This window comes from Amycolatopsis sp. lyj-23 (genome assembly GCF_046549135.1).
Taxonomy (GTDB): Bacteria; Actinomycetota; Actinomycetes; order Mycobacteriales; family Pseudonocardiaceae; genus Amycolatopsis.
This window is the reverse complement of record NZ_JAJPWN010000035.1, coordinates 1-45,084: the sequence shown is the minus strand read 5'-3', so window position 1 is coordinate 45,084 and position 45,084 is coordinate 1. Positions and strand designations below refer to the sequence as shown.

Here is a 45,084-nt window from a genome sequence, read left to right as displayed (position 1 = left end):
CGTGCGGTGCGTCCCCGCTCCGCCGGCAACGCCCTACACAGCGATGGTCCGCAGTGCCTGATCAGCGGTCGGAACAAGGGTGCGGGACGGGCGGCCAAGCCTCCGGAGCCATCACCGGCAGCAAGCAGGAAAGCCATACCCGCCCCGCCTGCACACCCCGATCATCCCGGACGACCAGGGGTACATCTGAAAGGTAGGGCGGCATGAAGACGGCGAACTGGCCGCGGACCGCGGTGGGCGTGCTGATCGTCGCGGTGCTGCTGTTCCCGCTGTACTGGATGGTCAACGCCTCCCTGCAGCCCAGCGGCGCGCTGCTGCGCCCGGACCCGGCGTTCTTCCCGGTCGACGGCACGCTGGACGGCTACCGCAAAGCGGTCTCGACGCAGGGGCCGAACCTGCTCTCCAGCGTCGTCGTGGCGCTCGGCACGGTGCTCGTTTCGCTGCTGGTGGCGGCACCCGCGTCGTACGCGCTGGCCCAGCTGAAGGTGCGCGGCGGACCGGCGCTGGTGTTCGTGCTGCTGATCGTGCAGATGATCCCGGGCATCGTGATGGCCAACGCGCTCTACACCGTGTTCAGCAACCTCGGCCTGATCGATGACTACCTCGGGCTGGTGCTCGCCGACTCGACCGCGACCATCCCGTTCGCCATCCTCCTGCTGCGGGCGTTCATGGTCTCCGTGCCCAAGGAGCTCACCGAAGCGTCGCGAGTGGACGGTGCCGGGTACTGGCGCACGTTCCGCTCGATCATCCTGCCGGTCAGCCGCAACGCACTGGTCACCGCCGGGCTGTTCTCCTTCCTGTTCGCCTGGGCGGACTTCCTGTTCGCCGTCACCCTGACCACCGGGCAGTCGTTCGAGCCCATCACCGTGGGCATCTACCGGTTCGTCGGCAACCAGTCCGCCGACTGGAACGGGATCATGGCCACCGCCGTCCTCGCCGCGGTCCCCGCGGCCGTCCTGCTGGTCGTCGCCCAGCGCTACGTCGTCGCCGGGCTGACCAGCGGCGCCGTCAAAGACTGATTTCTTCCAAGGAGACCCGCGTGATTGCCACGACCGAAGACGGCCGCTCGCTCGAAGTCCGCGTGCGGCACGAGGTGCTGCGCATCGAGCCGTGGGGCGACGGCAGCCTGCGCGTGCGCGCCGGACGGCACCGCATCCTCGACGACGTCCCGGGGGCGCTGCTGCCGGCGAAGCCGTCCGCCGCCACCGCGTCCGCCGACGAGCGGACCGGCCGCGTGGTCAACGGCCTGCTCACCGCGATCGTCGAGATCGCCGACACCGACACGGGCATCGACGCGCAGCTGCGGTTCGTCCGGACCGGCACCGGCGAAGAGCTGCTTTCCGAGCAGCGCGCGCACTTCTGGTGGCCCGGCGCGCGGCTGTTCATGCCCTCGCGCAACGGCTACGGCCGGCTCGAACAGCGCTTCAGCGCCTACGACGGCGAGCGGCTCTACGGGCTCGGGCAGCACACGCACGGCAGGCTGGACCAGAAGGGTCTCGTGCTCGATCTGGTGCAGCGCAACGCCGAGGTGTCGGTGCCGTTCCTGCTTTCCAGCCGCGGCTACGGGTTCCTGTGGAACAGCCCCGCCGTCGGCCGGGTCGAGCTGGCGGAGAACGGCACCCGCTGGGTCGCCGACGACGCGCGTCAGCTCGACTACTGGATCACCACCGGCGACGGCCCGCGGCAGATCCTCGGCCACTACGCCGACGCGACCGGGCACGCGCCGATGCTGCCGGAGTGGGCGGCCGGGTTCTGGCAGTCGAAACTGCGTTACCGCACGCAGGAAGAGCTGCTGGCGGTGGCGCGGGAGTACCACGCGCGGGGACTGCCGCTGTCGGTGATCGTGGCCGACTTCTTCCACTGGACGCACCTCGGCGACTGGCGGTTCGACCCGGCCGAGTGGCCGGACCCGGCCGGGCTGGTGCGCGAGCTCGCGGAGCTCGGCGTCAAGCTGATGGTTTCGGTGTGGCCGTCGGTCAGCCCGCTGTCGTCCAACTACCGGGAGCTGCACGAGCAGGGCCTGCTGGTGGCGGCCGAGAGCGGTGTCCCGGCGCACGCGCCGTGGAAGGACAAGGGCTTCGGCGTCGAGATGCCGGTGGCGTTCTACGACGCGACCAACCCGCAGGCGCGGCGGTTCGTCTGGAGCAAGGTCAAGGAGAACTACTACGACCTGGGCGTGCGCGCGTGGTGGCTGGACGGCGACGAGCCGGAGATCCAGCCCGGCCACCCGCACAACCTCGGCTTCCACGCCGGCCCGGGCGCGGAGGTGTTCAACCTCTACCCGCAGGCGAACGCGCAGACGTTCCACGACGGTATCCGCGCCGAAGGCGACGACGAAGTGGTGCTGCTGAGCCGCTCGGCGTGGGCGGGCAGCCAGCGCTTCGGGGCGGCGCTCTGGTCGGGTGACGTCGGGGCGACCTGGGCGTCGCTGCGGGCGCAGGTCCGCGCCGGGCTCAACGTGGCACTGGCCGGGATCCCCTGGTGGACCACGGACATCGGCGGCTTCCACGGCGGCGACCCTTCGTCGCCGGAGTACCGCGAGCTGATGGTCCGCTGGTTCTCCTACGGCGTGTTCTGCCCCCTGTTCCGCCTGCACGGCTTCCGCGACCCGCGCCCGGCGTTCGGCCCGGAGATGACCGGCGGCCCGAACGAGGTCTGGTCGTTCGGGGCGGAGGCGTACGAGGCGATCACGGCGTCCCTGCGGCTGCGGGAGCGGCTGCGGCCGTACCTGATGGAGCAGATGCGGGTGGCGCACGAGCAGGGCATCCCGCCGATGCGCCCGCTGTTCGTCGACTTCCCGGCGGACCCGGCGGCCTGGGAGGTGGACGACCAGTTCCTCCTCGGCCCGGACGTGCTGGTGGCCCCGGTCCTCGAACCGGGCGTCACGACCCGGACGGTGTACCTCCCGGCGGGGGCGTCCTGGACGGACGCGGTGACCGGCGAGCGGCACGAAGGCGGCGAGCGGGTCGAGGCGCCGGCCCCGGCCGAGCGGATCCCGGTGTTCCTGCGCGACGGCGTGGAGCTGCCGATCCGCGAGGATTAAAGTGGACCTGTGAGTCCAAAGCTGACCCCGAAGGGCGCCGCAACGCGGCAACGGATCGTCGAAGGCGCCGCGGCCGAGATCCGCGAGCGCGGCGTCGCCGCCACGACCCTCGACGACGTCCGGGCGCGGACCGGGACCAGCAAGAGCCAGCTGTTCCACTACTTCCCGGACGGCAAGGACGAACTCCTGCTGGCGGTGGCCCGGTTCGAGGCGGACCAGGTCCTCGAGGTCCAGCAGCCGCAGCTGGGCCGGCTGACCTCGTGGGCCGCCTGGCAGCGGTGGCGTGACACGGTGGTCTCGCACTACGACAGCCGTGGTCAGCACTGCCCGCTCAACGTGCTGATCTCGCAGCTCGGCCGGGCGACGCCGGGCGCGCAGGCCGTGGTGAGCGAGATGCTGCGGCGCTGGCAGGACGAGATCGCCGCCGGGATCCGCCACCTCAAGGACGCCGGCGAAGCCGGCGCGGAGCTGGACGCGGACCGCACGGCGGCCGCCCTGCTGGCCGGCATCCAGGGCGGTGTGGTCGTGATGCTGTCGACGGGCCGCCTCGATCACCTCGAAGCGGCCCTCGACGTCGGGATCGGGAACCTGCGGGCGAGCGGGAACCGGTGAACCCCGGTTCCCGCTCCCGGGATCAGGCGGACTTGATCGCGGAGATCTCGAACTCCAGCGTGACCTTGTCGCTCACCAGCACGCCGCCGGTCTCGAGCGCGGCGTTCCAGGTGATGCCGTAGTCCTTGCGGCTGATCGTGGTGGAGCCCTCGAAGCCGATCCGGTCGTTGCCGAACGGGTCCTTCGCGGAGCCCTCGAACTCGAACGGAATCGTCACCGAACGGGTGACGTCCTTGATCGTCAGGTCACCGGTGACCTCGAAGCTGGTCTCGCCGGCCTGCTTGATCTCGGTCGAGGTGAAGGTGATCTGCGGGTATTCGTCCATCGACAGGAAGTCGTTGCTCTTCAGGTGCCCGTCGCGGTCGGCGTTGCGGGTGTCGATGCTGTGGGCCTGGATCGTCACCTGGGCGGACGACTTCTCCGGCGCGTCGCCGTCGATCGTGGCGGAGCCGGTGAACTCGTTGAAGCTGCCGCGCACCTTGGTCACCATGGCGTGCCGGGCGACGAACCCGATCCGCGAGTGCGTGGGGTCGATGGTGTATTCGCCGGTCAGCTGGGGGTAGGTGGTCGCGCTGGTCATCGCTGTTCTTCTCTCCTCGTGGTGGCGCCCCCCGATGATTGAGGGTTCAACGACACTGTACTCACTTTGGCTGGTTGCGCAAGCAAGCTTTAGGTAGAGTCGCCGACATGGGTGATCTGTCCGCTCTCGACGCCGACGAAACCGCCTTCTGGCGGCCGCTGATGCGCATCATGACGGCGCTGCCGCGCGCGCTCGAAGACCACTTCCTGCCCGAGACCGGCCTGGCGATCACCGACTACGGCGTGCTGGTGGCGCTGTCCGAGGCGCCCGACCGCTTGCTCCGCCTCTCGGCGCTGGCCGCGACGACCGGGCTGTCGCTGAGCCGGATCAGCCGGGTCGTCGACGACCTCACCCGCCGCGGCCTGGTCGAGAAGCGCCGGTGCGCCGAGGACGGGCGCGCGGCCAACGCCGTGCTGACTCCGGCCGGATTGGCCAGACTGGAGGCGGCCTACCCGAGCCACCTCGCCCGCGTGCGGGCTTCGGTGTTCGACCACCTGAGCGCCGAGGACATCCGCACGGCCGGCCCGGTGCTGGCCCGGCTGGCCGCGGCGCTGGACGCCGCTCCCCCGACCGACGACTGCTGAGGACGCCGATGAGCGACAAGGGCGAGTACAAGCGGGACCAGAACTACCTCCCGGACCGCATCACCGCCGACGGCCGCGACGGCTGGCCGGTCGAGCCGGGCCGCTACCGGCTGGTGGTGGCCCGGGCCTGCCCGTGGGCGAACCGCGCGGTGATCGTGCGGCGGCTGCTGGGGCTCGAGCCGGTCCTGTCGATGGGGATCGCCGGACCGGTGCACGACGAGCGCAGCTGGAGCTTCGACCTCGACCCCGGCGGCAAGGACCCGGTCCTGGGCATCGAGCGCCTGCAGGAGGCGTTCTTCAAGCGCGACCCGGACTACCCGCGCGGCATCACGGTGCCGGCCTTCGTCGACATCCCGAGCGGCCAGGTCGTCACGAACGACTTCGCGCAGATGACGCTGGACATGTCGACGGAGTGGACGGCGTTCCACCGCGACGGCGCGCCCGAGCTGTACCCGGAGAAGCTGCGCGACGAGATCGACGACGTGGCGCAGAAGGTGTTCACCGACGTCAACAACGCGGTGTACCAGTGCGGGTTCGCCCGCTCCCAGGAGGCGTACGAGCACTCCTACCGGAAGCTGTTCGCCCGGCTCGACTGGCTGTCGGAGCGCCTGGCGAACCAGCGCTACCTGGTGGGCGACACGATCACCGAGGCCGACGTCCGGCTGTTCACCACGCTCGTCCGGTTCGACGCGGTGTACCACGGCCACTTCAAGTGCAACCGCCAGAAGCTGACCGAGCTGCCGGTGCTGTGGGCGTACACGCGCGACCTGTTCCAGACGTCCGGCTTCGGCGACACGATCGACTTCGCCCAGATCAAGGAGCACTACTACGTGGTGCACAAGAACGTGAACCCGACGGGGATCGTCCCGCTCGGGCCGGACACGGCGGGATGGCGCACCCCGCACGGCCGCGAGGAGCTGGGCGGGCGCCCGTTCGGCGACGGGACGCCCCCGGGCCCGCCGCCCGAGTCCGAGAGGGTGCCCGAGCTGTAGCTCCTTGGCTACGGTGAGGGCCATGGAACGCCTGCGCGATCGCCGGGTCCTGGTCACCGGCGCCGGTTCCGGCATCGGCCGGGCCACCACGCTCCGCCTGATGGCGGAAGGCGCCCGGGTCATCGGGACCGACGTCTCCGAAGCGGGCCTCATCGGCACCCAGCAGGCCGCGCCCCGCGGCGGCTTGACGACGTACGTCATGGACGTCGCCGACGAAGAGTCGGTGGCGTTCGGGGTGCGATCGGCGCTCGACGCGCTGGGCGGGCTCGACGTGCTGGTCAACGCGGCCGGGATCCTGCTGGCGTCGCACACGCACGAGACGTCGCTGGAGCTGTGGAACCGGGTGCTGACGGTGAACCTGACGGGCACGTTCCTGGTGACGCGCGCGGCGCTCCCGGCCCTGCTGGAGCCGCCGGCGGGCGTGGTGGTCAACTTCAGCTCGACGTCGGCGTCGTTCGCCCACCCCTACATGGCGGCCTACAGCGCGAGCAAGGGCGGCATCCAGGCGTTCACGCACTCGCTGGCGTTGGAGTACGGCAGGCAGGGCCTGCGCGCGGTGAGCATCGCCCCGGGCAGCGTGAAGAGCGGAATAACGGACTCGGCGGCGAGCTGGCTGCCGTCCGGCGTCGACTTTTCGCTGTTCGGGCGGCTGCTGCCGATCCTGCCGACGGACCACACGACGGAGGTGGGCAACCCGGTGGCGGGCCCGGAGACGGTGGCGGGCGTGGTGGCGATGGTGGCGTCGGAGGACGGCAAGTTCATCACGGGCACGGAAATCCGCATCGACGGCGGCACGCACACCTGAACGGTACCGAAGAGGACGGGATCTGTCCTAAATCGACGGCATCGTCGAAGCCATGGATCCCTTCCACATCGAAATCCCCCAAGCCGACCTAGACGACCTGCGCCGACGCCTCGCCGACACCCGCTGGCCCGGCGAGCTCCCCCACGTCGGCTGGGACTACGGCGTCAGCCAGACCTACCTCGCCGACCTCGTCGGCTACTGGCTCGACGGCTTCGACTGGCGCGCCCAGGAAGCCCGGCTCAACTCCCACCCGCAGTTCACCACCACCATCGACGGGCAGTGCATCCACTTCCTGCACGTCCGTTCCCCCGAGCCCGACGCGACCCCGCTGATCATGACCCACGGCTGGCCCAGCACGGTCGCCGACTTCCTCGACGTCCTCGGGCCCCTCACCGATCCGCGTGCCCACGGTGGGGATCCCGGCGACGCCTTCCACGTCGTCGCGCCGTCCGTGCCCGGGTTCGGCTTCTCCGGGCCCACCCGGCAGCCCGGCTGGAACACCCGGCGCGTCGCGAAAGCCTGGGCGGAGCTCATGAAGCAGCTCGGCTACGACCGCTACGGCGCCCAGGGCGGCGACTTCGGCAGCATCGTCTCGCCCGAACTCGGCCGGACGGCTCCGGAGTCCGTCCTCGGCGTGCACGTCAACGCCGTCGCCAACGCCGGTGTTCCCACCGCGCCCGGCGACGAAACCAGGCTGTCCGAAGCGGACTTGAAGCAGGCGAAGGAAAACCAGACCTGGTGGTACGCCCACTCCGGCTACGCCACCCAGATGGCCACCCGCCCGCAGACCCTCGCCTACGCCCTCAACGACTCGCCTGCCGGGCAGCTCGCCTGGAACCTCGAGTGGTTCGTCGACTGGGACCCGACGGCCACGCAGCAGACGCCGGTCAGCCGCGACGCCATTCTGACGAACGTGACGATCTTCTGGCTCACCGGCACCGCCGGCTCGGCCGCGCGCCTCTACCGCGAAGCGGCTCAGGACGGCTGGGGTGAACGGCCGGCGCCCTCCGGGGTGCCGACCGCCGTCGCGAACTTCCGCGGTGACCACGCGATCCGCGGCCTCGCCGCGCTGTCGAACACCGTGACGCGCTGGTCGGAGTACGACACCGGCGGGCACTTCGCGTCCCTGCAGGCGCCGGACGTGCTCGTCGACGACATCCGGGCGTTCTTCCGCGACCTCTAGGCCCGGCGGCGGCGCTTGTCCACCGCGCCGTCGAGCAGCGGCCGCAGCTCGGCGACCACCGTTTCGAGCGGGGCGGTGTCCCGGTGGGCCCGGGCCAGGACGATCGCGCCCTCCAGGGCGCTGAGCATCAGCACCGCCAAGGGCGCCGTGCGGGCCGGGGGGACGCCCAGCTGTTCCAGGGTCGCGGCGAGCGGGGCCTGCCAGCCGTCGAACGCCTTGGCGACCGCTTCACGGAGGCTGTCGCTGGTCGCGGCCGTGTCGGCGACCGTTGCGACCAGCGGGCAGCCCGCGTCGAAGCCGTCGCGGGTGAACTCGTCCGTCCACTGGGCCGCCATGGCCGCCAGCAGGTTTCCCGGTGTCGGGTCCTCGAGCTTGGCCGCGAAGCGCGCCACGCGCCGGGCCGCGTAGTCACCCGCCCAGGCGACCGCTTCGGCGATCAGCTGGTCCTTACCGCCCGGGAAGTAGTGCTGCAGGGACCCCCGCGGCGCCTCGGCGTGGGCGACCACGTCCCGCATGCCGGTCGCCCCGACACCGTGGATCCGCACCAGCTGCGCGGCGCTGAGCACCATCCGCTCGCGCGGTGTCCTCGTCATCGGCTGCCTCCTTCATGACGTCCGTCATGGTAGCCCAGTCCGGGACGACCAGCGCGAAGTCGCGTTCGCCGCGCTCGTAGGACGGCACCGGCCGGAAACCCTGGCCCCTCAGCAGGGCTTCGGCACCGGTGTTCCCGGACTGCACGGTGGCGCGCACCGTCCAGCCCGGCCAGCGCCCGGACGCCCACAGCCACCGGCTCAGCGCGCTGCCGATGCCCCGCCGCTGCCACGCGTCGGCGACGAGGACGCCGATCTCGGCCTCCCCCGGCGCCACCACGGCGAAGTTGAGCAGACCCACCGGAACGCCGTCACGGTAGCCGAGCAACGCGACGCCGTCCGGTGGTCCGGCGAGCAGGAACCGCTGGTAACGCTGGAAAACGTCGGCCGGCCGGGCCGGGCCGCCCATCAGGAACCGGCGCCGGAGGCTGTCCGGCGAGCAGGCCTCGACGAGGGCCGCGACGCACGCGCGGTCCGCCGCGCGGACCTCCATGACAGTGGTCATAACCCCATCAGAGCACAGCGGCCGGGAAAACGCCATGACAAGTGTCATAGCCGTGCGGGGACCGCGCGATTCGCCCGGAAGGGGCGCGGGTACGTTGCCGGGGCCGCGCTCCCCCACCGCGAAAGGCGTTCCCGATGCAGCTCTACGCCGAACGGCCGATGCGCCGTACCGCCCAGCTCGTCAGCGATCTCCTGGCCGTGTTGCTCGTCGTCTTCGCGGTGTGGCTGGGCACGTCGGTGTACGACCAGGTGCTGAAGCTGCGCGCGCCGGGTGCCGGGCTCGTCGACGCCGGCACCGGCCTGCGGGGCACCTTCGATTCGGCGGCGGACACCGCCGATCGCATCCCGCTCGTCGGGGGCGCGCTCGCGAAGGCGCTGCACGGCGGTTCGAACGTCGGCACCCAGCTCACCGACGCCGGGCGGTGGCAGATCGAATCGGTCGAAAACCTGGCCTGGTGGCTGGCCGCGGTCATCATCGTCCTGCCCGTGCTGGCGCTGGTGGTGACGTGGCTGCCGCTGCGCTGGCACTTCACTCGCCGCGCCACGGCGGCCGCGCGGCTGCGGGCCCTCGGCGACGACGGGCTGGACCTGCTCGCGCTGCGGGCGCTGGCGACGCAGCCGCTGCACCGGCTGGCGTCCGTCGGCGAGGTCGCCAACGGCTGGCGGGAGCGCGACCGCGACGTCATCGAGAAGCTGGCCGGGCACGAGCTGGCCCGGCACGGCCTCGCTCCCTGACCGGGAGAGGTCTCCCCGCCGGGGCTCAGGACGCCGGCGAGGAGACCTCCGCACTCCGCGGCTGGGGGGGGGCTCAGCCGACGGAGGGGCCCATCCCGAGCGACTGCGGCGTGCTGGCGTCGGGCGAGGGCTGGTGCAGGCCTTCGTCCAGCGGGCCGAACTCGGTCATCAGCGCGGGGCTGCCGCCCCACGGCGTCTGTTCCTCGGCGATCAGGGAGTTCGTCGTCAGCAGCAGGCCCGCCACCGAGGCGCCGTTCTGCACGGCCGAACGGCACACCCGCAGCGGGTCGACGACGCCGAGGTCGATCAGGTCGCCGAAGCGGTCGTGCAGGGCGTCGAAGCCCTCGTCGGCACCGAGTTCCCGGGTTCGCGCGACGATCTCGTGGGCCGGGTGACCCGCGTTGTGCGCGATGAGGAACGCCGGTTCGGCCAGGGCCCGCCGGACGATCTCGACGCCGATCGCCTGGTCGCCGTCGAGCCCGAGACCCTCCAGGGCCTTCTCGGCGTGCAGGAGCGCCGCTCCCCCGCCGGCCACGATCCCCTCGGCCATCGCCGCCCGGGTCGCCGACAACGCGTCTTCGACCCGGTGCTGCAGCTCCTTCAGCTCGGCCGGGGTGGCCGCGCCGACGCGGACCACCGCGACCTTGCCGGTCAGGGCGCCGATCCGCTCGGTCAGGACGTCTTCGTCGACACCGAACTGCGCGCGCTCCAGCTCCGCCCGCAGCTGCCCGACCCGGAATTCGACGGCCTCGGACGAACCCGCGCCGCCGACGATCGTCGTGCGGTTCTCGGTCACCCGGACCTGTTTGGCCCGGCCGAGGTGCTCCAGCGTCATCGTCTCCATGGTGAACCCGGACTGCCGCGAAAGCACCGCGCCGCCGACGATCGCGGCGAGGTCCTCCAGCTTGTGCAGCCGTCGGTCGCCGAAGCCGGGCGCGCGGACGGCGACCGACTGGAAGGTGCCGTTCACGTGGTTGTGCACCAGCATGGACAGCGCCGTGCCCTCGACCGTCTCGCCGATCACGACCAATGGCCGCGGGGCCCGCATCACCTTGTCGAGCAGCGGCATCAGCTGCTGCACCTTGGTGATCTTCTCCGCACACATCAGGATGTAGGGGTCGTCGAGCACCGCTTCCAGCCGGCCCGGGTCGGTGACCAGGTACGGCGAGAGGTAGCCGTTGTCGAACTCGAAGCCTTCGACGAACTCGACGCTCATCCCGATCGACGGCGACTCCTCGACCGTCACGACCCCGCCGTCGCCGACGGTGTGCAGCGCCTTGGCGATCACCGCGCCGACGGCGTCGTCGTCGTTGGCCGAGATCGCCGCCACCCGCGCGTAGTCCTGTTCGGACACCACCGGGTGCGCCTGCTTCTCCAGGTGGGCCACCAGAAGGCCGACCGCGTGGTCGATGCCGCGTTTGACGAGCACCGGGTTGCCGCCGGCCGAGATCGCCCGCATGCCTTCGCGGACGATCGCCTGGGCGAGCACGGTGGCCGTGGTGGTGCCGTCGCCGACGACGTCGTTGGTCTTGATCGCGGCTTCCTTGACCAGCTGCGCGCCCATGTTCTCGAACTGGTTCTTCAGGTGGATCTCGCGCGCGATGGTGACGCCGTCGTTGGTGACCACCGGCGAGCCGGTGATCTTCTCGATGATCACGTTGCGGCCCTTGGGCCCCAGCGTGGACTTGACCGCTTCGGCCAGCTTGTCGACGCCCGCCAGCAGCAGGTCGCGGGCGTCCGGGCCGAACCGCAGTTCCTTCGCCATGCCTGCTCCTAGGGGGTGAGGATCGCGCGGCCGCGCACGCGCCCGGCGTCGAGGTCGGCCAGTGCGTCGAGGGCGGCGTCGAGGGGGTACTTCTTCGTGTGCAGCGTGACCTTCCCGGCCTGCGCGAGCACCATCAGCTCCACCAGGTCGTTGTAGGTCCCGACCAGGTTGCCGATGACGCTGCGTTCGGTGGAGATGATGTCGATCGTCGGGATGTCGATGTTCGAGCCGTAGCCGATGACGAAGTGCGACCCGGCGCGCCGGGTCATCGCGAAGGCGTCCTGCTGGGCGCCCTGCTCGGCGACGAAGTCGAGGACGACCTCGGCGCCGTTGCCCTCGGTCAGGTCGAGGACGGCCTCGACCTGCTTGCCGTCGGCCAGCACGGTCTCGTCGGCACCCAGCGTCGACGCCAGTTCCAGCGCGTCGGCGTTGCGGTCGACCACGATCACCCGGGCCGCGGTCAGCGCCCGCAGCGACTGGATGCCGATGTGCCCGAGGCCGCCGGCGCCGTTGACGACGCAGGTGGTGCCCGGGTACAGGCGCGGGACGGCCTTGCGCACGGCGTGGTAGGCCGTGATGCCCGCGTCGGCCAACGCCGCCACGTCGGAAGGCTCGGTCGAGCGGTCGAGCTTGATGCACGCCCGCGCCGACGTCAGCAGGTATTCGGCCATCCCGCCGTCGCTGCTGATACCGGGGAAACTCCCGTTCGGGCAGTGCATGTCGTCGCCCGCGCGGCAGGCGTGGCACAGGCCGCAAGTCGGCGTCGGGTGCAGGATGACCGTGTCGCCGACCTCGACGTTCGTCACCGCGGGCCCGACCTCGTGCACCCAGCCCGCGTTCTCGTGCCCGATCGTGTAAGGCAGCGTGACACCCGATTTCTCGGCCCACTGCTCCTCGATGATGTGCAGGTCGGTGCGGCAGACGCCGGCGCCGCCGATCTTGACCACGACGTCGAAGGGGCCGGTCGCGCGCGGCTCCGGGACGTCTTCGAGCACCGGGTGCTCGTGGTACTTCTGCAGCCGCACGGCCTTCATCCCGTGCCCTCCTCTTCTGCGCCGAGCGAGTACCGCGCGCGCAGCATGCCGCGGCAGACGCCCGAGTTGGCCTCCATGCTCGTGCGGGTCAGCCGCGCGATGGCCAGGTGGCGCTTCGCGTCGACCGGAGTCGTCCCGGTGGCCGGGTCCAGCAGCAGCGGGTCACCGTCCTCGGCGGGGAGGCCCAGTTCACGCCGTCGGGCCCGCAGCCGGTCCAGGTCCGGGCTCGGCGGGACGTCGCCCAGGGTCGACGACGCAGGGTCCCGGTCGAGGGACCGGCAGACGCGGTCGGTCCCGGCCAGCACGGCCTTGCGGACGAAGTCGTACCGCAGCGTGTCGAGCTCGTCCGCGGCCTCGCCTTCGAACGACGCCACGAACCCCCGCCGCGCCGCCACCCCGCGGTTGATGACGTCGGCGGCGAAGTGGTCGTCGAGCCGGATGTCGAGCCCGGTCAGGCCCGGCACGCCGGCCACGGCGTCGTAGGCGTCCGCGACCATCAGGAACGCGAAGTTCGGCGCGCAGAAGTACGTCGGCAGCCGCAGCCGGACGACGGCGTGCCCCGTGGCGCTCACCTCGCAGCGGGCCACGAAACCCAGGTCGGTGAGGGGTTCGTCCAGTTCCGGATCCCGGACGGTGCCCAGCGCGGCCCACACGGCGGCGCGGGCCCCGGTCACCACGGCGGTCATGAGTTCGGCACGCCGACGGGCTCGACGGTCTCCGGATCCTTGAGCCGCAGCTCTTCGGGAACGTCGATGTCGTAGAGCCGGGCCGCGTTCAGCCCGAGGATCTTCTTCTTCTGGTCGACGGTCAGCGGCGGGAAGTCCGACAGCTCGTCGTCACCCGGCATGTTCCAGTCGACGAAGCCCTCGACCTGCCACTTCGGTTCCCAGATCGCGTAGTCCGCGCCGAAGATGAGCTTGTCTTCGCCGAGCCAGAACATCAGCTCGCCCATCACCTTCGCGAAGAACTTCGGGCGGGCGTGCATCAGCCCGCCGATCACGACGGCGAGTCCCGCGTAGACGTTGCGCTCCTGGGTGGCCATGAAGCAGAAGTCCTCGATGCGCGGCAGGCCGACGTGCTCGACGATGAAGTTGAGGCCCTGGAAGTTCGTCGCCGCGTGGTCCACATCGGACACGTCGAAGGCGTCCTTGTCCAGCGGCCAGATCGTCGGTCCCTTGTGGATGTGGACGTTCTTGACGCCCAGTTCCTCGCACTTCGCCAGGAAACGCGCGGCCTCCGGGTCCTTGAGGCTCCAGCCGCGGGAGTCCCCGCGCCACTCGGCGGTGTACAGCTTGACGCCCTTGCAGCCGTACCGCTTGACGCGCTCTTCCAGGGCTTTCAGCCCCTCGTCGCCTTCGCGGGGGTCGAAGGTCGTGTTGACGAGGAACTTGCCGGGGTGTTTCTCGGCCAGCGCCGCGTCGGCCTCGGTCGTGTTGAACCCGTTCTTGTACCACTGCCGCAGGTTGGTCGGCTGGAAGATGGCCGTGTCGACGTGGCCGGCCTCGAACAGGTCGTGCATCATCAGCTCTTCGGAGTACTTCTGGAACCGGTCGATGGGCCAGTGCGTCTCCTTCGGGCCGAGCCCCTGGTAGGCGTGGAAGCACTCGATCCAGCCCTTGGCGTATTCCTCCTGGCCCTCGATCCAGTTTTCCGGGCTCGCGTCCCAGAAGTGGGTGTGGGCGTCCACCACGAAGTATTTTTCGCCGTCTTTTTCGTACATTTCCGTGATCCTCCTGAGCCGGATCGAGTGCTGGGTCCTACTTGATCGGTTTGAGGTCGAAGTCGAGGTATTCGGCCGCGTCCTCGGGGTTGGCGAACATGATCGTGCGGTCGTCTTCGTGGATCATCCGCCCGTAGTGGGTGGACATGCTCTCCTCGAACTCGGCCGCGTTGAACCAGCCCTCCTCCTCGCCGGCGGCCTCGTCGACCTCGGCGTAGACCACGTCCATCCGGCCGACGGCGTCGACCCGGATCATCGACGGCAGCGGCGTGATGGTGACGTTGTCGCATCCGCCCATCACCTCCGCGATGATCGCGCCCACCTGGTTGTTCATCAGGGTGAAGCCGCACATGTTCGACGCGGTGTTGTCGGCCTTGAACGGGCTTTCCGCGGTCTTGAAGACAGTCACTGGCCCAGCTCCTCGGGTGCCTTGAGGCCCAGTTCGGACAGGATGCCGGCGAACCGGCTCTTCACGCGGTCGAGGCCGTCCTCGAACCGGATCGGCTTGGCGTCGGGCTGCGACCACAGCGGCTGCAGCACGCGGGCGGCGGCGATGCACCGCGGCACCCAGTCCTCGAGCCACTTCTGCAGCAGCGCCTTGTTGTGGTCGGCGAACTCCTTGTCGTTGACCAGCAAGTGGAACAGCGGCTTCGTGTAGCGGAGGTCGCGTTCGGAGAAGTCGAACTCCTCGGCGCCGATCAACGTCGGGGTGACGAAGTCGCCGTTGGCCGGCGCGGCCTGCTGGACGAGGTTGCTGCGGAACAGCTCGCCGACCAGGGGCTCGAACACGACGTTGGCGGCGAAGATCGCCTCGCCCCAGTCCCAGATCCCGGTCAGCTGCTCGGCGGTCTCCCGCACGCCCTGCCACGCCGGGTCTTCGTTCCAGGTGGCCAGGTGCGCTGTGCCGTCGAAGCCCTCGATCTCCTCGGTGAGCGTCAGGTTGTAGAGCGCCAGGTCCTGCGCCGCACGGATGCGGTGCATGCTGTTCACCGAGATCGCGTTGTTGTGCATGTTCGTCGGGGCGCGGCGGTTGGCGTTGGCGAACAGGTACAGGCCCAGGCCGTGGTCGACGTGCATCCAGGCGCCGACGTGCTTGGCGACGAAGTCGACCCAGTTGCGGTTCCACTGCTCGAACGCCTTCGCCTGTCGGGCGGCGTCGACGTTCTGGTTCAGCTGCCGCACGACGTTCGCGTTGTACCGGTACAGCGTGAGTTCCCACTCCTCGTTGGGGTCCCGGAACTCGTGCCAGCCGTGCGCGGGCCAGTCGTAGCCCTTGCCGCCGGAGCCCGGGCCGCGTTCGGGCAGCGGCCGGTCGGAGCCCCACGCCTTCAGCGCCGTCCACTCCAGCGGGTAGCCGCCTTGGCCATCGGCGAAGGCGTAGAGCCAGCCCTGGGACAGGTAGTGCCGCGGATCGGGCTGGACCTCGACGGTGACGTCCTCGTAGTGGCTCTGCTTGCGCTTGGCCGGGGTGAAGTAGTTGTACTGGCGGGCCGTGGAGTCCGGGAAGACCTTCGCGCCCGCTTCGGCGTCGGTGAACGCCGGCTTCGGCACACTGCGTTCGGAGGTGGCTGTCATGGGTTTCTTACCCTTCGCCCGTGGTGGTGAACTTGTCGTAGAAGACGCGCTTGCCGTCGACGCCGAGCGCGGGCAGCAGCTCCAGCGCCGCTTCGACCATCGGCGGCGGGCCGCAGACGTAGGCGTCCGCGCCGGTCAGGTCCGCCCCGGCCCGGCGCAGGACGTCGGTGACGAACCCGGTCTCGCCGGTCCAGCCGGCGTCGCCCGGCTCGGACAGCGCCGGCACGTACCGGAAGTTCGGCAGCTTCTCTTCGAGCGCCCGCAGTTCGTCCTCGAAGCAGAGGTCGTGGCGGCGGCGCGCGCCGTAGTAGAAGGTCGCCTTCCGGTCGATCCCGCGCTCGGCCATGGACCGCAGCAGGGACAGGATCGGCGCCAGCCCGGCCCCGCCGCCGACGAAGACGAGGTCCGCGCCCGGGTTGTCCCGCAAGGTGAACACCCCGAACGGGCCGGTCACCCGGAGCCGGTCGCCGACCGCGACTTGCGCGGCCAGGAACCGGGAGAACAGCCCGTCGGGGTAGATCTTGATGACGAACTCCAGGAGCCCGTCCCGGGCCGAGGTGTTGGCCATCGAGAACGACCGCGCTTCCTCGGTGCCCGGGACGGCGAAGTCCAGGTACTGGCCCGGGAAGAACTTCAGGTCGCCGTCCAGCCGGACGACCAGGTGCCGGAGGTCGTGCGTGACGGGGTCGTTCGCTACGACCTCGACCTCGGCCTCCTGGATCGGCAGGCCGGACTGGATCATCTCCTCGTCGTAGTTGAGCAGCTCGATCGTCAGGTCTTCGTAGGCGTGGGCCCGGCACAGCAGGGTGAAGCCTTCCTCCTTTTCGTAGTCGGGGAGCGCGAAGGTCGAATACCGGTCGTGTTCGACGTCGTCGCCGTCGAGGAGGAACGACTTGCAGGCCGCGCACTGCCCTTCCTTGCAGCCGTGCATGAGCATGACGCCCTGCTCGGCGGCGGCGCGCAGGATCGTCTGGTCCTCGGCGACGTCGATCTCGATCCCGACCGGCTCGAACCGGACGCGGTGCTTCTCCGCTGTCATGCCGGGCCGCCCGTCAGGCCTGTGGGGCCGGACGCCCGGCCGGGCCCTGGCGGTTGTAGTCGGCCACGAACGCGGCGCGCTGCTCGGCGGTCATCTGGTTGAGCAGCACGTTCGGCGACTGCACCTCGGGCATCCGGCGCAGGTGGTCGAGCGTCCACATCTTCTTCGGGTCCAGGTCCAGGTGCGGCTGCGCGACCATGGTCTTGCCGTCGTCGCGGACGAAACCCATGTCGGAGACGACGTCGGCCCAGTTCCAGCCGTGGTAGAGCGTCTCCCACTCGCGGGCGCCGACCAGCTGCCCCATGTTCGGGGTGTTGCGGCCCTGGTAGGTGGGCCGGAACGCCTCGGCGTCGGTCCAGCGGCAAGTCTCCGAGCAGTACGTGCGGTGCTGGCCGTCGACCTCGTCGACCACCATGTCCTCGCGGATCAGGCACGGCACCATGCAGGTCCAGCAGCGGTGCGGGTACACGTAGTCGACATCTTCGGCGACGATCGGGTGGTGCCCGTTCGGCGTCGCGAGGCGGTTGTAGTTCTCCCACCACTTGCCGTACTTGTCGTACCAGCCCGGGTACTTGTACTCGAACCATTCGAAGTCTTCGTCGGTCATCGGGTCGATCCGCCAGTAGTTGGCGAGCCACCCGGTGGCGAAGAACTGCGCGACTTCGTGGACGTACCCCTTGTTCCAGATCCGGTTCCACGCTTCTTCGATGAGGTCGTGCGGGATGACGAGCCCGTACTTCTCCAGCGGGACCAGGTAAGAACGGTAATAGTCGTCGTAGATCCAGCGGCGCCACATTTCCGCGTAGCTTTCGCGGTCCTTGCGGCGGTCCTTGGTGCCGTATTCGATGAACGTGCCGATCGCGGCGTCGACGACGGCGTGGTTGTTCCACCACGCGTACCGCAGGTCGCGTTCGAGCAGCTGGTGGTTGCTTTCGTCGGACAACGCCATCAGCAGGGTCGCGTAGCCGTTGCTGATGTGGCGGGATTCGTCGGACTGCACCGAGTGGAACACCGTGGGCAGCAGGTAGTCGCCGTTGGCGGCGGCTTCGGCGGGCATGGCGACGAACAGCGTGTTCGTGAACGCCGTTTCGGCGACAATGGTCAGGTAGATGCTGGCCGCGGTGATGGCGTCCCCGGTGATGAAGCCTTCGGCGAACTGGCGGCCGATCGTGCCGCAGTAGTCGTTCTGGAAGTTGCGCAGGCTCGAGTTGAAACCGGCCGGGTCGATGTAGTTCTGCATGTACAGGCGCTTGAGGTTCTGCTGGATCGTCGAGTGCCGGACCTCGTCGATCATCTGGATCGCCTGGCCGTTGTGCAGTTCCGGGTTCGGGACCGTGCGGAACAGCAGCGGCATCGCCCGCGCGGCCGAGATCTCCGGCAGCGGGATGATCGACAGGAAGAGCTTCTGCCACTCCAGCCAGCGTTCCTGGACCTGGCGGAACATGTTGCCGCGGATCGCGCCGTCCTCGGCGCCGTAGACCCGGTGGTCCTTTTCCTCCTGCATCGGGAAGTACGAGCGGAGAACCTGCTTCAGCGGGTCCTTCTTCTTCGCCTTCCGGAACGTGTAGTCGGTGCCGTAGTGCGAGACCGGGGTGTGGTACGCCGGTTCCCACGACAGTTCCTGGATCTTCTGGTGGGCTTTCGCCACACTCTGGCGACTCATGGATCAACTCCTTCTCTCCTGAGCTCGCCGCCCGGGGCGTCCTGCGTTCCCCATTAAGGGGGCGGCCGCGCCGGGCGCGGGTCTCAATCTGAGACAGCACCGCTGCCGGCGGGTGTGTCGAGCAACCGCGCCCGCAGGGCGGCCAGCTCGTCGTGGATGCCCGTCTGCACGCGGGCGTCGCCTTCGACCGTGGGGACGATCCCGAACGCGCGCAGCAGCGCGGCGGCGGGTTCGCCCGGGTCTCCGTCCGCGCCGAGCGCCGGGTGCAGACCCTGCTCGGCCAGGTGCGTGAAGACGAGGTTGACGATCGTCCAGGGGTTGTACGTCTCGGCGGCCATTCCCCCATCGCACCGCCGGTGCGCGGCGGGGAGCGTCTCAATTTGAGACACCGGCACCGGCCCGGCACGCCGTACGCTGGACGGGCGGCACAACGGGTGTGCCCGCACCCACGTGGGCCGCGGGGAACGGGAGGTCACGTGGACGAGATGGCCCTGCTCGCCGACGACGAACTCGCCCGCACCCGGGTCCGGTTCCTGACCGCCGAGGCGGTCCCCGCGGGCACGGTCCGCCCGACGATCCTGGCCTCGTGGCGGCGATCGCGGGAATTCCACGTCGAGGCCGACCGGATCGACCCGCTCTACCTCGGCGACCAGAACCTCGACATCCCGCTCATGCGCGGTGCCGAGCCGGTGCTGCACAAGCTCGGCGAGCAGTTCGAGGGCCAGCCGATCAGCCTCATCCTCACCGACGCCAACGGCGTGGTGCTCACCCAGCGGACGGGGGACGCCGAGCTGGCCCGGCACCTCGAGCGCGTCGAGCTGGTGCCCGGCTTCAGCTACGGCGAGCAGTCCGTCGGGACGAACGGCATCGGCACCGCGCTGGAGGACGGCCGCCCGACGACGGTGTTCGGCCACGAGCACTACGCCGAACACCTGGAAGACCTGGCCTGCGCCGGCGTGCCGATCCACCACCCCATCTCGGGCAAGAAGGTCGGCGCGGTCGACCTCACCTGCTGGTACAAGGACGCCGGCGGCCTGCTCGTCGCGCTGGCGCGGTCCACGGCCGAGCAGATCCGGCAGGCCCTCCTGCGGCACAGCGACCTGCGGGAGATGATGCTGTTCCAGGCCTACCTGCAGACCTGCCGGCGGTGGACGGGCATCGTGCTGGCGTTCAACGAGGACATCGTGATGATGAACGACCGGGCCCGGCAGCTGCTCGACCCGGCCGACCAGTCGGTGCTGCTCGGCCACGCGACCGAGGCGCTGGCGGAGGCGCGGCGGACCCCGGCGACGCTTTCGCTGTCGAGCGGCCTGCGGGTCCGGGTGCTGTGCCGCCGGGTCGCGGGCCGGCGCGAGGCCGAGACCGCGGGCGGAGTGCTGTCGGTGAAGCTGATCGAGGCCGAGGAAACCCTGGCCGCGTCGACGCCGATGCTGCCGATGTACCTGCCGGGGGTCGTCGGCTCGGCGCCGCTGTGGCTGCGCTGCGGGCACGACCTCGACGGCGGCCACCAGCGCGGCGAGTGGGTCGCGCTGGAAGGCGAGCCGGGGACCGGCAAGCTGACCCTGGTCAAGGGCCTGCACCAGCGCCACCACCCGGCGGCCCGGCTGCTGACCGTCGACGCGGCGCCGGGTACCGACTGGGCCGCGCTGCCGCGCGAACACGCCGAAGCCCCGATCCGCACGCTGGTGATCCGACACGCCGACCGCCTGACCGCCCCGGCGGCCACCGCGCTGGCCGCGGTCCTGCGGTCGCTGCGCGAGGACCCGGGCGCGCCGTGGGTGGTGCTCACGCTGGTGCCGGACACCGAAACCGAGCCGGCGCTGGCCGAGCTGCTGAAGTTCTTCCCGCGGACGGTGCGCGTGCCCCCGCTGCGCCACCACGTCGAAGACCTCGCGGAGCTGGTCCCGCTGGTGCTGAGCAAGCTCGGCTACGGCGGCAGGCTGACGTGTTCGGCCGCGGCCCTGCACCTGCTGATGCGGGCGGAGTGGCCGGGCAACACCGGCCAGCTGCACGAGGTGCTGCGCCGGGTGGCCCGCCGCCGCCGCGCGGGCACCATCCGCCCGGGCGACCTCCCGGCGGAGTTCCACGCGGTGACCCGCCGCCCGTTGAACCGCTTCGAGTCGATCGAGCGCGACGCGATCGTCCGCTGCCTGGAGGACGCGGACGGCAACAAGGTCAGGGCGGCCAAGCTGCTGGGCATTTCCCGGGCCACGATCTACCGCAAGATCCACGAGTACGGCATCGTGCCGCCGGCCCGGTAGCCGGCAGCCGCGGCTGTCCCTCTTGACCGATGCTCTTGCGAGTGGCAAGTATTGCGTCATGCAACCCCATCGGGACAGGGACCCGGACGTGGCCGCCCTCGACGGTCTCACCGTCCTCCTGGTCGGGATCGCGTGGGAATGCGCGCACGCGGCGCCGCCGGAGGTGTCGTTCCCGCAGACGCGGCTGCTGCTCGTGCTCGACCGCCTCGGCCGGGTACCGAGCTCGCAGCTGGCCGCGACGATGGGCGTCAACGCGTCTTCGGTGACGCGGCTGGCCGACCGCCTCGAAGCCCTCGGGCACGTGGCCCGCGGCCGCAGCCCCGGCAACCGCAGCGTCGTCACGCTGGAGGTCACCGAGACCGGGCGCGAGATCGTGGCGCGCCTGCTCGACCGGCGGCAGGCCGCGCTCGGGGCGCTGCTGGACAAGCTGCCGCCGTCGCAGCGCCAAGCCGCGGGCGAGGCGGCCCGGCAGCTGGTGGAGGCGGCCGCGGCCGGCCCGGCGCTCGGCCTGGCCGCCCTGTGAGTGCCATCCTGGACGGCATGCCGACCCGGTGGACGTGCCCGCGCTGCGACCGCGAGTTCGCGCGCGCCGGTCAGGGGCACACGTGCGTGCCGGGCTGCACGGTCGAGGAGACGTTCGCCGGCAAAGCGCCGTGGCAGCGGTCGGTCTACGACGCCGTCGTCGCGCACCTGCGGACGCTCGGCGAGGTCCACGAAGACGCCGTCAAGGTCGGGGTGTTCCTGAAGCGGGACCGGAAGCTCGCCGAGGTACGGCCGCGGTCGCGGGACGTGCTGGTGTACCTGTGGCTGCCGCGCCCGGTCGAGACGGCCCGCATCGCCCCGGCGAGCTGGGCGAGCGGCCCGCGCGTGGGGCACCGGCTCAGCCTGCGTGCGGTGTCCGATGTGGACGGCGAAGTCCGCGGCTGGCTGACCGCGGCCTTCGCCGTCTCCTGAGCGTCAGGACCCGGTGGGGCCCGTCCAGCCCTCGGGCACGTGGCCGAGCCGCACCCGCTGCGGGTGGTCGCCGACCGGCACCGAGACCAGCTTCTGCCCGGTCGCGAAGTCGATGGCGGTGACCTGGTCCGCACCGGCCTCGGAGATGATGCACGCGTTGCCGTCGCCGCTCACCGTCGCCCAGTACGGCTTCACCGCGGGTACCAGCGTCCCCGGCTGCAGGGACGCGCGGTCGACCACCGTGGCGTAGTCGTCCATCGTCCCGGCGACGCAGAGCTTGGTGCCGGCCGGGTTCATCGACAGGCCGTGGTGGCGCGAGTCGTTGACGAACGTGGTGCGGTCGTCGCTCGTGGCCGGGTTCTTCGGCAGTTCCTTGATCCGCGTGACCTTGTCGGTGGCGACGTCGTACTCCACGAAGCCGTTGAAGAACGACACCTGGAAGTACAGCTTCGACTCGTCCGGGGTGAAGGCCACCGGCCGCACGGCGTTGGACAGGTCGTGGCGGCCGAAGGCGTCGAGCCGCTGGCGCATGTCGATCACCTTGACCGGCTGGAAGGTCGTGGCGTCGACGACCGTGATGTGCCGGTCCCCCTTGGTGAAGTCCCAGCCCGGGTCGTCGAGGTTCGTGTCGACGTTGCCGATCGACATGTTCCACAGGTACCGGCCGCCGGCGGTGAAGACGTTCTCGTGCGGCTTGTCGCCGGTGGCGAAGGAGCCGACCTGCTGCCCGGTCACGATGTCCAGGACGTGCACGGTGTTGGCCGTCGACGCGGAAACGGCGACGCGGCGGCCGTCGGGCGAGACCGCCATGTGGTCGGACCGGAAGCCCGAAACCGGGAAGCGCCAGTTGATCCGGCCGGTGGCCAGGTTGATCGAGACGACGTCGGCGAAGCTCGGGCGCGACGCCACCACCGAACCGCCGTCCGGCGTGGTGTACATGTCGTCGACGAACTGGTCGTGCCCTTCGCCGGGCCCGTTGCGGATGCCGAGGAAGAACGCGAGCTTGATCGGGTTGAGGTAGATCTCCGCCAGCCGCTGGTCCTTGTCCGGGATGATGTCGACCCGGCCGATCTTGGCGAAGGAGCCGCGGGACTGGATGACGTCCGCCGTGCCGTCCCAGTTGTTGCCGACGAACATCACCTCCCGCAGCGCCGCGGGGGCGCCGGTGGCCGGCACCGCCGCCCCGGTCGCCAGCAGGGCGACGGACGCGGTGAGGCACGCCAGGCGGGAGAGGTACGACCGCTTCCGACGGGAATTGCGCACGGGAGACACCTTTCGGCATTGAAGAGGTGCGGTGGATTTCGCGGGGAAACGAGGTTACTGTCCGGTATTCTCACGATAACCGGCCACCGGAGCTGCTCCGGTAGGGCCGCTCGCCCAACATCGCGGCCGCGGGGTTGTGGCGCTGCCACAACGGGAGGTGCCGTGCCGGCCTCGTCGCTGCTCCGGCAGGTGCTCGACGCGATGGCGGCCGACGACGGCGTCGTCGACGAGCTGGTCAAGGCCGCGCGGAGCCAGTCGCCGGAGGTCGCGCGGCTGCCGGAGGCCGAGAACCGGCGGCACGTCCGGTTCCTGCTTTCGGCCGCGCTGCGCGCGACGACCAACCCCGACACCGCGGACTACACCACCGCCGAAGCACTCGGCGCCGACCGGGCCGCCCAGGGTGTCCCGCTCACCGACCTGCTGCGCGGGGTCCAGGCCGGGAAGACGCTGGCGGCCCGCTTCGCCGTCGAACGCGCGCGGGCCGCGGGCCTGCCCGACGACGTCATCCTCGAAACCATCCTCGACGCCGAGCGCTACACCGGCGCACTCGAACGGCACATCGTCAAGGGCTACCACGCCGCCGAGCTCCAGCTCTCCCGCACCGTGCGCGACGCGCGAACCCAGCTGCTGCGCACCCTGCTGCTCGCCGGGCACCCGCCCACGCCGGAGGAGCTGCGGCAGGCAGGGCTGCGACCCGACGGCCGGTACTCCTGCGTGGTGTCCGACGTCAGCGACCCGGCGCGGGCCCGCACGCTCGAACAGGCGCTGCTGGAGTTCGGCGGGGTGTACGGGCTGGTCGAAGGACGGCTGACCGGCCTGGCGGCCCGGCCGCCCGCCGGGGTCGCCCTCGCCGACGGCGTCCTGGTCGTCGTGGCACCCCCGGTCGCCCTGCCCGAACTGCGGGAGGTGCACCGGCTCTGCACGGCGGCGGCCCGGATCACCGGGCCCGGCCGGCACGACCTCACCGACCTGGCGGGCGAAATCGCGCTGACGGCCCAGCCGGCGCTGGCGGACCTGCTCACGACCGGGCTGCTCGGTGCGCTCGACCCGGCCAACGCGTTCCACCGCGAACTGGCCGCGACGGCGCTGGCCTACCTCGACCACGGCCAGCGCCTGCGTTCCACGGCCGAGGCACTGCACCTGCACCCCAACACCGTCCGCTACCGCCTCGACCGACTGGCCGAGCTCACGCCGGTGGTTCCGGCCGAGAACAGCGGCGGCCGCGTGCTCGACGCCGTGCGGTCGTGGTGGGCGCTGCACCACTGGCTCGGCCGCCAGGGCTGAACTGCGCGCCCACCACGCCGTCATGAGCGGTACACGCCGAACTCGTACAGCGAATAGCCGTAGCCGGTGCCGCGCTGGGTCCCGTACACGCGCACGTACCGCCCGGTGCCCGAGACCGCGAGATCGTCGGCACCGCCGTCGCTGGTCGTCGTCGTGTATACCGTATGCCAGTTCGCCGCGTCGTCGCTCACCTGGATTTCGTATGCCTTGCCGAACGCGGACTCCCACACCAGCTGGACGTGGTCGAAGGCCTGGCTGCGGCCCAGGTCCACCTGCAGCCACTGCGGATCGGCCCACGCGCTCGCCCACCGCGTCGCGCTGTCGCCGTCGGTCGCCGCCTGCGGCGGGTAGGGCGCCCCGGGACCGTCGGCCTGGTACGTCGACGCCGTGGTCGCGGCGCCGCGCGCGAGGTTCGTGCCCGGCACCGGCGGGGCGACCACGCGCAGCGAACGCGTCTCGATCCCGACGTTCCCGTGGCCGTCGCGGGCGTAGAGGTAGAGCTTCCAGACGCCCAGCTGCTGCGGCGCGGTGACGGTGAAGGTGCCGGAGCCGGTGAACTGGGCTGGGATCAGCCCGGCCGCACCGTTGAGGTACTTGCTGTTGTAGCCCATGGTGTAGGTGATCGGGTCACCGTCCGGATCGGACACCGCGGCGGTCACGGTGAAGGTGCCGCCGGCCGGCACGTCGGTGACGCGGCTGAGGTTCATCGACGCGATCACCGGCGGCGTGTTCCCGCTCGTCTGTCCACTGTAGAGCTTTCGGACCGCGTACCACGAGAGCCGCTTCTCGCCGCCCGTGGTGATGTTGAACCAGACGCCGCCGAAGTCGCCCTCGGTGCCGTAGTGGAAGAGCGTGGCGCCGAGCGCGACGCCGGGGTGGGCCAGCACGCAGTTCCAGGCGTTGACGTACCCGTCGCGCTTCTGCTGGTCGGTCGGCTCGGCGGGGACGCCGTTGACGTCGTTCGGCACCTCCCACTCACCGGCCGGGCCGGTCTCGGTGATGATGTACGGCTTCGTGTAGCCGCCGGCGAGCCAGTCCTGCTTCACCTGGCAGACGTGCGCGTAGGAGTTCACGGCGTAGAGGTCGAGGTTCGGCGCGTACGCCTTATAGTACGGCCACGCGCCGGTCCACGCGTCGGTCGAGGTGACCGGGTGGGTGGTGTCGATGGCGTGGATCGCCTGCGCGGCCTGGTCGACGAACCGGGTGTAGGCGATGCGCTCCTGCTCCAGCTGCGTCCCGGAGTAGCAGTTCTGCATCCCGAGGATCGACTCGTTGCCGACGTTCCACATCAGCACCCCGCGGTGCGCCTTGTAGGCCGTGACCCACTTCTGGATTTCGGCGAGCATCGTGTTCTTGTAGTTCGCGTCCGTCGTGTAGTCGATGCAGCCGCCGCTGCCGGGACCGCCGCCCGGTTGCAGCCAGAACCCGCTGATGACCTTGATCCCGTTGGCCGCGGCCGCGTCGAGGAGCGGCTGGGTGGTGCCGTCGGTGCCCCAGGTGCGGACGGTGTTGACGCCGATCGCGTGCAGCTCCGGCATCCGCGCGGCCGCTTCCCCGACCGGCGGCCCCCAGGTGAGGCCCTTGACGGTCCACGGTATCCCGTCGACCGTCAGCTGCCAGTTCCCCTGCGTGCCGGTCACGCGGGTGACGCCCGGGCCGTCCTGGGTCGGCGTTCCGGGCGTGCCGCTGACCTGGAACTCCCAGAGCGAATACCCGTAGCCGCCGACGCGGTGGGTGCCGTAGAGCCGGACGTACCGGCCGTGGGCGGTGACGGCGAGGTTCTGGATCCCGCCGGTCGCGGTGGTCGTACTGTATACAGTCTGCCAAGTCGAGGCGTTGTCCGAGACCTGGATTTCGTATGCCGTCGCGTAGGCGGCCTCCCAGTTCAGCGTGACCTGGGAGATGTCCGCGGACGCGCCGAGGTCGACCTGCAACCACTGCGGGTCGCTCCACGCGCTCGCCCAGCGGGTGCCGGGGTCGCCGTCGACCGCGGCCGACGCCGGAGTGCCCGCGCCTTCGCTGCTCGACGCGGTCGCGGGTCTGCCTTGCGAAAGCAGGGTGGCGGCGTGCGCCGGGGACGGGCCGGCGAGCAGGCCCAGCACCAGCAGGGCCACCAGCGCCGGGACGGCACGGAGGAGCGACGGTCGATCCACGATGAACTCCCGTACGACAGGGGAACGGCGATTGGAGAGCGCTCTCCAGCGCGACCGATGGTTCGGCACCCGCGCCCCGGTTGTCAAGGCTCGCCGGCGAACCCGACAACGACTGTCCGATGGCGGAACGGGTGCTCCTTGACAGCGCCGCGGCGAGCTGCGCATGCTGTGGGAGAGCGCTCTCCCATTGGCACCCTCACCGTGGAGGACCCTTGGCAACGAAAACCGCGCTCCTCGCCTGCACCGCCGCCACCGTGCTGGCAGGCGCCTTCCTGACCGCGGCCACCTGGTCGCCCGCCGGGGCCGACGACCTGGTGACCCACCACGAGTTCCAGGTCAACTGCTCCCCGAGCCACCACCAGCCGGACGACCCGATCGTCTTCCCCGGGCTGCCCGGCGCGTCCCACGACCACACGTTCCTCGGCAACAAGACGACGAACGCGGCCACGACCCTGCAGTCCCTGCAGGGCGCCGGGGTCGGCAACACCACCTGCCTGGCCCCGGACGACCTGTCCGCGTACTGGTTCCCGACCGTGTACAACGGGAACCAGGTGGTGCTGCCGAACTTCGCGCAGGTCGTCTACTACAAGTCCGGCATCCTCGACTACCCCAAGGTCGTCCCGTTCCCGCCCGGCCTGCGGTACGTGGCCGGGAGCGTCACCGCGACGCAGGACGAGTTCCAGCACGCACCCGGCGCGATCGAAGGCTGGGAGTGCGGGGACAGCTTCCACAACTGGGACATCCCGGTGAACTGCGTGGCGGGCAGCCAGCTCAACATCCGCTACCAGGCGCCGAGCTGCTGGGACGGCGTCCACCTGGATTCCGCCGACCACAAGAGCCACATGGCGTATCCCGACCGGGCGACGCTGACGTGCCCGGCCGACCACCCGGTCGCCGTGCCGATGCTCGAGTTCAAGATGGCCTTCCCGGTGAGCGGCGACATGTCCGGCGTGCACCTGGCCAGCGGGCGCGGGTATTCGTGGCACTACGACTTCTTCAACGCGTGGGACCCGGAAACCCTGGCGGCACTGGTGAAGCACTGCATCAACGGCGGCCTGCAGTGCGACCCGCGCGGGTTCGACCTGTACAAGCCGGACCGCGGCAGCGTGCTCGGCCCGAACTACCGGCTGCCCGGCCGTCCGTGAGACGGCGGGCGCTGGGGGCGGCGGTGGTGGCGCTGATCGTGGGCGGGTGCGCCACCACCGGCCCCGCCACCACCGCCACGGGCCCCACCGTCACCGTCCCCACCACCACCGGCAGCTTCAACCCGACGGACGTCGCGTGGCTGCAGCTGGTGGTGCCGATGACGGAGAACGCGCTGGCGGCGGCCCGGCTGGCCCCGGACCACGCGGCGAGCGCCCGGGTCCGCTCGGCGGCCGCCGCCTTCGCGAGCTCGAGCGAGCAGGTGCTGACCCGGCTGCGAGCCGCCCGCGACCGGGCCGGGCTGCCGGCCGGTGACGTCCACAGTGGACATCGCATGCCGGGCATGGTCACCCCGGCCGACCTGGTGGCGTTGCGCACCGACGACGGTGCCGGGTTCGACCAGCGGTTGGTGGCGCTGCTGCGGGCGCACGCCGGGCAGCTGGTCGTGCTGGCCGGGGGCGAACAGGCTTCCGGCTCGGACGCGCAGACCCGCGCACTGTCGCGGGACATCGCCACCGAAGCGACGCGGGAGTCCGAGGCACTCGCGAAGACAGCGTGAAGGCCGTCCCGGGGAAAGTGGCTTCCCCGGGACGGCCTCCACGGTATTTTCCGGCTCCGCCCGCCGGAGGTTCTCAGTACGAGACCGTCACCGGACCCCGCCCCGGGTGGGCCGGGGCCGTCACCGTGAGGGTGTTCGTCGCCGCGTCCCACTTCCACGCCGTCGAGGGGGCCCAGCCGCTGCCCACCTTCACCCGGCTCGGGGCCGCCGTGACCCCGAGGAACTTCACCGTCCACTCCCGGGGCGCCGCCCGGAACGGGGACGGCGCCACCGTCACCACGTGGGCCCCGAAGTGCTCGCTGTAGGTGATCTTCGTCGACGTCGAGCGCGCCGACGAGACACCGTTGTCCTCATACAGCGAGAACGTGCCCGAGCCACCCGGCGCCACCGTCAGCGTCACCCGGTCCAGCGGGTTCTGGACGTCGTTGGTCACGTCGGCCGTCCGGGTGGCGGTGATGCCGCCCGCGCGCAGGAACACCGGCATCGTCCCGAGGTCGGACGTCACCTGCTGCGTCGTGCCGCCGGTGTAGGTCTTGCCGGAGAAGTAGTCCGTCCACTGCCCCGGCGGGAACCACACCGACGTGGTCGCCGACGTGCCCGGAGAGGTCACCGGCGCCACCAGCATGTCCGGCCCGTAGAAGTACTCGCTCTGGGCCGCCGCGTACGCGGCCGGCTCGTCCGGGTACTCCAGGTACGTCGGGCGCACCACCGGCACCCCCGTCGTCGCCGCTTCCTGCGCGAGCGTGTAGGTGTAGGGAACCAGGTTCTCCCGCAGGTTCAGGAACTTCGTCGCCGACGCCTTGGCCGCGTCGCCGTACTGCCAGGGCAGCCGGTCGCTGTGGTTGCTGTGCAGGCGGTCGATCGGCTGGAACGTGCCGAGCTGCACCCACCGCGCGTACAGGTCGTCCGGCAGCTTGGCCGTCTGCCGCTGCTGGCCGCCGGAGGTGTAGGTCTCGCTCCCCCGCAGGCCCGTCGTGTCGTTGTGGCCGCCGATGTCGTGGCTGATCGCCGACATGCCCGTCGCGGCCGACTCCGCCGGGGTGATGCCGACCTCCATCCGCAGCGTGCCCCACGTCGAGGACGTGTCGCCGGTGAAGTGCAGCGTGCTGCGCTTGTCCGCCCACGGCCCGGTCGCCAGCCCGGTCGGGCCGCCGTAGCCGCCCGCCTGCAGCGAGCCGTACGCCCGCGAGATGACGAACCCGCGGCCGGTCGCGGGCGCCGCGAGGTCGGCGTACTGCTGGTTGATCCACGCGTCCGGGGTGACGCCGGGCAGGCTCGAGCGCGAGGCGTCGCAGCACCAGTCGAGCCACCAGAAGTCGTTGCCCTGCTGCATCATCCCGGCGTGCAGGTCGAGGTAGGCCTTGAGCTGGTCCGGGTCGCCCCAGTCGAAGACGTAGCAGTCGGTGCCGCAGTTCGACTTGGCCAGCTTGCCCTTCGCCGTCGCCTGCGCGCGGGCGAACTGCGGGTCCGAGCCCATGATGCTGGGGTGGATGTTCAGGTTGTTGTGCAGCCCCTGGGCCTTCGACCAGGCGAAGAAGCCGGCCGGGTCGGGGAACTTCGTGGTGTCGAACTGCCAGCCGTTCCACGTGTCCGGCGCCTTGAAGTCGGTGTCGGTCACCAGGACGTCCAGCGGGACGCCTTCGCTGCGGAAGCGCGGCAGGATCTTGTCGCGGTAGTCGGCTGCGGTGCGGTCGATGTACTCCGAGTACCAGACGCCGTAGGCCCAGCGCGGCAGCAGCTGCGGCGGCCCGGTCAGGGTGGCCAGATCACGCAGGCCGCCCTTGTAGTCGTGGCCGAACGCGAAGAGGTAGCCGTCCTGGTAGGGACTCCCGCCGTGGGACGGCCGCTGCGTCACCGCGCGGGTGCGCGTGTCGTACAGCGCGGAGGGGGTGTCGTCGAGCAGGTACCAGCCGTCGGAGTGCAGCAGCCCTTCGGTGGTCGACGGCGTGCCGTTGTCGCCGTTGACGCCGTCGAGCCCGCGCCGGTAGCCGCCGAGCGCCAGGTGCGGCGGCGGGGCCGTGCCGCCGGACGGCGTGACCGCGACGGTGTCGATGTTGACGTGGCAGCTGGTGTCCTCGGGACAACCGAGGACGACGTCGTTCGTGCCCGCCTTCAGGTCCACCGGCACGGACGCGCTCTGCCACGCGTCCCAGCCGTCGGTGGCCGGCAGGCTCAGGGTGCGGGTGACGCCGTTCGCGGCGACGGACGCGGTCCGCGTCTCGTGCCTGCCGTCGCCGCCGGTGCCGTTGGCGTAGCGGACGTGCAGCAGGTAGGTGCCGTCGGCCGGGACGTCCGCGACGCGGTGGGTCAGCGTCGAGCCGCGGTTGAGCTCGGCGACGAACCCGCGTCCGGCGTACCCGGTGTGGTCGGTCGCCACGACGGCGGACCCGGAGCGCAGGCCGGCTTCGGCCTCGCAGCTCACGCCGGCCGGGCAGCCGGTGAACGCGCGCGCCGACGCCGGCGGGAAGGCCGCGCCGGCCGTCACGACGGCGAGGCCGTCGAGGTTGACGTTGCCGGAGTCGCCCGCGGTCCGCTCGAGGCGGACGCTGTGGTGGCCGGCGCCGAGGGTGAGCGGGACCGAGGCCGGCGCCCAGTCGTTCCAGTCGGCCGTCACGGGCAGCGTGAGCTTCTGCGCCGCACCGCCGTCGACCGAGACGCTCAGCGTGCGGGTGACGTGCTGGTTGTCGCCGCCCTGGCCGTTGGCGTAGCGCGCGGTCAGCGAGTACGTCCCCGCGGCCGGCGCCAGGACGTCGGCCGTCACCGAGTTGCCGGTGCTCTCGAACCCGGCCAGGAAGCCTTCGCCGGTGTAGCCGGAGTGGTCGGTGGCGACGCCGAGCCCGTCGCTGGTCAGGTCTTCGGCCTCGCACCGCGCGCCGACGGCGCAGGTCAGGTGGTGCCAGGGGGCCGCGAGCACCGGGGTCGCGCCGGCGTTCGTGCGGATTTCGAGGTTGCCGCCGTCGAACGGGCCGGAGTTGAGCCGGTAGGTCAGCGTCGTCGCGCTCGTCTTGATCGTGAGGACACCGCCGGAGACCGTGCTGGTGTAGGCCGTCGGCGTGAAGGAACCGCGGCCGACGGCGTTGAAGGTGGCGGCGTCGGTGAACCGGCCGTCGCCGGCGTACTCGGTCCGGATCAGGGTCGGCGACAGCACCTGGAAGCGGGCGTTGCCGGCGGTGACGGTCTGGCGGACCGGTGCGGCGACGGCGGGCGTCGCGACGGTCACCGCCGCGACGGCGCTCCCGGCGGCGGCGAGCGCGCAGACCCGCCGGATGGTTCTCGCTGTTCTGCTCCGCACGGCGGAACTCCGTTCCGGTGAAGGGGACTCGGCGGCGTTACAACGTTGGAAAGCTGAGCACAGGAAATCCGCCGATGTCCAGACCACCGAGCGGAACTTGTCCCGGACAGGATCGACGGCCGGCCGGGTGCCCGGCCCTCAGGCCGAATCGCGGAGCACGAGTTCCGGGTCGAAGATCACCGACTCCGCCCGCAGGCCCGGGTCGGCCATGCGCGCGAGCACCATGCGGGCCATCGCCGCGCCCATCTCCTCGACCGGCTGGCGGACCGTCGTCAGACGGGGACGGCAGCTGAGCGCGACCCGGCTGTCGTCGAAGCCGATCACCGCCACGTCGGCCGGGACGCGGCGCCCGGCTTCGCGCAGCACCGTGAGCGCGCCGCAGGCCATCAGGTCGTTGGCCACGAAGAGCCCGTCCAGCTCCGGTTCCTCGGCGAGCAGGCGGGCCATCGCCCGTTCGCCGCCCTGCTCGGTGAAGTCGCCCTCGGCGACCGCGACGTACGCGTGGCCGTGGCGGGCCATCGCGTCCCGGAAGCCGGCCAGCCGGTCCTGCCCCGCCGGGGTGCCCGCCGGGCCCGCGATCGTGGCCACCCGGCGGCAGCCGCGCGCGACGAGCCGGTCCGACGCCAGGCGGGCACCGTCCTGGTGGGCGACGTCGACGTAGCACACCGGCGCCGGGCGGCCCGGCCGCGCGAACAGCGCGGTGGGCACGCCCGCGCCCGTCAGCATGCGCGGCAGCGGGTCCTCCGCCGGGTGCAGCGAGATCAGCAGCACCCCGCTCACCTGCTCCTGGCGCAGCTTCGGCACCAGCTTTTCGCGCTCTTCGTCGCTGTCGACGAGCATCAGCAGCGGGTGCAGCCCCCGCGGGCGCAGGTGGGCGACCACCCCTTCGACGACCCGGCCGAAGAACGGGTCGCCGAACACGCCGCCGGTGAACGCCTCGACGTGCCGCTCGGGTTCGGACACGACCAGCGCGATCCCGCCGGTCCGCCGGGTGACCAGCGAACGGGCCGCCCGGTTCGGGACGTAGCCGGTGTCGGCGATCGCGCGTTCGACCGTCTCGCGCAGCTTCGGGTCGACGTTGCGCACGCTGTTCACCACGCGGGACACCGTGGCGCGCGAGACGCCGGCGACCCGCGCGACGTCCTCCAAGGTGGGCGGCTGCGTCGTCACCAGTCCTTTCTAGCACGGTGTGAGAGCGCTCTCCCACCTCAGCCGCGCAGCCGGGCCTCCGCCGCCGCCCAGTCCGCGCGGCCCGACGGCTCGTAGCGCCGGATCTCCTGCGTTTCGCGCACCAGCGCCCGCATCGCCGCCAGGTCCGGCAGGTCCTCGCCCAGGGCGCGGACCTGGACCAGGACGTTGCCGAGCGCGGCCGCTTCGACCGGGCCCGCCAGCACGGGGACCCCGCACGCGTCCGCCGTCGACTGGCAGAGCAGCTCGTTGCGGGCCCCGCCGCCGACCAGGTGGACCACGTCCACCGCGCGGCCGGTCAGGCGGGCCGCCTCACGGATCGCGCGGCGGTGGGCCAGCGCGAGGCTGTCGACGATGCAGCGGACCGCCGCCGCCCGATCGGACGGCGGCCGCTGACCCGTCGCGCGGCAGGCCTCGGCGAGCCGGGCGGGCATGTCGCCGGGGGGCAGGAACGCCGGGGCGTCGATGTCGACCACCGCCGCCAGCGCGGGCGACGCCGCCGCGGCGGCCAGCAAGCCGGGGAGGTCCGGCGTGCCCCACGTGCGCAGCGTCTCCGACAGCACCCACAGGCCCATCACGTTGCGCAGGAACCGGGTGGTGCCGTCGACCCCGCCCTCGTTCGTGAAGTTCGCGGCCAGCGCCGCGTCGCCCAGCTCCGGCGCGGGCAGCTCCAGCCCGGCCAGCGACCACGTGCCCGACGAGATGTAGGCGAAGTTCGTCCCGGGCGACGCCGGGACCGCGACGACCGCCGACGCCGTGTCGTGGGAGCCGACCGCGACCACCGGCAGGCCGGCGAGCTCGGCCGCCGTGCCCACCACCGTGCCCGGGTCGCGCAGCGGCGGCAGCAGCCGGGGCGGGATCCCGACCTTCGACGCCAGGGCGGTCGCCCACGTCCGCGAACGGACGTCGTAGAGCTGCGTGGTCGACGCGTTCGTCCGCTCGGCGCCGATCGAGCCCGTCAGCCAGTAGTTCAGCAGGTCCGGGACGAGGAGCATCGTCGAGGCCGCCTCGAGGCGGTCGCCTTCCGAGACCAGCTGGTAGAGCGTGTTGAACGGCAGCTGCTGCAGTCCCGTCACGTCGTAGAGTTCCCGCGCGGAGACGACGGCCGCGACCGAGGCCGGCACGCCGTCGGTGCGCCGGTCGCGGTAGTGGACCGGGTTGCCCAGCAGCGCGCCGCGGTCGTCCAGGAGCCCGTAGTCGACGGCCCAGGAGTCGATGCCGACACCGTCGAGCCGCCCGGCTTCGCGGATGCCGGCCAGTGTCTCGCGGTAGAGGCCCAGGATGTCCCAGTACAGCACCGGTCCCGCGCGGACGCCGCCGTTCGGGAAGCGGCGGACCTCCTCGACGGTCAGCCGCGACGGTCCGGCGGTGCCGGCCATCACCCGTCCGCTGGACGCGCCGAGGTCGACGGCCGCCACCCGCTTCACGGGCGGACCACCGTCGGCTCGGCGTCGCCGCGGGAGGTGGTCCGGTCGAGCGTCACGGCTTCTCCTAACGCAGGAACGCGGCGGCCACCCCGGCGTCCACCGGCACGTGCAGGCCGGTGGTGTGGGTGAGGTCGCCGCCGGTGAGGGCGAACACCGCGGCGGCCACGTGTTCGGGCAGCACTTCGCGCTTGAGGATGGTCCGCTGGGCGTAGAACTCGCCGAGCTTCTCTTCGGGCACGCCGTAGACCGCGGCCCGCTGGGCGCCCCAGCCGCCGGCGAAGATGCCGGAGCCCTGCACGACGCCGTCGGGGTTGACGCCGTTGACCCGGATGCCGTGGCCGCCGAGTTCGGCGGCCAGCAGCCGGACCTGGTGGGCCTGGTCGGCCTTCGCCGCGCCGTAGGCGACGTTGTCCGGGCCCGCGAACACGGAGTTCTTCGACGAGATGTAGACGATGTCACCGCCGAGGCCCTGGTCGATCATCGCCTTCGCGGCCGCCCGGGCGACCAGGAACGAGCCCTTGGCCATGACGTCGTGCTGGAGGTCCCAGTCGCGTTCGGTCGTCTCCAGCAGCGGCTTCGAGATGGACAGCCCGGCGTTGTTGACCACCAGGTCGATCCCGCCGAAAGCGAGCACGGTCGTGTCGATCGCGGCCTGGACCGCCTCGGCGTCGGTGACATCGGCGGTGACGGCGGCCCCGCCGATCTCCGCCGCGACCTCCGCGGCCGCATCGCCGTTCAGGTCCGCGATCGTCACGCAGGCACCTTCGGCGGCGAGCCGCCGGGCGATGGCCCGGCCGATCCCCGACCCCGCGCCCGTGACCAGAGCGATCCGCCCGGCGAGGGGCTTGGGCTTCGGCATCCGCTGCAGCTTGGCCTCTTCCAAGGCCCAGTATTCGATCCGGAACTTTTCGCTCTCCGGAATCGGCGCGTACGTCGAGACGGCTTCGGCGCCACGCATGACGTTGATCGCGTTGACGTAGAACTCGCCCGCCACCCGCGCGGTCTGCTCGTCCTTGCCGAAGGAGAACATCCCGACGCCGGGCACCAGCACGATGGCCGGGTCCGCGCCGCGCATCGCGGGCGAATCAGCGTCGGCGTACCGCTCGTAGTAGGTGCGGTAAGCGTCGCGGTATTCGGCGTGCAGTTCCTTCAGCCGCGCGACGACGTCTTCCAGCGGCGCGGTCGCCGGAAGGTCGACGACCAGCGGGCGGACCTTCGTGCGCAGGAAGTGGTCCGGGCAGGACGTGCCCAGCGCGGCCAGCGGCCGGAGCTTCTCGCGAGACAGGAATTCGAGGACGACGTCGCTGTCGGTGTAGTGGCCGACCTGCCGCTGGTCGGTCGAGGCGAGCCCGCGGACCACCGGCGCCAGCGCCGCCGCCCGCGCGTGCCGCTCGGCTTCCGGCAGGGCCTCGAAACCGGGGACGACCGGCCCGAACGGCTCCGGCGCCCCACGCGAGGCCAGGAACTCTTCGGCGGTCCGGATGATCTCCAGCGAGTTCCGCTCGCACTCCTCGGAGGTCGCGCCCCACGCCGTGATGCCGTGCCCGCCGAGGATCACGCCGATGGCTTGCGGGTTCGCCGCTTTGACCGCGGCGATGTCCAGGCCGAGCTGGAACCCGGGCCGCCGCCAGTCGACCCAGGCGACCCGGTCGCCGAAGCACTCCTTGGTCAGCGCCGGGCCGTCGGCCGCGGTGGCCAGCGCGATCCCGGAGTCCGGGTGCAGGTGGTCGACGTGCGGCGCCGCCACGAGACCGTGCATGGCGGTGTCGATCGACGGTGCCGCCCCGCCCCGGCCGTGCAGGCAGTAGTCGAACGCGGCGACCATCTCGTCCTCGCGCTCGACGCCCGGGTAGCCGTCGACCAGGGCACGCAGCCGGTCCAGCCGCAGCACGGCCAGCCCGGCCTCGGTCAGCGTGCCGAGGTCGCCACCGGAGCCCTTGACCCACAGGACGTCGACCGGCGCGCCGGTGACCGGGTCGGTGACCGCGCCCTTGGCGGAAGTGTTGCCGCCGGCGTAGTTGGTGTTGCGCGGGTCGGCCCCGAGCGCGTTGCTGCGCGCGACGAGCTGCTCCGGCACGGTCATCGTCACGCTCCCCATCCGGCCTGCGTGCCGCCGGCGCGCTCGGCCACGATCTTCTCCTGGTACCCGCTGCGGGCATACGCCGCGATCGGGTCCGGGTCGAGCCCGGCTTCCGTGCGCAGCTCGGCCAGCAGCGGCCGGACGTCGGTGTTGTAGGCGTCCATCAGCACGGCGTTGGCGCCGAGCACGTCACCCGACCGCTGGGCGGCCCGGAGCGCGGACCGGTCGACGAGCAGCGCCTTCGCGGTGGCCTCCTGGACGTTCATCACCGACCGGATGATCGCCGGGATCTTGGCCTCGATGTTGTGGCACTGGTCGAGCATGAACGCGATGCCGTACGCCGGGTCGAGAGCGTCGGCGCGGACGATCTCGTACATGATCCGGAACAGCTGGAACGGGTCCGCCGCCCCGGCCATCAGGTCGTCGTCGGCGTAGAAGCGGGAGTTGAAGTCGAACGCGCCGAGCTTCCCGGCCCGCAGCAGGAACGCCACGATGAACTCGATGTTCGTGCCCGGAGCGTGGTGGCCGGTGTCGATGCACACCGCCGCCCGCTCCCCCAGCTCGAGGCAGTGGGCGTAGGACGTGCCCCAGTCCGGGACGTCGGTGGCGTAGAACGCGGGCTCGAACAGCTTGTACTCCAGCAGCATCCGCTGGTCCGGCCCGAGCCGGTCGTACGTCTCCTGCAACGCGGCCGCGAGCCGGTCCTGCCGATCGCGCAGGTCGTCCTGGCCGGGGTAGTTGATGCCGTCGGAGAACCACAGCTTCAGGTCGCGCGAACCGGTCGCGTCCATGATGTCGACGGCTTCGAGCAGGTGATCGGTCGCCTTGCGGCGGATGCCCGGGTCCGGGTTGGTGACCGAGCCGAGCTTGTAGTCCTCGTCCTGGAAGACGTTGGTGTTGATCGCACCGATCTCGACTCCGAGATCCCGTGCGTATGCGGTGAGGGCGGCGTAGTCGGCGACCCTGTCCCACGGGATGTGCAGTGCCACGCTGGGCGCCACCCCGGTGAACTCGTGCACAGTGGCCGCGTCGGCGATCTTCTCCTCGGGCGTGCGCGGGACGCCCGGTTGCGGGAACACCTTGAACCGGGTGCCCGAGTTCGCGTACGCCCACGACGGCGTTTCGATGCGCTGGGCCCGCAAAGCCGCTTTGACCGCGGTCGAATCACCCACGGCGATCACCGTCCGTCCTCGATGGATCCGTCAGAAGTTGAACTTGTCGATGTTGTTCGCGTCGAACGTCGTCGGCGGGCCGAGCACGATCTCGCCGTTCTCGCCGATCGTGTAGTCGCCGAGCTTGCCCGCCTTGAACTTCTCGCCCTGCTTGCCGGTGATCTGACCGGACTTCAGCGCGACACCCGCGTACGCGGCCAGGTAGCCGATGTCGGCCGGGTTCCACAGCGCGAACTGCTTGACGGTGCCGTCCTTGACGAAGGCGCGCATCTGGTTCGGCGTGCCGAGGCCGGTCACCGCGACCTTGCCCTTGTAGCTGGACGAGCTGACGTACCGGGCGGCGGCCGCGATGCCCACGGTGGTCGGCGAGACGATCACCTTGAGGTTCGGGAACGACTGCAGCAGACCCTGGGCCTCCTGGAACGACTTCTGGTCGTCGTCGTTGCCGTAGGCGATCTTGTCGAGCTTCACGCCCGCGTACGCCGGCTTGGCCAGTTCCTTCTTGAGGACGTCGATCCAGGCGTTCTGGTTGGTGGCGTTCGGCGTCGCGGACAGCACCGCGATCTCGCCCGAGCCGCCGGAGAGGTCCTTGGCCTGCTTGGCCAGCGCCTCGCCGATGCCCTGGGTGGTGGCCTGGTTGACGAAGACGTCGCGGCAGTCCTTGGCCGCGTCGGAGTCGAACGCGACGACCTTGATGCCGGCGCCGCGGGCCTGGTTGAGCGACGGGCACACCGCGTTCGGGTCGTTGGCGGCGATGCCGATGACGTCCTGCTGCTGCTGGATCAGCGTGTTGATGTAGCTGACCTGTGAGGACGCGCTGGCGTCGTTCGGCCCGACCAGCTTGTACTCGCCCTTGAGTTCACCGAGGGCCGCCTGGCCGCCGCTGACCTCGATGTCGCTGTAGGGGTTGTTGAGCTGCTTGGGCAGGAACGCCATCCTGACGCCGGTCGCGGCCGCGGCGTTCGGGTTCGCCGCGGCGGTGGACTCACTCGCGCCCGAGCCGGCGTTGTCGTTCTTCGTCGTGCCGCTGCACGCGGCCAGGACCAGCACCAGCCCGGCCGACACTGCGCCGGTGAGGAACCGTCGGGACATCTTCGTCACCTTTCCGGAGTTACCGTCTGCCGGCGGCGTCGCACGGCCGTGCGGGCCGACGTCACGATGTTGGGCAGCAGGACCGACACGATGAGGAGCACGCCGGTCACGATGTTGAGGGCTTCGTTCGAGACGTCCTGCAGCCGCAGGGCGTTCTGCAGGGACGCCAGCAGGACCACCCCGGCGAGCACGCCGGGCAGCGTGCCCTTGCCGCCGAAGATGGACACGCCGCCGAGCAGCACGGCGGCCACCACGGCCAGTTCGAGGCCGAACCCGTTGTCGGCGCGGGCGCTGGAGTACCGCAGGGTCCACAGCACCCCGGCGAGACCCGCGACCGCGCCGCTCACGACGTACAGCCAGAACTTGAGCCGTCCGGTGCGGATGCCGGCGAACCGGGCCGCCTGCTCCCCCGCGCCGGCCGCGAAGACGCCGCGGCCGATCGGCGTCGCGTGCAGCACGACACCGAAGACCAGCGCGACGACGATCAGCGGGATCAGCACGTTCGGGATCGGGCCGCCGCCGATCGTGCCGGTGACCCAGCTCGTGTAGGCCCGCGGGAAGCCGGCGACCGCGCCGTCGCCCAGCACCACGAACGCGAGCCCGCGGTAGAGCGCCAGGGTGCCGATCGTGACGGCCAGCGACGGCAGCTTCAGCACGGTGACGAAGAAGCCGTTCAGCGCGCCGAGGACCGCGCCGAGCACGACGCAGAGCGGGATGATCGACTCGATGGTCAGGCCCGCGTCCCACAGCGAGCCCAGCACCGCCGACGTCAGGCCGAGCGTGCTCGCCACCGAAAGGTCGATCTCGCCGGTGACGACGATGAACGTCATCGGCAGGGCGACCAGCGCGATCGGGAGCAGGTCGAGCAGCAGGAAGGTGAAGTTGCGGCCGGTGCCGAAGTTGTCCACGGCGCCCGAGGCGACGATCAGCACGAGCACCGTCACGAGCACGACGGCGGCATCCCAGCTGAGCAACCGGCCGAGCCGGTTCCCTCGGTCAGACATGGGACTCCCTCTTCTTCAGTGCTTCGGCGACCCGGACGGCGAGCAGCCGGTCGGCGCCGATGGCCAGCAGGATCAGCGCGCCGACGATGGCCTGCTGCCAGAACTGGTTGATGTCGAGCACGGCGAGGGCGCTGCCGATGACGGTCAGCAGCAGCGCGCCGAGACCCGCGCCCCAGACCGAACCGCTGCCGCCGAACACCGCGACCCCGCCGACCACGGCCGCCGCGACGACGTTGAGCTCGTAGCCGGTGCCGGCGGCGGCGTCCACGGTCCCGAACCGGGCCGCGAACAGCACCCCGGCCAGGCCCGCCAGCGCGCCGCTGACCAAGAACGCCGCGCTGGTGTTGCGGCCGACCTTGATGCCCGCGAGTTTCGCTGCCTGCGGGCTCGACCCCATCGCGTACAGCTCGCGGCCGGCGCGGTAGCTGCGGAGCACGACCCCGGCGACGACCAGGACCAGCAACGCGATCAGGACCAGCCACGGCACGCCGAGCACCGACGCCGTGCCGAAGTCCAGAAAGGACGCCGGCAGCTTGTCGGCGTTGATCTGCCCGCCGCCGGCCCAGAAGTAGCTGACGCCGCGGTAGGCGTAGAGCGTACCGAGGGTGACGACCAGGGCGGGCACCTGGCCGAAGCGGACCAGGGCGCCGTTGACCAGCCCGCACACCGCGCCGACGGCGAGCCCGGCCAGGACGGCGACGACGACCGGCAGGCCCGGGTGGTCATTCATCAGGGTGCCCACGGCGAACGCGGACAGCCCGAGCACCGAGCCGACCGAGAGGTCGATGTTGCGGGTGATCATCACGACGGCCTGCCCGGTGGCGAGCACGGCCAGGATCGCCGTGTCCAGCAGGATGTCGCGGATGCTCTGCCCGGACAGGAACCGCGAGTTCTGCGTCGCGGTGAACGCGACCAGGACGATCAGGGCTCCGGCGATGCCGGATTCGCGGGCCTTCAGCACGTTCGCGGTCCACGACCGTTGCGATTGGACGGTCGGTCGGCCGGCCACGCGGGCCTCCTCGGTGACGGTCATGCGGCAGCCCCCTGCCCCATCGCGGCGGACATCACCGAGTCCTCGGTCGCCTCGGCCCGCGGGAGCTCGGCCACGATCCTGCCTTCCCGCATCACCAGCACGCGGTCGGCCATGCCGAGCACCTCGGGCAGCTCCGAGGACACCATGACGATCGCGACCCCCTCGGCGGCCAGCGACGACATCAGGCGGTGGACTTCGGCCTTCGTACCGACGTCGATGCCGCGCGTCGGCTCGTCGACGATCAGCACCTTCGGCGCCATCGCCAGCCACTTGGCCAGCACGACCTTCTGCTGGTTGCCGCCCGATAGCGTGCCGACGGGGTCGCCGAGGCGGCCGTACTTGGTGCGCAGCCGCTCGGTCCAGCGACGCGCCTCCTGACGCTCGCTCGCCCCGGTCAGGAAGCCGAGTTTCGAGAGCGCGCGCGAGCGCGGGAGCGTCACGTTCCGCTCGATCGAGAGGTCCATGATCAGGCCCTGCTGACGCCGGTCCTCGGGGACCAAGGCCATCCCGGCGGCCATCGCGGCCCGCGAGGAGTTCGGCTTGAGCTTCTTGCCGCTCACCTTCACCAGCCCCGCGTCCCGCTCGTCGACACCGAAGACGGCCTGGACGACCTCCGAGCGGCCGGAGCCGACCAGCCCCGCGAACGCGACGATTTCGCCCGCGCGCACGGAAAAGGAGATGTCGCGGAAGACGCCTTCACGGGCCAGGCCTTCGACTTCGAGGACGACCGCGCCGGGTTCGACGTCCTGCTTGGGGAACAGCGCGTCGAGGTCGCGGCCGACCATCCGCTTCACCATCTCGTCGACGGTGACGTCCTCGAGCGGGTCGGTCGAGACGTGCTTGCCGTCGCGCAGGATCGTCACGCGCCGGCAGAGCTCGGTGACTTCCTCGAAGCGGTGGGAGATGAACATGATCGCCGCGCCGTCCCGGCGCAGCGTCCGGGCGACGCCGAAGAGCCGCTCGACCTCGATCCGCGTCAGCGCGGCGGTCGGTTCGTCCATCACCAGCACCCGGGCGTCGGCGCCCAGCGCCTTGGCGATCTCGACGATCTGCTGGTCGGCGATGGACAGGCCCCGGGCCGGGCGCGCGGGGTCGATCCGGACGCCGAGGCGGGCGAAGAGCCGTTCGGCTTCGGCGCGGATCGCCGCCCGGTCGATCCGGCCGAGGCTCTTGCGCGGGTGGCGGCCCATCACGATGTTCTCCGCGACGCTGAGGTCCGGGAACAGGGTGGGTTCCTGGTGGATGACCGCGATACCGGCCGCCTTGGCGGCGGCGGGTGAGCCGAACTCGACCGGTTCGCCGTCCAGCAGCAGCGTGCCGTCGTCGGGCTTGTGCACCCCGGCCAGCATCTTCACGATCGTGGACTTGCCGGCCCCGTTCTCCCCGACCAGCGCGTGGGCCTCCCCGGCGTGCAGCCCGAAACTCACCCCGGCGACGGCCGCGACCGCGCCGAACGACTTGGTCACGCCGCGCACCTCCAGCAGAGGGGCCCGGCCCGGCTCCTGCCGCGTCATCGCGACCTCCGGATTGAAAGGTTTCATAAATCTGGTGCGGTGAAGCTACTATGCCGCGGAACGAGAAGTCAATGAATCCGCGAAGGCGTGGCCAAACGGCATCTTCAACGGGCCACACCCGGCGGTATTACGTTTCAACACCGTGCGCCAGGGAGCCCGGAGCCGAGCCGCGCGCGGCGGGCATGAAGGAGGTCGCCGCGGCCGCCGGCGTCTCCCTCGGCACGGTGTCCAACGTGCTCAACCGGCCTGGGCCCGGCGACCCGCGCCCGGGTCGAGGCCGCGATGGCCGAACTCCGGTTCGTGCGCAACGAACCAGACGCCGCGGAGGCGGCGGCGTTTCGGCCGGCCAGGTCCGCGACCGCCAGCTGGGCGCGCTGCGGGCACTGGCCGCCGCCGGCCTCGGCCGGACCACCTGGTCGACCTGACGACGACGGCCCTGACCGTGGCCGACGGCCGCGGCGCGGGCGAGCGCTGGGCCGGCCTGCCGGCCCCGGCCCGCCCGACGGCGGCGTTCTGCGCCAACGACCTGGTCGCCCTCTGCCCCCGACCTCGGTCCGCCGGCCCCGGCGGCGCCTGGGCCGCACGGCGGTGGAGCTCCTGCCGGCGGAGGTGTCCGAAACCGGCCACGAACATCGGAAGGTCGTGTTCACGCCGGAGCTGGTGGTCCGGGCTTCCACCCTCCGGAGCGCAACCGGCTGATCGTTTGTGACGTCCTACCCTCCACAAGCGATAAGCCAGGGGAGCCCGAACACGGAGGTCGCCGATGGCCGACACGCAGCCGCGGCTGTCCCGGCGGCGGTTCCTGGCCGCGGGCGGGGCGGCGCTGCTCGGCGTCGCCGCCGGGTCGGCCGGGCACGCCGCCCTCGGCCCGGAAACCCTGCGGCTGGGCGATTTCTGGCTGTTCGGGCGGTACGACGACGGCTGCACCGAGCTCGGCTTCGACGAGATCGACCTTTCGCCGGTGCAGCTGCCCCACTGCGTGACACCGCTGTCGTGGACCGGGTGGGACCCGGCGTCCTGGCAGGACCGGTGGATCTACCGCAAGCACTTCACCGCGGCCACCGCCGACCGCCACACCGCCCGCTTCGACGGCGTCATGACCAACGCCGAGGTGCACCTCAACGGCACGCTCGTCGCCACCCACGAAGGCGGCTACCTGCCCTTCGAGGTCGAACTGCGGGACGTCGAGCCGGGCGACAACGTGCTCGCCGTGGTCGTCGACGGGCGGTGGGCGCTGGACGTCCCGCCGAACCTGCCGCGCACCGGCGGCCCGTCGGTCATCGACTTCTACCAGCCGGCCGGGATCTACCGGCCCGCCACCGTCGGCGCGGTGCCGCGGGTCCGGCTGACCGACGTCTTCGCGCGGCCGGTCGACGTCCTCTCCCCCGGCCGGTCGCTGCACCTGAGCTGCACGCTCGACGCGCCCGTCGTGGGCGAGGTGACCGCGGTGGTGCGCCAGGACGGGCGCGAACTCTCCCGCGGGGCCACGGCGGTGCGCGGCACGACGGCCGAGCTCGACATCGGCGGGCTCGGCGCGGTCCGGCTGTGGGACGTCGAAGACCCGGCGCTGTGCGAAGTCGTCGTCACCGTGCAGGCCGGAAAACACGCCCTCGACCAGCGGGTCGTGCGGACCGGGTTCCGTGACGCGCGGTTCACCACCGGCGGCTTCTTCCTCAACGGACGGCGGCTGAAGCTGTTCGGCCTCAACCGGCACCAGTGGTACCCCTTCGCCGGCGGTGCGCTGCCCGACCGCGTGCAGCGCCGCGACGCGGAGATCCTGCGCCGCGAGCTGAACTGCACCATGGTCCGCTGCTCGCACTACCCGCAGTCGAGCGCGTTCCTCGACGCCTGCGACGAGCTGGGCCTGCTCGTCTGGGCGGAGATCCCGGGCTGGGGGCACGTCGGCGACGACGCCTGGCAGCGGCGGAACCTGGCCGACGTCGAAGGGATGGTCGTGCGCGACCGCAACCACCCGAGCATCGTCGTCTGGGGCACGCGGGTGAACGAGGCGACCGGCACGACGGCGATGTACCGGCGGACCGCGCAGCGGGCCCGCGAACTGGACCCGTCCCGGCCCACCAGCGGCGCGCTGGCCAGCTCCACCCTCGCGCGGTTCGCCGGCAGCGACGTCGAAGTCCTGGCCTACAACGACTACACCGCCCGGCGCGGGGCGCCCTTCCGGCTGCGGCCGCCGCGGCCGGGGGTGCCGTACCTGGTCACCGAGACGATCGGCACGCTCGCCGGGGCCCGCGCGTACCGCCGCACCGACGCCCCGGCCGTCCGGCAGCAGCAGGCGGAACTGCACGCGAAGGCCCACGACCTGGCCGCGGCCGACGACCGCTACTGCGGGCTGCTCGCCTGGTGCGCGTTCGACTACCCCTCGGGCTGGCAGCGGGCGATCGGCGGGTCGAAGTACGCGGGCGTGTCGGACATCTTCCGGCTGCCCAAGCCCGCCGCGGCGTTCTACGCCTCGCAGGGGGATCCGCAGGTGCGTGCGGTCATCGAACCCGGCTTCGCGTGGGACTTCACCGCCCAGCCGGCCGGCCCCGGTGCGGGCGCGACGATCTGGTCCAACTGCGACCGCCTGCTGCTGTTCCTCGACGACCGGCCGGCCGGCGAGGCCCGCAGCCGCCGCGGCGACTTCCCGCACCTGCGGTACCCGCCGTTCGCGGCGGACCTGGTGGTGCCGAAGGGCAGGCGGCCGCAGCTGCGCATCGACGGCTACGCGGGCGGACGGCTGGTGCTGAGCCGCCGCTTCAGCGGCGACCGCGGCTCGGACGTGCTCGCCTGCACGCCCGACGACCCGGAACTGCGCGGCGACGGCACCGACGCGACCCGGGTGGTGGTGGCGGCGACGGACCGCTTCGGCACCCTGCGCGCGGGCACGACGGGCGTGGTGCGCCTGGCGCTGACCGGCCCGGGCGAGCTGGTCGGCGATCCGGCGCTGGACTTCGGCGCCACGGGCGGCGCGGCCGCGGTGTGGCTGCGGCCGTTCGCCGGGCCACCGGGAACGCTGACGTTGACCGCCCACCACCCGGCGCTCGGCTCGGCCACGGCCACGGTCCGGGTCACGACGAACGCGACGCGCTCCTGACGCTGCCGCCCGAAGCGGCGTAGAGCCTGTTTTGATGTGCTGACCAGCCAGGTTGCTGAGCAGTGCCGACGGTGCGGCGTGTCGGAGATCGAATAGGCGAGGTCTCCGGTAGATCGATCAACGACCAAGAAGATCGAGAACACCGGA

General features: G+C 71.4%; 39 protein-coding genes. 16 read left to right on the top strand and 23 right to left on the bottom strand.

The genetic code is table 11. The features are described 5' to 3' along the window. The first annotated feature begins 203 nt into the window (after window positions 1-203). The 3 genes from ACLJPY_RS49380 to ACLJPY_RS49370 are packed head-to-tail and all read left to right on the top strand — an operon-like array spanning window position 204 to window position 3,655. Window positions 204-1,019 carry a carbohydrate ABC transporter permease gene (locus ACLJPY_RS49380; RefSeq protein ID WP_410597956.1) on the top strand — a complete coding sequence of 272 codons (816 nt, stop codon included), beginning with the start codon at window positions 204-206 and terminating at the stop codon, window positions 1,017-1,019. Window positions 1,020-1,039: 20 nt separating this feature from the next. Then, window positions 1,040-3,043 carry a TIM-barrel domain-containing protein gene (locus ACLJPY_RS49375; RefSeq protein ID WP_410597955.1) on the top strand — a complete coding sequence of 668 codons (2,004 nt, stop codon included), beginning with the start codon at window positions 1,040-1,042 and terminating at the stop codon, window positions 3,041-3,043. Window positions 3,044-3,052: 9 nt separating this feature from the next. Beyond that, on the top strand, window positions 3,053-3,655 hold the full coding sequence (locus tag ACLJPY_RS49370) for a TetR/AcrR family transcriptional regulator (protein WP_410597954.1): 603 nt from the start codon (window positions 3,053-3,055) through the stop codon (window positions 3,653-3,655). Window positions 3,656-3,677: 22 nt separating this feature from the next. On the opposite strand, the gene ACLJPY_RS49365 is transcribed toward ACLJPY_RS49370, so the two are convergent. Then, entirely contained in the window at window positions 3,678-4,235 is a 558-nt protein-coding gene (locus ACLJPY_RS49365) for a YceI family protein (protein WP_410597953.1), read from the bottom strand. A gap of 107 nt (window positions 4,236-4,342) precedes the next feature. Here ACLJPY_RS49365 and ACLJPY_RS49360 point away from each other — a divergent pair, with 107 nt between their 5' ends. The 4 genes from ACLJPY_RS49360 to ACLJPY_RS49345 are packed head-to-tail and all read left to right on the top strand — an operon-like array spanning window position 4,343 to window position 7,799. Further along, the gene (locus ACLJPY_RS49360) at window positions 4,343-4,819 is read left to right on the top strand and encodes a MarR family winged helix-turn-helix transcriptional regulator (RefSeq protein WP_410597952.1); all 477 of its coding nucleotides are present in this window, start codon (window positions 4,343-4,345) and stop codon (window positions 4,817-4,819) included. A gap of 8 nt (window positions 4,820-4,827) precedes the next feature. Next, window positions 4,828-5,811 (top strand): glutathione S-transferase family protein, encoded by a 984-nt coding sequence (locus ACLJPY_RS49355; protein ID WP_410597951.1) that lies wholly within the window; start codon window positions 4,828-4,830, stop codon window positions 5,809-5,811. 22 nt (window positions 5,812-5,833) lie between these two features. Further along, window positions 5,834-6,616: an SDR family NAD(P)-dependent oxidoreductase gene (locus ACLJPY_RS49350; protein ID WP_410597950.1), complete on the top strand. Its 783-nt coding sequence runs from the start codon at window positions 5,834-5,836 to the stop codon at window positions 6,614-6,616. 52 nt (window positions 6,617-6,668) lie between these two features. Continuing rightward, window positions 6,669-7,799, top strand: a complete 1,131-nt coding sequence (locus ACLJPY_RS49345) for an epoxide hydrolase family protein (protein ID WP_410597949.1) — start codon at window positions 6,669-6,671, stop codon at window positions 7,797-7,799. Here the strand turns inward: ACLJPY_RS49345 and ACLJPY_RS49340 are convergent. Beyond that, complete coding sequence (locus tag ACLJPY_RS49340; protein WP_410597958.1) at window positions 7,796-8,305, bottom strand: TetR family transcriptional regulator C-terminal domain-containing protein; 510 nt, start codon at window positions 8,303-8,305, stop codon at window positions 7,796-7,798. The genes ACLJPY_RS49345 and ACLJPY_RS49340 overlap by 4 nt on opposite strands. Further along, window positions 8,247-8,894 carry a GNAT family N-acetyltransferase gene (locus ACLJPY_RS49335; protein ID WP_410597948.1) on the bottom strand — a complete coding sequence of 216 codons (648 nt, stop codon included), beginning with the start codon at window positions 8,892-8,894 and terminating at the stop codon, window positions 8,247-8,249. Before ACLJPY_RS49335 ends, ACLJPY_RS49340 begins: the two co-directional genes overlap by 59 nt. Before the next feature lie 134 nt (window positions 8,895-9,028). On the opposite strand from ACLJPY_RS49335, the gene ACLJPY_RS49330 reads away from it, so the two are divergent. Then, window positions 9,029-9,628: a hypothetical protein gene (locus ACLJPY_RS49330; protein ID WP_410597947.1), complete on the top strand. Its 600-nt coding sequence runs from the start codon at window positions 9,029-9,031 to the stop codon at window positions 9,626-9,628. Window positions 9,629-9,701: 73 nt separating this feature from the next. Here the strand turns inward: ACLJPY_RS49330 and groL are convergent, their stop codons facing one another. From groL to ACLJPY_RS49285, 9 genes are all read right to left on the bottom strand, one after another. Further along, window positions 9,702-11,393: a chaperonin GroEL gene (groL, locus tag ACLJPY_RS49325; protein ID WP_410597946.1), complete on the bottom strand. Its 1,692-nt coding sequence runs from the start codon at window positions 11,391-11,393 to the stop codon at window positions 9,702-9,704. 8 nt (window positions 11,394-11,401) lie between these two features. Next, entirely contained in the window at window positions 11,402-12,427 is a 1,026-nt protein-coding gene (locus tag ACLJPY_RS49320; RefSeq protein ID WP_410597945.1) for an NAD(P)-dependent alcohol dehydrogenase, read from the bottom strand. After that, entirely contained in the window at window positions 12,424-13,113 is a 690-nt protein-coding gene (locus ACLJPY_RS49315) for an iron-sulfur cluster assembly protein (protein ID WP_410597944.1), read from the bottom strand. Before ACLJPY_RS49315 ends, ACLJPY_RS49320 begins: the two co-directional genes overlap by 4 nt. Then, window positions 13,110-14,147 carry an amidohydrolase family protein gene (locus ACLJPY_RS49310; protein WP_410597943.1) on the bottom strand — a complete coding sequence of 346 codons (1,038 nt, stop codon included), beginning with the start codon at window positions 14,145-14,147 and terminating at the stop codon, window positions 13,110-13,112. Before ACLJPY_RS49310 ends, ACLJPY_RS49315 begins: the two co-directional genes overlap by 4 nt. 37 nt (window positions 14,148-14,184) lie before the next feature. Then, window positions 14,185-14,556, bottom strand: a complete 372-nt coding sequence (gene mimD, locus ACLJPY_RS49305; protein ID WP_410597942.1) for a propane 2-monooxygenase effector subunit MimD — start codon at window positions 14,554-14,556, stop codon at window positions 14,185-14,187. Beyond that, window positions 14,553-15,722 carry a toluene hydroxylase gene (locus ACLJPY_RS49300; RefSeq protein ID WP_410597941.1) on the bottom strand — a complete coding sequence of 390 codons (1,170 nt, stop codon included), beginning with the start codon at window positions 15,720-15,722 and terminating at the stop codon, window positions 14,553-14,555. Before ACLJPY_RS49300 ends, mimD begins: the two co-directional genes overlap by 4 nt. Before the next feature lie 7 nt (window positions 15,723-15,729). Next, entirely contained in the window at window positions 15,730-16,761 is a 1,032-nt protein-coding gene (locus ACLJPY_RS49295) for an NADH:ubiquinone reductase (Na(+)-transporting) subunit F (RefSeq protein ID WP_410597940.1), read from the bottom strand. A 13-nt stretch (window positions 16,762-16,774) separates the two neighbouring features. Next, entirely contained in the window at window positions 16,775-18,424 is a 1,650-nt protein-coding gene (locus ACLJPY_RS49290) for a methane monooxygenase (protein ID WP_363994068.1), read from the bottom strand. Between the two features lie 83 nt (window positions 18,425-18,507). Further along, on the bottom strand, window positions 18,508-18,762 hold the full coding sequence (locus tag ACLJPY_RS49285; RefSeq protein ID WP_410597939.1) for a hypothetical protein: 255 nt from the start codon (window positions 18,760-18,762) through the stop codon (window positions 18,508-18,510). Window positions 18,763-18,900: 138 nt separating this feature from the next. Here ACLJPY_RS49285 and ACLJPY_RS49280 point away from each other — a divergent pair, with 138 nt between their 5' ends. The 3 genes from ACLJPY_RS49280 to ACLJPY_RS49270 all read left to right on the top strand — a co-directional run bounded on the left by ACLJPY_RS49280 (window position 18,901) and on the right by ACLJPY_RS49270 (window position 21,639). After that, window positions 18,901-20,685: a sigma-54-dependent Fis family transcriptional regulator gene (locus ACLJPY_RS49280; protein WP_410597938.1), complete on the top strand. Its 1,785-nt coding sequence runs from the start codon at window positions 18,901-18,903 to the stop codon at window positions 20,683-20,685. A gap of 88 nt (window positions 20,686-20,773) precedes the next feature. Further along, complete coding sequence (locus ACLJPY_RS49275; protein ID WP_410597937.1) at window positions 20,774-21,208, top strand: MarR family winged helix-turn-helix transcriptional regulator; 435 nt, start codon at window positions 20,774-20,776, stop codon at window positions 21,206-21,208. A gap of 17 nt (window positions 21,209-21,225) precedes the next feature. Further along, entirely contained in the window at window positions 21,226-21,639 is a 414-nt protein-coding gene (locus tag ACLJPY_RS49270) for a DUF5655 domain-containing protein (RefSeq protein ID WP_410597936.1), read from the top strand. Window positions 21,640-21,642: 3 nt separating this feature from the next. Here the strand turns inward: ACLJPY_RS49270 and ACLJPY_RS49265 are convergent, their stop codons facing one another. Then, complete coding sequence (locus ACLJPY_RS49265) at window positions 21,643-22,902, bottom strand: YncE family protein (protein WP_410597935.1); 1,260 nt, start codon at window positions 22,900-22,902, stop codon at window positions 21,643-21,645. A gap of 162 nt (window positions 22,903-23,064) precedes the next feature. Here ACLJPY_RS49265 and ACLJPY_RS49260 point away from each other — a divergent pair, with 162 nt between their 5' ends. Beyond that, the gene (locus tag ACLJPY_RS49260; RefSeq protein WP_410597934.1) at window positions 23,065-24,186 is read left to right on the top strand and encodes a helix-turn-helix domain-containing protein; all 1,122 of its coding nucleotides are present in this window, start codon (window positions 23,065-23,067) and stop codon (window positions 24,184-24,186) included. 20 nt (window positions 24,187-24,206) lie between these two features. Here the strand turns inward: ACLJPY_RS49260 and ACLJPY_RS49255 are convergent, their stop codons facing one another. Next, window positions 24,207-26,339: a discoidin domain-containing protein gene (locus tag ACLJPY_RS49255; RefSeq protein WP_410597933.1), complete on the bottom strand. Its 2,133-nt coding sequence runs from the start codon at window positions 26,337-26,339 to the stop codon at window positions 24,207-24,209. Window positions 26,340-26,551: 212 nt separating this feature from the next. Between ACLJPY_RS49255 and ACLJPY_RS49250 the strand changes: the two genes are divergently transcribed. After that, entirely contained in the window at window positions 26,552-27,484 is a 933-nt protein-coding gene (locus tag ACLJPY_RS49250) for a DUF1996 domain-containing protein (RefSeq protein ID WP_410597932.1), read from the top strand. Then, entirely contained in the window at window positions 27,481-28,041 is a 561-nt protein-coding gene (locus ACLJPY_RS49245) for a DUF305 domain-containing protein (protein WP_410597931.1), read from the top strand. Before ACLJPY_RS49250 ends, ACLJPY_RS49245 begins: the two co-directional genes overlap by 4 nt. 73 nt (window positions 28,042-28,114) lie before the next feature. On the opposite strand, the gene ACLJPY_RS49240 is transcribed toward ACLJPY_RS49245, so the two are convergent. The 9 genes from ACLJPY_RS49240 to ACLJPY_RS49200 all read right to left on the bottom strand — a co-directional run bounded on the left by ACLJPY_RS49240 (window position 28,115) and on the right by ACLJPY_RS49200 (window position 41,843). Further along, window positions 28,115-31,333: a TIM-barrel domain-containing protein gene (locus tag ACLJPY_RS49240; RefSeq protein WP_410597930.1), complete on the bottom strand. Its 3,219-nt coding sequence runs from the start codon at window positions 31,331-31,333 to the stop codon at window positions 28,115-28,117. Window positions 31,334-31,471: 138 nt separating this feature from the next. Further along, complete coding sequence (locus tag ACLJPY_RS49235) at window positions 31,472-32,503, bottom strand: LacI family DNA-binding transcriptional regulator (RefSeq protein WP_410597929.1); 1,032 nt, start codon at window positions 32,501-32,503, stop codon at window positions 31,472-31,474. A gap of 38 nt (window positions 32,504-32,541) precedes the next feature. Beyond that, the gene (locus ACLJPY_RS49230; protein ID WP_410597957.1) at window positions 32,542-33,939 is read right to left on the bottom strand and encodes a rhamnulokinase; all 1,398 of its coding nucleotides are present in this window, start codon (window positions 33,937-33,939) and stop codon (window positions 32,542-32,544) included. Window positions 33,940-34,012: 73 nt separating this feature from the next. Continuing rightward, a complete protein-coding gene (locus tag ACLJPY_RS49225; protein WP_410597928.1) occupies window positions 34,013-36,031 on the bottom strand; it encodes a bifunctional aldolase/short-chain dehydrogenase in 2,019 nt (672 codons plus the stop codon). A 2-nt stretch (window positions 36,032-36,033) separates the two neighbouring features. Beyond that, window positions 36,034-37,209 (bottom strand): L-rhamnose isomerase, encoded by a 1,176-nt coding sequence (gene rhaI / locus ACLJPY_RS49220; RefSeq protein WP_410597927.1) that lies wholly within the window; start codon window positions 37,207-37,209, stop codon window positions 36,034-36,036. Between the two features lie 21 nt (window positions 37,210-37,230). Next, window positions 37,231-38,292, bottom strand: coding sequence for a rhamnose ABC transporter substrate-binding protein (gene rhaS / locus ACLJPY_RS49215; protein ID WP_410597926.1), 1,062 nt, complete (start codon window positions 38,290-38,292; stop codon window positions 37,231-37,233). A gap of 5 nt (window positions 38,293-38,297) precedes the next feature. After that, window positions 38,298-39,296, bottom strand: a complete 999-nt coding sequence (locus ACLJPY_RS49210) for an ABC transporter permease (RefSeq protein WP_410597925.1) — start codon at window positions 39,294-39,296, stop codon at window positions 38,298-38,300. Next, a complete protein-coding gene (locus ACLJPY_RS49205) occupies window positions 39,289-40,329 on the bottom strand; it encodes an ABC transporter permease (RefSeq protein ID WP_410597924.1) in 1,041 nt (346 codons plus the stop codon). Before ACLJPY_RS49205 ends, ACLJPY_RS49210 begins: the two co-directional genes overlap by 8 nt. Continuing rightward, a complete protein-coding gene (locus tag ACLJPY_RS49200; protein ID WP_410597923.1) occupies window positions 40,326-41,843 on the bottom strand; it encodes a sugar ABC transporter ATP-binding protein in 1,518 nt (505 codons plus the stop codon). The genes ACLJPY_RS49205 and ACLJPY_RS49200 overlap by 4 nt, the downstream gene beginning before the upstream one ends. A gap of 50 nt (window positions 41,844-41,893) precedes the next feature. Between ACLJPY_RS49200 and ACLJPY_RS49195 the strand changes: the two genes are divergently transcribed. Further along, on the top strand, window positions 41,894-42,268 hold the full coding sequence (locus ACLJPY_RS49195) for a LacI family DNA-binding transcriptional regulator (protein WP_410597922.1): 375 nt from the start codon (window positions 41,894-41,896) through the stop codon (window positions 42,266-42,268). A gap of 338 nt (window positions 42,269-42,606) precedes the next feature. Next, window positions 42,607-44,937 carry a glycoside hydrolase family 2 protein gene (locus ACLJPY_RS49190; RefSeq protein WP_410597921.1) on the top strand — a complete coding sequence of 777 codons (2,331 nt, stop codon included), beginning with the start codon at window positions 42,607-42,609 and terminating at the stop codon, window positions 44,935-44,937. Window positions 44,938-45,084: the final 147 nt, after the last annotated feature.

Excerpts from the sequence above, each read along its gene's own strand:
- ACLJPY_RS49380 (WP_410597956.1), top strand. The coding sequence starts at position 204 with ATGAAGACGGCGAACTGGCCGCGGACCGCGGTGGGCGTGCTGATCGTC.
- ACLJPY_RS49365 (WP_410597953.1), bottom strand. The coding sequence starts at position 4,235 with ATGACCAGCGCGACCACCTACCCCCAGCTGACCGGCGAATACACCATC.
- ACLJPY_RS49360 (WP_410597952.1), top strand. The coding sequence starts at position 4,343 with ATGGGTGATCTGTCCGCTCTCGACGCCGACGAAACCGCCTTCTGGCGG.
- ACLJPY_RS49355 (WP_410597951.1), top strand. The coding sequence starts at position 4,828 with ATGAGCGACAAGGGCGAGTACAAGCGGGACCAGAACTACCTCCCGGAC.
- ACLJPY_RS49350 (WP_410597950.1), top strand. The coding sequence starts at position 5,834 with ATGGAACGCCTGCGCGATCGCCGGGTCCTGGTCACCGGCGCCGGTTCC.
- ACLJPY_RS49345 (WP_410597949.1), top strand. The coding sequence starts at position 6,669 with ATGGATCCCTTCCACATCGAAATCCCCCAAGCCGACCTAGACGACCTG.
- ACLJPY_RS49335 (WP_410597948.1), bottom strand. The coding sequence starts at position 8,894 with ATGACCACTGTCATGGAGGTCCGCGCGGCGGACCGCGCGTGCGTCGCG.
- ACLJPY_RS49330 (WP_410597947.1), top strand. The coding sequence starts at position 9,029 with ATGCAGCTCTACGCCGAACGGCCGATGCGCCGTACCGCCCAGCTCGTC.
- groL (WP_410597946.1), bottom strand. The coding sequence starts at position 11,393 with ATGGCGAAGGAACTGCGGTTCGGCCCGGACGCCCGCGACCTGCTGCTG.
- ACLJPY_RS49320 (WP_410597945.1), bottom strand. The coding sequence starts at position 12,427 with ATGAAGGCCGTGCGGCTGCAGAAGTACCACGAGCACCCGGTGCTCGAA.
- ACLJPY_RS49315 (WP_410597944.1), bottom strand. The coding sequence starts at position 13,113 with ATGACCGCCGTGGTGACCGGGGCCCGCGCCGCCGTGTGGGCCGCGCTG.
- ACLJPY_RS49310 (WP_410597943.1), bottom strand. The coding sequence starts at position 14,147 with ATGTACGAAAAAGACGGCGAAAAATACTTCGTGGTGGACGCCCACACC.
- ACLJPY_RS49300 (WP_410597941.1), bottom strand. The coding sequence starts at position 15,722 with ATGACAGCCACCTCCGAACGCAGTGTGCCGAAGCCGGCGTTCACCGAC.
- ACLJPY_RS49295 (WP_410597940.1), bottom strand. The coding sequence starts at position 16,761 with ATGACAGCGGAGAAGCACCGCGTCCGGTTCGAGCCGGTCGGGATCGAG.
- ACLJPY_RS49290 (WP_363994068.1), bottom strand. The coding sequence starts at position 18,424 with ATGAGTCGCCAGAGTGTGGCGAAAGCCCACCAGAAGATCCAGGAACTG.
- ACLJPY_RS49285 (WP_410597939.1), bottom strand. The coding sequence starts at position 18,762 with ATGGCCGCCGAGACGTACAACCCCTGGACGATCGTCAACCTCGTCTTC.
- ACLJPY_RS49270 (WP_410597936.1), top strand. The coding sequence starts at position 21,226 with ATGCCGACCCGGTGGACGTGCCCGCGCTGCGACCGCGAGTTCGCGCGC.
- ACLJPY_RS49225 (WP_410597928.1), bottom strand. The coding sequence starts at position 36,031 with ATGACCGTGCCGGAGCAGCTCGTCGCGCGCAGCAACGCGCTCGGGGCC.
- rhaS (WP_410597926.1), bottom strand. The coding sequence starts at position 38,292 with ATGTCCCGACGGTTCCTCACCGGCGCAGTGTCGGCCGGGCTGGTGCTG.
- ACLJPY_RS49210 (WP_410597925.1), bottom strand. The coding sequence starts at position 39,296 with ATGTCTGACCGAGGGAACCGGCTCGGCCGGTTGCTCAGCTGGGATGCC.
- ACLJPY_RS49205 (WP_410597924.1), bottom strand. The coding sequence starts at position 40,329 with ATGACCGTCACCGAGGAGGCCCGCGTGGCCGGCCGACCGACCGTCCAA.
- ACLJPY_RS49200 (WP_410597923.1), bottom strand. The coding sequence starts at position 41,843 with ATGACGCGGCAGGAGCCGGGCCGGGCCCCTCTGCTGGAGGTGCGCGGC.
- ACLJPY_RS49195 (WP_410597922.1), top strand. The coding sequence starts at position 41,894 with ATGCCGCGGAACGAGAAGTCAATGAATCCGCGAAGGCGTGGCCAAACG.
- ACLJPY_RS49190 (WP_410597921.1), top strand. The coding sequence starts at position 42,607 with ATGGCCGACACGCAGCCGCGGCTGTCCCGGCGGCGGTTCCTGGCCGCG.